Source organism: Brumimicrobium glaciale, assembly GCF_004152935.1.
GTDB lineage: Bacteria > Bacteroidota > Bacteroidia > Flavobacteriales_D > Crocinitomicaceae > Brumimicrobium > Brumimicrobium glaciale.
Map to the genome: position 1 here is coordinate 1 of NZ_SETE01000006.1, position 57,671 is coordinate 57,671.

Sequence of the window (57,671 nt, forward strand, 5' to 3'; positions counted from 1 at the left end):
TGGAATGTTGGAACTTCATTTGTCGTTTAATCCACCAAGATACGAACCGCCGTATACGAGACCCGTACGTACGGTGGTGTGAGAGGCGCACTCCGTCAGTTTATCTGGCGGAGCCGTCTACTCGATTAGGCAGCGTTTTTAATTATTCCTTTAATAGATTCAATCATTGAGTTTTCGTTAATGTAGTAAATCGGTCCATGAGGTATCTCAAATAGGTTATGCTTTTTGAGATTCGTTTTTAATATTATTCTATATCGATAATGAATTATTTGTCCTTTCGCCCGATATCTTTTGAGTTTTTTATCAAAAGATATTATTTCAGAAAATGGAATAAACTTTTTACCACCTAAATGTCTTCCAAGCCAATGGTCGCTTTCAATGATTAGATTTTTATTACTACAGTCAAGAGTTATTTTATTGGTAATACTCCAAAATTTGGCGTATACAATAGAAATGGATAGAATCACCAATGGCAATAGGAGATAAATCGGTTCTTCAATATTTATAGTTGCAACTGCAACGAAAAACCCGAGAAACATTATGAACAAGCTTCCGAATAGCCAATTCCACTTTCCGAATTTAAGAATCAAAACGGGTAAATTACCGCTCACAGAGAACCCAGAAGCAGTACGCTCTGACAATTCAATTAATTTTTCACGATAAAACGTTGAGTTTTCGTCTGAACTCATCATTTCTCCCGAATGTTCGTCACTTGCTATTACTTCACTCAGTTCCTTTGAAAGTAGATTTCTCATTTTATTTAATGCTGCCTAACGATTGGGTATATGAAAAGTAGCGCAGAAAGATACAGATTAACTTCCAAGTTCCCACTGAGCCAAAGCGTTGTATTTTGTTTTTATTTTTTATTCAAAAGCCAAATCAACGATTTGGCGGTGTTGGTTAAAGGTAATGAACTTTCGGAAACCATGAAGTGCCCTATTTGCTATATATCATGTTATAGTCTTTGTTTCATTTTAGCATTTATAATCTTCATTTTTAGTTTATTGCAAAATCCAGATTCATATAGAAGTGATGTGATTATTTCTTGAAGAAGTTCTTTATCAATCCTATTGTCAGCAACGTCAACAGCGATATTTTCAATTTCAGATAAAAAATAATTAATTTTAAATCCAAAACCATTAATCTCCATAAAATACGCACACAACGCTATTGATGATCGTTTATTACCATCTGTAAAAGCATGGTTTTTATTTATAGAATAAAAAAGATGATTTGCTTTAGATTCGAAAGTAGGATAATAGATGTCGTTTTGAATGTGAGCTAAAGTGCTTTCTAAAAGACCAATATTTATAGTCCCCATATTCCCGCCAGATTTCTGTATAATTTTGTCATGAACAGAAATTGCATGATTGACATCGAAATAAAGTATTTTCAACATACTATCTATCTTTAAGACGTTTGAATATTTCTATATTATCATTTATTCTTTCCTGAAGACTCTGACTCTTGTCGCCTAGAAATCTTTGATAATCTGACAAGTCAATACTGGTAATATAATTCTCTAAATTATCATGAAGAACTTTTCTAAAGCCATAATCTCTAGTTGCCATTTTTGTTCGAGCATTTTCTATATGTGGCTTATGTAGAGGATGATTTGCAAAAGAGACCAATAATTCATCCATTTCGTGTTTCGATAACTTTCTACCAAGTGCAGTAAATTTCGCTTGCATCTCATGGGCTATGCCTGTTTCAAATGATGCAATTAGATTCAATACCTCAGAATACATTGTATCTCTGACGTTTTCATTGTCTTTTAAATTAAGAATATGCTTATATTCCTTAGCGTTCTCTTTAAATATAAATCGATAAATTTCATCAGTGTAATAACCATACTTATAAGGGCCTAGCTCTAAGCAATCATGAAGTGCAGTAGTGAATTCTTTTCTATAATGAGGCTCTTTTAACATAGAATGGAAAAAATCTTCATCCCTTTGATTAATATATTTAGTTGAGCCACCTAATTGGTCATTTAATGTATCTATTACAATATCTAGCATTTTACTTCGAACAGCCTTGGCCATTTCACTTTCGACCAAAAGCATACCTAGGTTAAGAAAAGCTCTGAAATTAAAAACACCTAATTGAGTAGTTTTACTTTGAATATTTATAATCCCTCCGAATTCTTCTTTAAATGATTTAAGTAATTTTCCTTTTAAAAGTTCATACCCATTGTGCTTAAGCTCCTTATCGTAGTTAGAAAGATAAGAATCTATTGTACTGATATCAATATTATAAAATTCCGATATTTGGTCCTTTGTAAATCGATATTCATTCTTAAACAACATACCTGTTACCCCGAGGTATGATTGAATGTTATTAATGGCCTCTAGGTTATTTAATATGTTTTGCCTATCAATTGCCGATATAGTTAAATCTTTCATATTTTACAAATATTGTTGATAACTTTTATTTGCTCACCTTGCGAATCAGGTGAGCAAATCATAACTACATGATTTTCTTATAGTTATCTATGGGTCGAAAAGTAAAAAGCTATCATTAATTAATTAATTACAAAAATACGGTATATTTTTGTGAACCATTCTCATAAGTTGACTATAACAGGTCGATATACGCAATTGCCCACATCCAATCGACATTTCCAATCCAAATATAATGCTAATTATCAACCATTCTATCTTCAAAACATTGAAAATGTGATTAGTTATAAACTTTAACCTCAAAAAGGTTCCATGAAACAAATAATAATTACCATCTGTAAACGCATGACCTCGAATCAACGGCGAAGCCCTCAAAGAAGTTAATTATCAATTATCAATCCGATAGCTATCGGATGTGAATTACCAATTCCCCTCCAACAAACTCCGCCAATTCCTTAATGTTCTTCTTAGAAAAATCAAATGTAATATTCGCTTCTTCGTAAACACCAGGAATTGATTTTGTATAACCCAAAGCAAGCGCTTTTTTGTAATCTTGAATTGTCTTTTCGAAATCTTCCTTGCTGTTTTTCCAAATGGCTAAAGCTCCTAATTGCGCCATTCCATATTCGATGTAGTAGAATGGAACTTCGAATAAGTGCAATTGTCTTTGCCAAGAATAGGCTCTTACATCTTCGTATCCTGTCCAATCGGTTGTTCCTGTCCCGTATTCATCCAATAATGAAATCCATTTTGTTTTGCGCTCTTCTTTTGAGTGCGTAGGATTTTCATAAATCCAATGTTGGAATTCGTCAATTGTTGCAACCCAAGGAAGAACTTCGAGCACTGTTTCCAGTTGTTCGATTTTGGCTCTTGTTAAATCTTCTTCATTATCGTAGAATTCATCCCAATAATCCATGGTTAAAAGTTCCATGCTCATTGATGCCAATTCAGCAACTTCTGAGGGGAAGCTTTTGAATGAAGTCAATGCTAAATCTCTCGTTAAAAACGATTGAATTGCGTGTCCTCCTTCATGAATCATCGTGATTAAATCTCTTTGAGATCCAACAGAATTCATAAAGATAAATGGAACTCCGATTTCATACAATGGATAATTATATCCTCCTGGAGATTTCCCATCTTTGGAATCTAAATCCAAATAACCCATGGCATCCATTGTTCTTAGACAATCGCCAAAATAAGTATCGATTTTATCAAAAATAACAATCGTTTTGTCCAATAATTCTTTTCCATCCTTGAATGGTTTCAAAGGTGCTCTTCCCAAAGGATCAACTTGGCTGTCCCAAGGTTTTAGTTGCTCTTTGCCCATCAATTCAGCCTTTTTCTGACTGATTTGCTTAACCAAAGGCACGATTTCTTCTTTTATAGACTGATGAAAATCAAAACAATCTTCTTTCGTGTAATCGAATCGACCTAATTCGTCGAACATATAATCACGGAAATTATCATATCCAGCATTGGTCGCCACTTTGTGGCGCAATTGAATCAATTCAGTAAATAAATCATCCAATTGTTCAGTATCTTCTGCTCTTCGTGTTGCCATTTTATCAAAAATGGATTTACGCAAAGCTTCGTCATTTTCCTTTAATAATGAACTCGCTTTTTGCATTGTGATTTTCTCACCACCGTGTTCGATAGATTGCGCACCACTTACAGCACCATGAATTTGACTTTTCTCAGCCAACTCCATATTCAAAGGAATATTTTCTTCACGGAATAATTTGATTGCTGTATCTACTCCTCTAAAGTAAATTTTATACGCTTCGTCCTTAAATTCAGATTTGAATGGAGAGGCAGACAATTTTTTATTTAAACGAAAAGAATAAGGCTCAAGATGAGGTTGAATTTCCTTTACGAAAAAAGCATAAGCATCCGCCAGTTCCTTGTCCTTTGTATCGATTGTCATTTTAATATAACGCCAAGCCAAATCTTCAGAAACTACAGCTTCCAATTCACTTTGATCACTGATCCATTTTTCAAATTCCGCTTTCGTATCGATAGAGCGATTTTCTAAATCAATAAAAAATGGTTCTACATTTTTCCATTGATCAATTATAAAATTATCAGGTAAAAATGTTCTTTTTGGACGTGTAACTTTCATTGTGATGTATTTTTCTGAGGGTGATGTGCTAAATTATTCCTGCTGGGGTTTTACAATAATTCTTGTGATTACGTTATTCCTGGTGACTGAGCTTACCGAAGGCACCGCAGGATTAAAATTTCGAATTCATTCAATGTATGAGGGCGTTTTACAAAACGCCCCTACATTGTAATTTCCAATTATTGAATCAATGAATTTTTACAATTCGTATTCCGATAGATATCGGAACGTAATTTTCAAATTCGTAATTGATTTATTTCTTCTCTTTTTTAGGAGCAGACTTCTTTACAGTTTCTTTTTTTGCTTCTGTTTTCTTTGCCGCTGGCTTTTTAGCTGCAGGCTTTTTGTCTTCCGCTTTTTTAGTTTCCTTTTCAGCTACTTCTTCTTTCGCTTCAACCTCTTTAGTTTCCTCTTTTTTCTCTTCTTCTAAAGAAATTAAACCTGCTTTTTGAAGAATGTTATACCATTGGAATAACTTTTTAATGTCAGAAGGATAAACGCGATCTTGATCATAGTCAGGAAGAATTTCTTCTAAATAACTAGTCAAAGTATTCAAACTTTCTTTGTGAGAAGGTCCTGCTTTGCAATCTTCTTTTTTAGCCAATTTGATATATACTTCTTTCAAAGGAACATCTTCTTCGTAAGTATAAATACTGATATCCTCCAATGCCGAAATACGGTCAGTAGAATATGCGGGTATGCGTTTGTTATCGATTAGCGATTCAACAATAATATTGTTTTTTGATTGCGCTACTACTTTAAATAATCCAGGTTTTCCTGAAATCGAAATTACTCCTGATAAATCCATATATAATTTATTGTTTTTTAGATTGTCAAAAATAGAAAGAATATAATAATAAGTCGCTTTACTATTCTTTAAAAAATGGTAAGACTTTACTTCCTGAGCTGGTTTCTATTTTTATAAGGTATGCACCACTCGATAAACTGCTGATATCTACTTTTATTTTATCTGAGTTAGTTTTCTGATTGTTAATGATTTGACCAGTTGTTGATGTGATTTCAAAGCGTTTGATCATTGTTCCTTCCACTTCAATAAAGAATGAGTTTTGAGCCGGATTAGGATATAATGTAATTACAGATTTGTCCTCCTCCTTTAAATTAAGTGTCCATTGAATCGCGTTTGAAAAACTTTTACAATTGTCAGCACCTTGAATGGCAACACTGTAATATCCAATCCCTAATGGTGTATACGTCTGTTCTGTTGCACCATTAATTGGACTGTCATTTAAGTACCATTGATAATTTGGTGCGTTACTCGAAACTAATGAATTCCCCAATTTTTGAATCGTAGGATTTTGTAGTGGACTGCCTTGCACAACACTTACGGTGTCAGAATAAATTTTACAACCTTGCAGATCTCTTCCAAATAATGAAATAGTTGCGGGTTGAGGAACAGTGATTTCTTGAGAAAAAGAACCAGTTGACCATTCATAACTTATCATTGGAATGTTCGCAGCGAGTTGAACGGGTGTTTGACAAATTGCGGTATCTCCTAAAATTTGAAGATTTCCATTCTTACTCGTTAGTAAGTCAAAGGCATTTACTTTACCATATCCAAATCTATTGTTTGGTGTTGTTCCTGTAGCTGCATCGCTTTCCGCTGTACCAAATAGATCAGCCATAAATTCAGCAGATGAACTGTTTTTGCAACGTTCTAAATACAGGGCCGCAATTCCAGCAACCACTGGAGAAGCCATTGAAGTTCCTCCGTTTCTCAGATGAAAACCACCAATTCCGAGTTGTGTATCATAAGACGAATTACCGACCATAAACAATGGTGCACTTCCCAGCGTAACATCACCGGCTGCACTAATATCGGGTTTAATTACGCCAGCACGTGAAGGACCACGACTAGATGTTGGAGAAATATTTCCTGGTGGTGTCATGTCGCTTCCCGGGTAATATTGTGTTCCAGCATTCGTAATGTGTCCTAATCTTCCTCTGAGATTCGCTACAGAAATCACATTCGGAGAACAATTCCATGAAGAGACAATACTTTGTGCATTATCTGGTAAAACGTAATTCACAATGGGTGGATAATCTACCACTGTTGGGATGGTTTTTACTATCTTGTTTAACCCAATCCATGCGCCACTCCAAAGATCATATTTCCCTAATCCTGTTGTGCTAAAACGCATAAGATAATCGGTGGAATCCACTTTGGAAAAGAGACCTTGAAGATGATAATTCCCTGCAACATATTCTGTATAAATTTCTAAAGTCGCTATTCTTTCTCCGTTATCATTAAATAAAGTATCAAATATAGGGGTTCCTACATTTAATTGTGCAAAACGGAAAACTGTTTCAGCTGCATCACCGTAGGAAGGGCTTGGTCGATTCGCTCCAAAAGAATATTTAAATTGCGCATCGTTTACATCTGACCATAAATCGAAGAAAACACTATTGTTTCCCAAAGATCCACTTGGATTATTTTCAAACCAAATAAAGTTGGTGTCTGCAACTGTCATGGTTTGTTGTGCATGATAATCTTCTGTATTTCCAGAATTTCCTGCTGCACAAATAATTATTCTTCCATTTTTTTCGCTCAATAATAAATCCATCAATTCAGCTGCTGGATCTTCACCGTCGTGACTCCCTAAATAACTTCCAACACTCAAGTTAATCACTGCTGGTTTATTCAAACTATCTGCAACACTAAAAATATAATCACAAGCATCAGCCACAGTCAATGTCCAATTGGGTAAATTAAAATTTGTTTCTACGAAAATGATTTGAGTTTCTGGCGCCATTCCTTTATTTCTTCCATTGGCCAAACCATTTCCAGCACAAATTCCAGTTACAGAAGAACCGTGTCCACCAGATTCTTCATTACTTGTAATCGTTCCGTTTTGAATTTGATTTGCATACCAAATCTGTCCGTAATTATAAGGCGCAGGAGAAGCTGTTGGATTGGTAACAGAATGATCCCAGTAACGAATTACGCGATTGTTTCCATAAATATCCGTAAAATCAGGGTGTCTATGATCTAAGCCAGCATCAACAATACCTATAATTACTCCTTTTCCAGTATAACTTTCCAATAATGGGAAGTCACCGCTGTGAACAGGATCAACATCGTGCATCACACGAGCAGAATCGTCCAATAAACTCGGTGGCGCATACTCGAAATAAAAATCATTGATTTTCTTGTCAGCAATATTTTTTGAAATCCATTGAGGTGATTCCGTGATGTACAACCAATTGTCTGTTTCCCTTTTAATTATGATTCCTTCTTTCTCTAAGAATGATTTATTAAGATCATTATTTTGTAGTGAAAAAGGAATTTTTAAATCAGGATTTTTCTCTACAACTTCCTTAAAACCTAACTTTTGAGAGAGGATGGTTAAGGGTGTACAAAATAATAAAAGGCAGAAAATGAATTTTTGGAATACCATTTGTTTAAGTATTTAACCTATTAAGAGACGAAAATCGTCTTACAAACAATAAATATCGTAAAATTGTGGATTAATTTCAACATTTGCGTTAATTTCAACGTGTAAATAAAAACGGATATGAGAAAAATATTTTTAAGGATAATGCTTCCTGCTCTTTTAGGAGCTTACTTTTCTACAGCAACAGCTCAAGTAGATAAAAAAGTATTAAATTGGTACAACTCTAGTAAAACAGGGATGTCAACAGAAAAAGCTTACAAGAAGCTTAAAAACATTACCCCAGAAACAGTTATCGTAGCAATTATCGATTCAGGAATTGACATCGAGCATGAAGATTTGCAAGGTAAAATCTGGACTAATACAGGTGAAATTCCAGGAAACGGAATTGATGATGACAAAAATGGTTACATCGACGATATTCACGGATGGAACTTTCTAGGTAACAAAAATGGTGAAAACGTTAATCAAGCACGATTAAACGTAACAAGAATTTACGCTGATTTGAAGCCTAAGTATGATGCAATTGACTCGGCAGATGTTAAAAGTGAAGATGCTAAAGAATATGCACTTTATTTAGAAACAAAAGAAGAAGTTGAATCTAATCGTGCAAAATACGAAGGTATTATAGCGCAAACAATTCAATTTAAAGAGCAGATGCTTCCTATGCTACCAGGAATGATAGCAAACATGATGGAAGTTGAAGAGTATGACGAGAAGTCATTGAAAAAATGGAAAGCTGAGGGTGCGCAACAAGAACAGATGAAACAAATGGGCTTGGCTTTATTGTCAGGAGATTTGAGTGAAGAAGCAATAGACAAGCAAATCACACAAATTCAGGGAATGATCGATGGTCATTATAATCCTGATTTGAACGAAAGAGCAATAATTGGTGATGATGTGTATGACATAACTGATACTGATTATGGTAACAATGACTATGAAGGTCCTGATGCATTGCACGGAACTCACGTTGGTGGTATTGTTGCTGCAACACGTGGAAACGGTTTAGGTGGAGACGGTGTTGCTGACAACGTTGTTTTAATGTCTTTGAGAGCAGTTCCAGATGGAGATGAGTTTGATAAAGATATCGCTTTAGCAATTCGTTATGCGGTTGACAATGGTGCAAAAGTAATTAATGGATCTTTCGGAAAATCTTATTCTAGTCTACAAAAAGAAGTTTACGAAGCAATCATATATGCACAAGAAAACGATGTTCTTTTTGTTCACGCAGCAGGAAACTCAGCGAATGATTTAGCAATAAACAGTAATTTTCCAGCAGTAAGATATGACTTTCAAGAGTTGCCTTTTACTCATTTATTGACAATTGGAGCATCTACTCGTGTTCACGAAAAAGAATTGGCTGCAAGATTCTCTAACTATGGAAAAAATGAGGTTGATATCTTCGCTCCAGGTTATGAAATTTACAACACTTTCCCAGACAATAAGTATGAAGCAATCGCAGGAACTTCTATGGCATCGCCAATGGTTGCTGGAGTAGCTGCATTATTGAAAGGATACTTTCCATCTTTAACAATGGCTGAGGTTCGTCAAATTATTCTTGATTCTGGTGATTATTTTGGTGATACATACCAAAAGGTTCCAGGTTCTGAAGAGCTAGTTAAATTTGACAACTTATCAAGATATGGTAAAGTTGTAAACGTAAAAGCTGCTGTTGAACTTGCAAAGGAAAGAACAGAAGCTAAATAGTCTGATTATAAAGTCCAATATCTGCGTTTCACTTAATTTTGAAAGCAAAGATAGTGGTGAACTAAATATTTAAAGGGTGTTCACTAAAGAACACCCTTTTTTATACCCAAATAATTATGATTCAAAAAGGCAGTTTATTAATTCTTATTCTAATTTCTTTTCAATTGAATGCCCAAAGGGTTTTTCCATTGTTGGATAATAGGGATTATTTTAAAAGTTTTCATGAAGGTCAAACCAGACAATTGGACTATTTAAAACCTATTGATTATAAATATTCAGAAGAAATTATTGCCTTCATCGATAATAAAAGTGATTTGAATGTTTACGATGGAAGAGAAAAAGAAAAACTGACTGGACTGGCAAATGATTATAAATTAGGAATGAATATGGTGGCTTGGAATACCGGGCCAATTGTTTCTGTTTGGGACAATGGAAGAACAGTTACTTTAACTCGATTTGGTCGAGATTATGAAGTTTCAGATAGTTTAGTTGTTTTTGAAGACCGCCGAGATAACGCAGTCCGTGTTTATTACAAAGGCGAAATTCACGATTTATATTATAGTATTTCGGATGTTTATTTACCCCAATATATAGGAAGTAATACCGTTGCTTTCCGTGGAAATGGAGATGTACATTATGCATTTATCGGAGGAAAAATTGTTGAATTAGGTGTTTTTAATGATCAAATAGAATTCGCTGCTGGAGCAAATTTGGTGGCCTTTAATGACCCTTTTAATCAATCTTTTGCTGTTGCCTTTCGTAACCAAGTGCTAGATGTGGAACCAACAATGGTGAAGAGTTACAAAGCCGGATACGATCAATTTGTTTATACGGATAGAAATGGCAACCTAAAAGCATACATTGATGGAGGGTTAACCACATTAAGTTCATTCCCGAATTTTTATGAAGTTTTCCGCGATATGGTGGTGTGGGGAGAAAATGGTGTGTTATACACTTACAATAATGGAACACGTTATGAAATTGCGAACTACATTCCAGATGAATACAAAATCAGAGCAGGAATTGTAGCGTTTAGGAATCTGAATGGAGGCGTTTCAGTATTTCATAACAATCAAGTAGAAATCGTTAGTAATTTAACTGGTGCACCATTTGAAGTCAATGGAAACACCGTAAGAGTGCAGGTGAGTAGAGGGAATTATGTTTTCTTTAAAAATGGATTTACTTATCAGGAGTAAGTGTTTTTTTAAGATTGAGTTGGTGCCAAAAAGTGATTTAAAATCTAGTTTTGGCATAATCTCAAAACTATTTTTATTTCCAAAATACTTTTCTAATTATGAAAATCACGATTAATTTGACCCTAATGAATTGATTTTCCCCCAAAATTATTTAAGTTAGATCACTTAGTAGATTTAAGACATACACCAACTTAAATCAATCTTCAACTGATGTTTTCCATTTTTTATTCTATTATTGTAAGAGCGCAACATTTCGCTAAGCAGTAAAAAATATAAACTATGGAACATGTCGTAATTATTGGGAATGGAATAGCGGGTGTAACTGCAGCAAGGCACATTCGCAAAAAATCAGACAAGAGAATTACGATTATTTCCTCAGAATCAAAATATTTTTTTTCCAGAACCGCGCTTATGTATGTTTACATGGGACACATGCGATTTGAAGATATTCAACCGTATGAAAATCATTTTTGGAAAAAGAACCGTATTGATTTAATTGAAGATTATGTTGATGAGGTAGATTTTCAATCCAAGACTTTAAAATTATTGCAAACGCCACCAATTCATTATGACCAATTGATTTTGGCTACAGGCTCAAAGTCCAATAAGTTTGGATGGAAGGGACAAGATTACCATGGTGTTCAAGGACTTTATTCCAAAAAAGATTTGGATTTAATGGAGCAGAATACCCGTGGAATTAAAGAAGCTGTTCTAATTGGTGGTGGATTAATTGGTGTGGAAATGGCTGAAATGCTGCTTTCACGAGATATTAATGTTACTTTTTTAATTCGTGAAAAAACCTTTTGGGGAAATGCTCTTCCAGAAACTGATAGCAATTTCGTAACGCAACATTTAAAGAGACATCATGGATTAACGTTACTTTTTGAAGAGGAGTTAGATGAAATTATTCCAGATGATTCCAAAAGAGTAAAAGAAATCAAAACTAAAAAAGGAAAAATAATTCCATGTCAATTTGTTGGTTTGGCCGCTGGTGTGAGTCCAAATGTGGATTTCCTAAAAGAAAGCGAACTCGAAATAGATAAAGGAATTTTAGTTAACCCTGATTTATCCACCAATCAAAAAGACGTTTATGCTATTGGAGATTGTGCACAGTTCAAAACTCCAATTAACGATCGAGCTCCTTTAGAGCAAGTTTGGTACACTGGAAGAATGATGGGAGAAACTGTTGCGCAAACAATTGTGGGCAATCAAATGAATTACAAACCGAGTCATTGGTTTAATTCCGCTAAGTTTTTTGATTTAGAATATCAAACTTACGGAAGAGTTTGGTCAGAATTAAAAGAAAATGAAAGCAGTTTTGTTTGGAAACATGACAAAGATGAAGTTTCTCTCAATTTTGTTTTTGATAAAAACTCAAAAGAATTTAAGGGAGTAAATACTTTTGGTTTGCGTTTGAGACACGAATTGTTTGAAAAATGGCTCACTGAAAAAGCGAGTATTCAAGAGGTGTTGCAAAATCTGAAAACCGCCAACTTCGATCCTGAATTTTTTAAATCCTTTGAAAAAGATGTCGTTGATGCTTTTAATCATCAATTTGGTGAATCTGTAAAACTTGCACCAAAAAAATGGTGGAGAAAATTAATGCTTGATAAGGTATAAAATTATGGGAACTACAATTAATTATTCTATCGCTGGTGATAAAACCCAAAACCTAAACGTAACCCAAAAGTTAGGTTTAACATTGGCTTCGATTTCCTTATTTATACTGCTGTTAACGTGGTTGACAGGATTAACCTTAACCCCAAATTGGTTATTTCTAGGAATTCTTTTATTTGGATTTTCAGCTGGACCAGTGCTTTATGCAATAGGAACATACAAGGGTTTACCTGCTGGAATAAAGAACAATGGAGTATATTTTAATTCGCTTACAAATCGCGGTGCTTTAGGTTGGATTGGAGCAATAATTCTAACCTTATTTTATGTCTGCTTATATTGGTATGGCGATTGGTTTGGAGATGGAACAGGAGCAAAAGGAGCCAATGAAGGAACGGTCGCATTGTTTGATCCATTGAGTCAGATTTTGCGAGGAAAACCAGCAGATAAATGGTTTTTATACGGAACATTTTATACTATTGCCATCGTGTTTTTGGGCGTAAAATTCATGTATAAATACCGCAAAAATAGATATCATTTTATCAGAACTGTTGTGGTTATGTTCTCTCAATTGGTCTTGGCTTATATGTTGCCTTATATTTTAGAAGGACTAAATGCAAACTCAGGTGGATACTACTCTTTAAATCCAGTAAATTCTTGGCCATTAAATTCTGACTTTTTAACTGGATCTAGAATCGATGCTCGAATTGCTCCAGAAAATCAACCATTAGGAGTAGGGTATATGGTTTGGGGAATCATTCTGTTTTTAGTCGTAACACCATTTGTAACGTATTTAGTTGGAAAACGCTGGTATTGTTCGTGGTTTTGTGGGTGCGGTGGATTAGCCGAAACTGCTGGAGATAGTTTTAGACATCTTTCTGATAAATCCATTAAAGCGTGGAAAATTGAACGTTGGTTAGTGCATTCAGTGATGGTTTTCGTAATGTTAATGACCGTTGCGGTTATGTATTCTTATTTCGCTAAATCAGAATTCAAACTCATGATGTACTTCCCAGCTTGGGTGGGTTATAGTTTACTTTTCGGATTATTAGGATTAGCTGTTTTGTTATTCCTATTTCTTTACATCAAAGGGAAAGGAAAATCAAGAAACTTTATGTTGGTTGCCGCAGTAATTTCAATGGTAATGATTGTTTCCATGTTATTGAGTTACCTTGGAAATAATTCACAAGCTTTTGGAGTTAGCAGTAACACAATCAAAAAAGGGTACGGATTCTTCATCGGAGCAATTTTCTCTGGAATCGTAGGAGTAGGATTTTATCCATTACTTGGAAACCGTGTTTGGTGTCGCTTCGGGTGTCCAATGGCTGGCTATATGGGAATTATCCAACGTTTCAAATCAAGATTCAGAATTACAACCAACGGTGGACAATGTATTTCTTGTGGAAACTGTTCTACTTATTGCGAACAAGGAATTGACGTTAGAGCTTATGCTCAAAAAGGTCAGAATATCGTTCGTGCTGCTTGTGTAGGCTGTGGAGTTTGTACTTCAGTTTGTCCACGTGGTGTACTGAAACTAGAAAACGGACCTGAAGAAGGTCGTGTGAATGATAATCCAATTATTATTGGTCATAATGGTCATCCTACTTTGAGAATGTGATAATACTTTATTAATCTTAAGTTTTTAGTAATTTTGGTTTTTAATAAATTAAACTCAATCAGTTTAATAATTTCACCCCATTAAAAAAATGACACAAATCAAGGAGATTGATTACACAAAAGTTTTTGTAGTTATTCCAGCTTTCAATGAAGAGCAATCTATAGGAAAGGTAATTAATGATATTCCGCACGTTCCGCGACAAAATATAATTGTAGTCAACAACGGTTCAACAGATGCTACTCAAAAAGTAGTAGAAGAAACTGGTGCAACAGCTTTGTTTGAATCTCGAAAAGGGTATGGATGGGCATGTTTAAAGGGTTGTGAGCTTGTGGAGGAGCTAAAAGGTGAAACTATTGTTTTTTTGGATGGTGACTATTCTGATTATCCAGAACAACTTCCTCGAGTAATTGCTCCTATCTATCAGGAAAATATGGATTTAGTGATTGGTTCTCGTGCTTTAGGGAACCGAGAAAAAGGTTCAATGACAGTTCCTCAACATTTTGGGAATTGGCTTGCATCAAAATTGTTGAAAATATTTTATGGGGTAAATTACACCGACTTAGGACCCTTCCGAGCAATCCGTTTTGAGCGTTATAAATCTCTCGGGATGAGCGATAAAACCTACGGTTGGACGATTGAAATGCAAATAAAAGCAGCCCAAAAAAAGATGAATTATTGTGAAGTTCCAGTCGATTATAAAGCCCGAATTGGAGTATCAAAAGTAAGTGGAACGATAAAAGGTGCGGTAATGGCAGGAATTAAAATTATATTTGCAGTTTTTAAGTATAAATTTACTGAATGAACTTGGTAATAATTCTTGATAGCGCTTTAGGCGACCCTACTTGGATGTTCAATTGGGGGGATGCTTTTGGCTTCGAACATTACTTTGCACACTTGATTGCAAAGATAATCCTTATTATATACGGACTTAGTCTTGTCTTGATCTTAATTTATAGTATCCTACAACTTTCGTTGGCTATAAATTATAAAAAAAGCAAGCTCCTGAAAAAGAAGGAACTTCCAACATTTGATCCTGAAAACACTCCTTATGTGACTATTCAGTTGCCAATGTATAACGAATACTACGTTGCAGAACGAGTTATCGAACGTGTTGCGCAAATGGATTATCCGTTGGATAAAATGGAAATTCAAGTACTTGACGATTCAACCGATGAAACTGTAGAAGTAATCGCTAGAAAAGTTAAAGAAGTACGTGAAAAATATGGTGTAGATATTAAACATATCCACAGAACAAATAGAGTGGGTTACAAAGCCGGTGCTTTAGATAGCGCTCTTCCTGATGCAAAAGGGGAGTTTGTTGCCATTTTTGACGTGGATTTCCTACCCGATGTTGATTTCCTTCAAAAAACAATGCCACAATTCCGTGATTCAAAAATTGGAGTTGTGCAAACACGTTGGGGACACATTAATAAAGATTATTCTTTGTTGACAGAATTACAAGCTTTCGGTTTGAACGGTCACTTTGCAATTGAGCAAGGTGGAAGAAGCGCTGCTGGACACTTTATTAATTTCAACGGAACTGGTGGTGTTTGGAGAATCAAATGCATCGAAGAAGCTGGTGGTTGGGAACACGATACTTTAACAGAAGATTTGGATTTAAGCTACAGAGCTCAAATCAAAGGATGGAAATTTAGTTATTTAGAAGATGTTATCGCTCCAGCAGAATTACCAATTACAATGAGTGCGTTGAAAGGTCAACAACACCGTTGGATGAAAGGTGGAGCTGAGTGTTTCAGAAAAATGGCACTTCGTCTAATTACTGCTAAAAATGTGAGATTAAGTGATAGAATCCACGGATTATCGCACTTATTTAACTCTACCGTTTTTGTATTCATTTTACTCATGAGTTTATTGAGTCTTCCAGTTTTACATATTAAAGACAGTTTCTCAGACTTAAATTACTTTATTCAATTTGGAAGTATATTTATTATGTCAACTTTATTCTTGATGTTCTATTATTGGAATGCATACAGAGATAAAACGGATGATAAGAAGCAAACGATACTTCAATTTACAAAACGTTTTTTCCAATTCCTTACTATTTCAATGGGATTATCATTAAGTAATGCTGTTGCAGTTATTGAAGGATATATGGGAATTAAAAGTTCTTTCGTTAGAACTCCAAAATTTAACGTTGGTGCTAAAGACGAAGGTAAAATTGAAAATAAATACGACAAGAAATCAATTTCTCTAGTTACAATTGGAGAAGGAATCTTGTTTTTAGTATTCGGATTCACAGCTTTAAATAGATTGGTTTATGGAGATTTAGGAATGGTTCCTTTCCACTTAATGTTAGCCATCGGTTATGGTACTGTTTTCTTCTACAGCATTGCAGAAGTTAGACCAGCGCTTTTCGCTTTCGTACCAAAATTCAATACAAGCACAAGTAACGTTAACGCGTAATTAGATATTTTTTTAGAATGCAATCAAATTGGAGAGGTTTATTTGGAGCACTAGTGCTTTACGTAATACCTCTCTTTTTGATTTCTTATGTTGCAGAACAAGCTGATTTCATACTCAGTTTTACCGCTTATTCAGTTGCTTTTCTTGCCTTTCTCTATTTCATTAGAATAAGAAATGATTTTTCAATTCAAACTTGGAAAAATATTGCGTTTGTAGTGTTTCTGATTCCTTTATTTTCAATTCCCTCATTATCTCCTGATGTTTATCGCTTTTTGTGGGATGGTGAATTAGTCACGCTTGGAATTCATCCTTATGCATCCATTCCAAATGACTTGATGCAAATTGATTCTAGAGTGTATGATTCGGAATACATGAATTTCCTTTACTCACAAATCACCGAACTTTCTCAGAAAAACTATTCTATTTATCCTTCTGTCAATCAATTTTATTTTTTGATCACTGCTTTAGTTAGTGATAATCTATTTATCTCTTTAGTAGTTTTGAGAATCCTCATGTTACTGACACTTTTAGTAGGCGTAAAGTATTTCTTTAAGATTCTTGAAATCCTTTCTATTCCAGTTAACAATAGTATTTTGCTCTTACTCAATCCCATTCTAATCGTTGAAGTAATGGGAAACTTTCATTTCGAAGGAATCATGCTTTCTTGGTTAATGATTGGAATCTATTTCATGTTAAAACACAAATGGCTAAAAAGTGCTTTGTTTTGGGCAATCGCAATAAATATAAAACTTACTCCGCTTATTCTGTTGCCGTTTTTACTTCGTTTCCGCAGTTTTAAAGTGAGTGTGAAATTCTATATTTTCACTTTTATTTTTTCAGGCGGATTATTATTGATTTACCTCTGGCCAAGTCTCTTTTGGAACTTTATGCAAAGCATAGAGTTGTACTTTGATAATTTTGAATTTAATGCCGGAGTGTTTTATCTAATTAAATGGATTACTTCATTCTTTGTTGAAGGAAACCCAACGTTGATTGTTGGTCCAGCTTTGTCTATAATTGCATTTTTAGCTATTCTATTCATTGCATTATACAAACCCATCAATTCTAATAAAGAGTGGTTAAACAGAATGATGTGGGGTTATGTGGTTTATTTATTATTAGCCACAACGGTTCATCCTTGGTATGTAATCTTACCACTTGGATTAGCAATTTTTTCCGCCAATTTAGGAGTGCTATTTTGGTCTTTCCTCATTATGCTGTCTTATGGATTCTATGCTTTTGGACAATCGAGTTTCGGATTTGTTTTGATAGCAGTGGAGTATTTAATTTTGTTTTACTTTTTGTTGTTTCCAAAAAGCTTTGTTTTGAATAAATTCAGGGCTGTTTTGCGGTTGGAATGAGTGGTTTCTGTAAACTATACTTAAATTTTCATTTTGAGCTATTCCATAAAACAATGAATCTCGACTATTTGAATTGTCACCATAGTTCTATAGATTAAGTATTTATGAAAATTAATTTGTGATTAAACTTTTTTAACAGATATTTGTTTTCATTATACCAACACACTGTTATGAAAAAATCTATACTTAAAACCGCGATACTAACACTACAATTTTTGTTCATTTTTCAAGTGGCTAGAGCGCAAGATTTTATTACGACTTGGGAAATAACCCAAAATCAAATTCTTTTTGGAGCAAATACCACAGGTACAGTCTCCTATACTTGGCAGACGCTTCCCCCATCCGCTCCGGCTTCAGGTTCGGGTACTTTTTCAAGTACAATTCTAGCGCCTTTTGTAGTTATCTCTGGTTTACCTAATGGGGGAATTGAGTTGTCTATATCACCTCAAAACTTCAATAGAATTATTACATCCAGTTCCTATGCTGGCGTTAGTCTCAGGGGTGTTAGTCAGTGGGGTAGCACGTCATGGAGCAGTATGGAAAATACTTTTCAAAGATCATCATTCGGTGGTAGTAATGCAGTTATTACAATAACAGCCACAGACATTCCTAATTTGACCAATGTTACTAGTATGGCTGGAATGTTTGAACGTACTCAAGTTGTTGGGCCTTTCAATATTAATTCTTGGGATGTATCGAACGTTACGGATATGTCAAGAATGTTTCAACAATGCACCTTTAATGAAGGGATTAGTTTATGGAACACTTCCAATGTAACTAATATGTCAAGTATGTTTGAGGACTGCTTCTTCTTTAATCAGAATATTGGGTTGTGGAATACTTCAAGCGTAACTAATATGTCTAAAATGTTTAAAAGGAACTACGCTTTCAACCAGGATATCGGAAATTGGAACACATCTAATGTCACGGATATGTCTGAGATGTTTGCTGGTGCAAGTATTGGTCAAATTCATCCCTTCAATCAAGATATAGGGAATTGGAATACAAGTTCTGTAACAAATATGTCAAGCATGTTTTTTCGTGCTGATAGTTTCAATCAAGACATTGGAAATTGGAATACTAGTAATGTGACCAATATGTCAAATATGTTTAATTTAGCTTATAATTTTGATCAAAATATTGGGAATTGGAATACAATAAATGTGACAGACATGAGCTTAATGTTTGCCGGTTATAATAGCCTTATTTCACCTAGTTCATTCAACAATGGAGGTAGTCCTGCGATTCAGAATTGGAATACTACCAATGTCACGGATATGTCCAATATGTTTAGAAAGGCCGTGAGCTTTAATCAAAAGATTGGAAGCTGGACACTGAATCCTAACGTCAATTTATTAAACATGCTTACCAATTCGGGTTTAGACTGCGAAAATTATTCACTTACTTTAATTGATTGGAATAACAATCCAAACACTCCTAGTAATTTAATATTAGGTGCTGGAAATATGAAGTATGGAACTTCCGCAATTAATGTTGTCAATAATTTATTATCGAATAAAGGCTGGCTGATTTCAGGTCATGATTTTTTCAATGTTGTTCCAACTTTTTCTATTCAAACAGCGTTTTGTCCAACTGCTACAATTCCTCCTTTACCACTTATTTCTGATAATGGTGTAGAAGGAACTTGGTCACCTGCTTTAAATAATTCTTCAACAACTATCTATACTTTTACACCAAATTTAGGTCAATGCGCTTCTATTACAACTTTAACAATAACCATAGGAACAACGATTTCTCCATCTTTTGTTGCTCTAACACCTATTTGCTTTGGACAATCGATTACCGCACTTCCAACAACTTCTCAAAATGGAGTGATTGGAACATGGTCGCCCGCTTTAAACAACACCGCAACAACAACTTATACTTTTACGCCTAATGCAGGTCAATGCGCAACGTCTCAAACTTTAATATTAACGGTTAATCCTGGAACGTCACCCACTTTTCCTGCAATAGCTGCTATTTGTCCTGGAGATCCTGTCGCTACTTTACCCACTACTTCAAATAATGGAATCAATGGTTATTGGTCGCCTGCCTTGAATAATGTGGCAACGACAACTTATACTTTTACGCCTTTTTCAGGTCAGTGTGCAACCACGCAAACATTAACCATTACGGTAAATCCGGGAACAATCCCAAGCTTTACTCCAGTTGCTCCAATTTGTATCGGTGAAACTCTGGCAGCTTTACCTACAACTTCAAATAACGGAATTACAGGAACATGGTTTCCAGCTTTAAATAATACAGCAACAACTACTTATACATTTACACCTAGTTTAGGTGTCTGTGTATCTACACAAACATTAACCATTACGGTAAATCCAATTGCGACACCATTTTTTGCATCTGTTCCTCCAGTTTGTGTGGGTGGAACCATAGCGGCTTTACCAACAACATCACAAAATGGTGTTTCTGGAACTTGGGCTCCCGCTTTAAATAATAACACAACTACAACATATACATTTACTCCAAATACTGGAGTATGCGCAAATACGCAAACGTTGACCGTTATAGTAAATCCGATTGAAGTGCCTGTATTTAGTCCTGTTGCAGCAATTTGTGCTGGAGGAACATTAAGTCCATTGCCAACAACTTCTAACAATGGTATTTCTGGAACTTGGTCGCCTGCTTTAAATAATTTTGCGACTACAACTTATACTTTTACTCCAAATGCCGGAGAATGCGCGTCAACTCAAACTTTAACAATTCCGATTACTCAGAATATAGTGCCCAATTTTACAGCTCTTGCTCCAATTTGTTCGGGTGGAAATTTAACAGCTTTACCGACAACATCTCAAAATGGAATTTCAGGAACTTGGTCACCCGCTTTGAATAATTTAGCAACAACAACTTATACTTTTACGCCATCGGGAAATCAATGTGCAACGAATCAAGTTTTAACCATAACCGTAAACCCGAACATAATACCTGCTTTCACAACTGTTGCTCCAATATGCTCTGGTGAAATTTTGTCGCCATTACCAACAACTTCAAATAATGGAATTTCAGGAACTTGGTCGCCAGCATTGAACAATACCGCAACAACAACTTATACATTCACACCTAATGTTGGAGAATGTGCTATAAGTCAAATATTAACAATTACGGTTAATCCTTTAATAACTCCGAATTTTGCTTCTGTTTCAGCAATTTGTGCTGGTGGAACCCTAGTTCCTTTACCAACAAATTCCACCAATGGAATTTCAGGAACATGGTCGCCAGCTTTGAATAATTCGGCTACAACGACATATACATTTACACCAAGTTCGGGTCAATGCGCAACAAATCAAACTTTAACCATTACAGTAAATCCGATTTTAACACCGAGTTTTGCCGCAATCGCTCCAATCTGTAATGGTGGAACTTTAAACCCACTGCCAACAGTTTCTTCAAATGGAATTTCTGGAACTTGGTCGCCAGCTTTGGATAATTCCACAACTACGACCTACACATTTACACCAAATACTGGAGAATGTGCTACAAATAAAACATTAACAATTACAGTTAATCCGATTGTAACACCTAATTTTGCTGCTATTGCAACAATTTGTGAAAATGAAACTTTAAGTCCATTACCAACAACTTCCACCAACGGAATTTCAGGAACATGGTCGCCCGCTTTGAACAATATCGCAACAACAACTTACACATTTACGCCTAATATTGGAGAATGTGCTACAAGTCAAAACTTAACGATAAATGTTACACCAAATATAGTTCCCGCCTTTGCAGCTGTTTCTCCAATTTGTGGTGGAGAAGCGTTAACTCCTTTACCAATAAATTCAACAAATGGAATTTCAGGAACATGGTCGCCTGCTTTGAATAATTCGGCAACCACGACTTATACATTTACACCAAGTTCAGGTCAATGTGCAACCAATCAAACTTTAACGATTACAGTAAACCCAGTTTTAACACCGAGTTTTACTGTTGCAACTTCAATTTGTTTGGGAGAAATAATAAGTCCATTACCCACAACTTCTACCAATGGAATTACAGGAACTTGGTCGCCAGCTTTGGATAATTCTACAACAACGACTTATACTTTTACGCCTAATGCAGGAGAATGTGCAACAAATCAAACATTTACAATTACAGTAAATCCAATTGTAACTCCTGCTTTCGCAGCAGTTGCAGCAATATGTTCAGGTGAAACTTTAAGTCCATTACCCACAACTTCCACCAATGGAATTTCAGGAACTTGGTCGCCAGCTTTGAACAATTCCGTAACTACAACTTATACATTTACCCCAGACCCATCAGAGTGCGCAACAAGTCAAACTTTAACAATTACAGTGAATCCAACTGTAGTTCCTAATTTTGATTCTGTTGCTCCAATTTGTGAAGGCGAAATGTTGAATCCTTTGCCAACAACTTCTATCAATGGAATTTCAGGAACATGGTCGCCAGCGATGAATAATTCAGCAACCACGACTTATACATTTACACCAAACGGAGGTCAATGTGTTGCTAACCAAACATTAATCATTGTTGTGAGCCAACAACTTGCGAGTCCAACGGGAAATCAAAATCAGACTTTAATTCCCAATGCAACCATCGCAGATATTGTAATAAGTCCTGCTAATGTAATTTGGTATGGTTCGATGGCAGATGCTTTGGCTGGAGTTAATCCGCTGACTTCCAATTTTAGTTTAGTTGAAGGTGCAGTCTATTATGCAGTAAATGAAAACGGACCTTGTAAAAGCGAACCTTTTGCAGTAAAGGTTTCATTAACATTGAGTTTAGATGATTTAGAAAGTTCTTTACTGAAATTCTATCCAAATCCACTGTCGTCAGTTTTAAATATTGAACACAGCAGTCCGATAGAATGGGTTGAGATTTATACACCTTTGGGTAAACTTATGAAGCGAGAAAAATACAATGCAGCGAAGGTTTTGATTGATTTATCGGATTTACCAACTTCGGTTTATTTTGTGAAGATAAAATCTGGTGAATTGGTAAAGGATTTTAGAGTTGTGAAACGATAGGTTTTTTTTAAAATGAAAAGTTAAAAATGAAGAATGAAAAATGGGGGATTGGCTTTAGATATTGGCTTAGCTCATTCTACAAAAGAAGGTCAGATATATTAAATATTACGAATACTTAAGATCATGAAAAATACAATACTTAAAACCGCATTACTCACATTACAGTTTTTGTTTTTGTTTCAAGTGGCTAAAGCACAAGATTTTATAACTACTTGGGAAGTAAGAAACACAAGTACTATTAAATTTGATGCCGTTACCACAGGCACGGTTTCCTACACGTGGCAAACTGTTCCACCATCTGCGCCGGCAACTGGTTCAGGAACTTTTATAGGGTCAACTGTGACTTTAACTGGGTTTCCAACAGGTACTTTTCTTAACCCCACATCTGTTAAACTTTCTATTCAACCAACAAATTTTGAAAGCTGTAAATTAAATCCAAGTGGATCTTCTTTTGGACAAGAACTGATTAGTGTAAATCAATGGGGAAGTAATGTATGGGGGACTATGGAAGCTATGTTTAAGAATATTGGATATGGAAATCAAAATCCAAATGTTTTATTTACGGCAACAGATATACCTAATTTATCAAATGTGACAAATATGTCTGAAATGTTTTTTTTCTCTGGCGCTGACGGCCCTTACAACATTAATTCATGGGATGTTTCCAATGTCACAAATATGTTTAGATTGTTTAGTAATTCAAATTTTAATCAATCTATTGGTTCTTGGAACACAGCTAATGTAACTGATATGACTCAGATGTTTTCAGGTTGTCCATTTGACAGTGATATTGGAAACTGGAATACAAGTTCAGTGATTAACATGGCTCAAATGTTTGCATTTAATAATTTTTTTAATCAAGACATTGGGAACTGGGACACAGGAAATGTGACAGATATGTCAAATATGTTTGTAACCTCATCCGGCCAAGGTATTCCAAATACTACGAGTTTTAATCAAGATATCGGAGGTTGGAATACATCTTCTGTTACAAATATGTCTGGAATGTTTCAAAGATCAGAAACTTTTAATCAAGATATAGGGAGTTGGAATACCGGAAACGTTACCAATATGTCTGTAATGTTTCAAAATGCCAGCGCTTTTAATCAAAACATTGGCGGATGGAATACCTCTAATGTGACAGATATGAGCGGCATGTTTTCCTCGGGATCATTCTCATTAGGGTATGCCTCTTCCTTCACAAATGGCGGTAGTCCATCAATTCAAAACTGGAATGTTTCTAACGTTATTGATATGTCTGAAATGTTTCAAGATGCAGTTGTTTTCAATCAAAGCTTAGGGAATTGGTTGTTAAATCCAGCAGCAAATATGCTTAATATGTTGGACGACTCAGGATTAGATTGTGAAAAATATTCCTCAACCTTAAACGGCTGGAGTAACAATCCAAATACGCCGAGTAATAAAATTCTTGGTTCAGGTAATATGAAGTATGGAATTTCAGCTTTAGGAGCAGTAGCTAATTTAACTTTAAGTAAAAATTGGATCTTCGCAGGTCATCAGTTTTTTACTATTGTACCCACTTTTTCTATCCAAACGGTTTTTTGTCCAACATCAACAATTCCACCGTTACCTTTGGTTTCAGCCAATGGAGTGGAAGGTACGTGGTCGCCGGCATTGAATACTTCTGCAACGACAACTTATACTTTTACACCAAATTTAGGTCAATGTGCAGATCCAGTGAACTTAACAATTACGATAGATCCACTTACGACACCTATTTTTAATTCAGTAGCGCCAGTTTGTGCCGGACAGCCTATTTCCGCTTTGCCAACTACTTCCGTAAATGGGGTGATTGGAACATGGTCACCAGCGATCAATAACACAGCGACCACAACTTACACTTTTACGCCCGATTTAGGTCAATGTGCGACTGCTGAAACTTTGACAATAACGGTTAATCCAGCCTCAATACCCGTTTTTAATGCAGTAGCTCCTATTTGTCCCGGTGATCCGATAGCGCCCTTACCTACAACCTCAATTAATGGGATTAGTGGTTTTTGGTCGCCGTCCTTAAATAATGTTTCTACTACAACTTATACCTTTACGCCATTTGCTGGTCAATGTGCAACTAATCAAACTTTAACAATAACAGTAAATGCTGGAGCAGTTCCTAATTTTGCTGCGGTGCCTTCCATTTGTTTTGGTCAAACGATAGCTCCTTTACCAACTACCTCTACCAATGGTATCAATGGAGCTTGGTTTCCAGCTATAAACAACAATGCTACTACAACTTATTTTTTCTTTCCAAGTCCAGGACAGTGTGCTTCCAATCAATCGATGACTATTGTTGTAAAACCGATTCTAGCACCAACTTTTTCAGGTGTTTCAACAGTTTGTTCAGGTGGAATTTTAAATCCATTACCAATAATTTCAAATAATGGAATTTCTGGAACTTGGTCACCTGCATTGAATAATTTAGCGACAACAACTTATACATTCACACCAAATACAGGAGAATGTGCAACATCACAAACGCTAACAATTCCTGTGAATCCTATTTTAACACCCAATTTTACTCCAGTAGCTCCAATTTGTGCAGGAGGAACTTTAAATCCTTTGCCAACGATTTCAAATAATGGAATTTCAGGAGCCTGGTCGCCAGCTTTGAATAATACAGCTACAACGACTTACACATTTACCCCAAATGCTGGAGAATGTGGTACAACCCAGACCTTAACAATTGCAGTTAATAGCAATATTGTTCCCAGTTTTGTAGTTGTTCCACCAATTTGCACAGGTGGTACATTAGCACCTTTGCCAACGACCTCTACCAATGGTATTTCTGGAACTTGGTCACCAGCGTTGAATAATTTAACAACCACAACTTATACATTTACACCAAGTGGTGGAGCTTGTTATGCTCAGCAAACATTAACAATTACTGTTAATCCGATTATAACGCCCAGCTTTACTCCAATTGCGCCAATTTGTTCAGGTGGAACTTTAGCTGCTTTACCAACAACATCAAACAATGGCGTTTCAGGAACATGGTCGCCAGTTTTGAATAATTCCGCAACAACAACTTATACATTTACGCCTAATTCTGGAGAATGTGCAACACCACAAGCTTTAACAATTACAGTAAATCCTGTTTTAACACCTAATTTTACTGCTGTTGCTCCAATTTGTGCAGGGGGAATTTTAAATCCATTACCAACAGTTTCCACGAATGGAATTAATGGAACATGGTCGCCTGCTTTGAATAATTCTACTACAACGACTTATACATTCACGCCAACTTCGGGACCGTGTGCAACAAATCAAACTTTAACAATTACGGTAAATCCAATTCTAACACCTAGTTTTGCTACTGTAGCCCCAATTTGTAATGGTGGAGCTTTAAACCCACTGCCAACAGTTTCTTCAAATGGAATTTCAGGAACATGGTCGCCAGCTTTGAATAATACAGCAACTACAACTTATACATTTACACCCAATGCAGGTCAATGTGCAAACAATAAAACATTAATGATTGTAGTAAATCCAATTGTGACACCGAATTTTGTAGCTGTTGCTACAATTTGCTCTGGTGGTACTTTATCGCCATTACCAACAACTTCTACCAATGGAATTTCAGGAACATGGTCGCCAGCTTTAAACAATACAACGACTACAACTTATACATTTACGCCTGATGCAGGAGAATGTGCAACAAGTCAAACTTTAACAATTACGGTTACACCGAATGTTGTGCCTAGTTTTACAGCTGTAGCTCCAATTTGTTCTGGGGGAACTTTATCTCCTTTACCAACAACTTCCACGAATGGAATTTCAGGAACTTGGTCGCCTGCTTTGAATAATTCGGCTACAACGACTTATACATTTACGCCAGTTGGAGGTCAATGCGTAACCCCACAAACATTAACAATTACAGTAAACCCGATTGTTACACCTAGTTTTAATGTTGCAACTTCAATTTGTTTGGGAGAAATAATAAGTCCATTACCAACAACTTCCTCTAATGGAATTACAGGAACATGGTCGCCTGCGTTGAATGAAACAGCAACCACGACTTATGCATTTACGCCAAATACGGGTCAGTGTGCAACAAATCAAACATTAACAATTGCTGTTAATCCGATAACAACTCCAACATTTGCTGCTGTTGCAACAATATGTTCAGGTGAAACTTTAAGTGCACTACCCACAACTTCTACTAATGGGATTTCAGGAACTTGGTCGCCAGCTTTGAACAATACAGCTACAACGACTTATACATTTACCCCAGACGCAGGACAATGTGGAACAAGTGAAACTTTAACAATTACGGTTATTCCAAGTGTGGTTCCTACTTTTGATCCTGTCGCTCCGATTTGTGAAGATGAAACTTTAGCGCCATTGCCAACGACTTCCACAAACGGAATTTCAGGAACATGGTCACCAGCTATAGATAATACCACAACAACGACTTACACATTTACTCCAGGTGCAGGACAATGTGTAACAATTCAAACTTTAACTATTGTCGTGAATCAACAACTTGCGAGTCCAACAGGAAATCAAAATCAGATTTTTACTACCAATGCAACCATCGCAGATATTGTAATAAGTCCTGCAAATGTGGTTTGGTATGCTTCGATGGCAGATGCTTTGGCTGGTGTTAATCCGCTGACTTCCAATTTTAGTTTAGTTGAAGGTGCAGTCTATTATGCAGTAAATGAAAACGGACCTTGTAAAAGCGAACCTTTTGCAGTAAAAGTTTCGTTAACATTGAGTTTAGATGATTTAGAAAGTTCTTTACTGAAATTCTATCCAAATCCACTGTCGTCAGTTTTAAATATTGAACACAGCAGTCCGATTGATTGGGTTGAGGTTTATACGCCGATGGGGCAGCTTTTGAAAAGAGAAAAATACAATGCAGCGAAGGTTTTGATTGATTTATCAGGTTTACCAACTTCGGTTTATTTTGTGAAGATAAAATCTGGTGATTTGATAAAGGATTTTAGAGTAGTGAAAAGGTGAAGGTTGTCACTGGAGCGTTTTATTTAATGGATTTTAATTATTGCTTTATTGGGATCAACAGCGCCCATGAGTCATTCCATTCATTTCAATATTTTTTTAAACTCTTCATTTTCACAGAAATCAGAAGCCTTTTGTCCTTTCTTGTTCTTTAATTGTGGATTAGCATCGTTGGATAATAAATACTTTATCAGTTTTTTATTTTGCATTTCACAGGCATACATTAGTGGCGATTTATCATAAAAATCAAAATGATTAATGTAGCTTTCTTCTGAATACCCATCAGGGAGAAAGTAAATGTCTATTAAGTTTTTTAAGGTTTTTCGTTTTATGTCATGTCCATCCTCTTGAAGAAGCTGAACGTAATAAAAAATATAATTCCTCATTTCAAGGCAAGGATCACCTGTAAAAAAGAATGGATCTTGAAGTTTTTGGTCTTGTTCAATTAAAAACTCCACAATAGGCAATTCGGTTGTATCGCAATGAAAACCAAAATCCCATATAAAATCTTGATAATAATAAGATCCGTATTCTTCCTGTTTGTTCAAGTCTCCACCATTTTGGAGGTATTCTTTAATGCTATTGATTTTAGCATCTATTTCATTGTCTTGTCCATGGATGAATGGACATATCAGAATGTAAATCAAAGCTGTAAATAGTACATTTTTCATATTTGAATTAAGTGGATTTATTTTGTAAGATAGTAAATAACATGGGCTTGTTTCTTGAATAAGGAATTTATAATTTATTCAATTTTAAATGGCTCTTCTATGCTATTTTAAATCCTTTATTTTTTATTGAAATAAACAGATTCTAAAATATACCCAGTTATTCCTCCCAATGTATAACATACTAAATCACTCCATAAAAAACCACTTCCAAATATTAGTGCACCAAGTTTATTATTTCTGATAGTATGAATCCAATCGGCATCATACAACTGAAATATTTCTATAAGGTAACACACCAGAATACTTACAATTGCAACTTTTAAAGATTTCATCTTATTAAACAAAAAACCGATAATCAAAAAGAATAGTATTGCATATAGATAATCGCCCAAATAAGGATAGATTATTTCGGGAACTATTTCTGTTCTTGATATTAAGCCAATTGTTATTGTAATAATTATTAAGGTAAAATATGCTAATCTATTTCTCTTCAATTTGATTTTTTGATATTGATTATAACCCGAATTAATCACCAAGATACTTGATTTTTTTTGCCTAGTCAGAGTTCTTTCCGTTTCAAAAACATTTATTTTAACCTTCACTTCTAAACATAAGCATTAATCGAAGAGACGATTAAACAACTTGCATTCATTTTTTGTAGGAAGCCTTTTTACTTTTTCTTTTCATCAATCAATCCTCTTAAACTAGTAATTGGATTTAGATTTTCAATATTTGATTCATCAAGTTTAACCCATTCAATCCAGTCCAATCCCATTGTAATGTCATATTCTCCCATAAGACCGTCTAACAAAATATAAATCGCATTTTGAGTTTGTGCACTTTCGTCAAAGCCTCGGATATTTAATTCAATTCCAATTTCACCATATTTTCCGTCTTGGTATCTGAAATAAATGTCGGAATAACCTATGTTAAAATCACCGAATTTAATTTGAAGATCATCTCCTGGAATTCTTTGTCGGAAAGCGTTGAATTTCCAATTCATAATTTCAGGAGCTTTATCAACTAAATTCTCTACAAAAGGAAAAAGTTCTTTTACTCCTTCTGCTGAAATCGTGAATTCTCGTATTCCATTTTCGTGAATTGGACTAAACTCAAAAACGAGATTTTGATGCACTTTACTTAATTCATTTGATAAATCATTGAATATTTCTTCTCGTACATCAAGGTTTTCTATCTCATGGTAGAAAGTTTGTTGGGATTTAGAAAACCAATTCCAAAATTTCTCTTCTTTTGACTGTTTATTGAATAGTGAAAAACTCATGGCGGTAAATTTATGATTGAGAATAAAGATAGGAATTATTTATTTGGTGAAACGTAATAATTTTTTGGTTCCATATGGAATACTATGGGTAAGTATATATCTCTGGTAAATAATTATTAATTTGTTTAAGCTCTTATTAAGTGTAGCAAGCTCAAAAGCTATATATTTAAATAGATGAGCCTCTATGATAAAAGCCTTTATCAACTATGTTGAGCCTTGATCTACATTTGCTTATATTTTAAAAGTCCTAGCAGGACTACATGTTAGTAGCCAAGGACGTAAGTCCTTGGTTTAAAAGGTACGACAAAACAAAACCCCATAAAATCGAAATAATTGTATGCAATTATTTCGATTTTATGGGGTTTTGTAATGGTTTTCACCGTTTTTCGGATGGACTAGTGTCCATCCCTATTAATATATCGTTTTGCTGGAGCTAATGATTTTAAGTAAGTGGAATAAATAATTAATTAATTCTTTATTCTAAATTTTAAAATTGGCTAATCACAGAATATATCACTCATTATAATGCCTTTGTTGATCAAACTATATTTTGCATTGCTACTATTTGATTGCTATGGGCTTCATTTTTACCGATTCACCTCAAAGACTTATAATTATTAATCCAAGCAGGATCAAGCACATCTCTTAACAACTTAAAAAAACTAGAATCAACAAAATAATCTTGATCATAGCCTCTCACGCCATATCTTTCCATAATATAGGTTTGTTGTTTCAGTGAGGGTCTCATTTCTCCTTGGCTCCAACCATTTCCTAGTTCATGTTTGAAGGGGTGCGCCTCAAATCTAATTTTCCATAAAGAATCGAAAGCTGAATTGTAATCAATTATTTGACCATCTGCAAGGGTTACATCTATAATTCCATTGTCTTCAAATATTTTTTTGAAAACGTTTGATCTTGGAATCGGCCATTGTCCTGTACCTATTTTTATTATTTGATTCAAATCAACAGGTTGATTGCCCATCAAACGTTCATTTTTGAAATAAAAAAGAGAGTATTGTGTGAGTCCACCAGTTGGGAGAAGACCAATCTTTACACCAAATGAAACACGATCTGGCCCATTATAAGCTGACTTGTCTTCTTTCTCAAGACTAAGCAAGCCCACCAAAAACATGGCGGAAATAATATAATTGATACTGCGTTTCATAAACTTCACCTCTAAAGTACAAAAAGTGAAGCTGTAAATCACAAAAAACTATAATTGTTCGATGTGTGATTTATTTAGTAAGTCCAATACCGTTTTTACAGGGGTGAAAGTTTCTGAAGGTACTTCAACGAAAATGCTTAACCAGTCGGACATGCTGCCGTTCCATAATCCTGGACGTTCAATAAATCGAATGTCTTTTTCTTGGTATGTTTTTTCTACAATAAAGTATTTATCAGGGTCAGCAAAATCATCTAAATTTAATTTTTTCCCGTCAATATCTTTGGTAGAAACAGCCATTAATACAGGGTTGAAATACTGACTTTGAACCATTAATCGGTATTGGTTTCCATTCTTTCCAATTTGTGATTTCTCAACAATTTGCTTAGATTGTTTTCCATTTTCCTCAACCCAGAATGGCCCACCACCCGGCTGACCTTCGTTGCGCACCATTCCACAAATACGAATAGGACGATAAATAAGTTTGTGCAATTCTTCAGAAGACAATTTCTCGAAATCAAGACTTGGATTAGTGAAGTGATATTGAAGATTCAAAGCAGCCAATTGACCTCTTGGATTATCGCTGTTTAAAGCTTCTTTTAATTCTGTTTTCACCACATCAATCATTCCGCCCAAATATTTGAAATTTTCAATAGAAGCTTGTGAATGTGCTTCATGTTGAATATTGTCAATGTTTTTGATAAAAATTATATCACTTTCGATTGCATTAAGATTTTTAAGTAAAGCGCCATGTCCAGAAGGACGCGTCAATACTTCACCATCTTCATCCAAAACGACATTTTGATCTTTGTCAAATGCTATCGAATTTGTGGAAGGATCTTGCTCACTCCATTCAATATTACATTGTCTTCCCGTCAATTGACGAATCGAATCGAGTGCTTCTTTTATTTCGTTTTCGTGTGATTTGTTAATCGTGAAATGAAAATTTATGCAATCTTCTTTTATTCTTAATCCTTGTAATAATTGCTCTTGAAATGCATTTAAAATAAAACTTCTAGAACGATGAAAAGGAACTAATCCTTTCGGAATTACTCCTAATGCTAATCCGTCTGGTTTCAATAAGTACGACACGAAATCATCTAAAGTAATATCATATTCACGGACTTTCTTTTTCAATGAAAATGGCAATAGTTCAAAGAAAGCAAATGACTCAATTGAATTTAAAAAGCGTTCTGTTTTACTTCGTGTTTCTTCATTAGGTTCGGCTAAAAACTCATATAAGAACTTAAACATACGCGATCCTGTTCCAGAAGCAGGAATAAAAAAGTGAATAGTTTGACTGCCATTATTGAACTTAACCTTGAATCTATTTTTTTCAAAATCAGAATGACGAATAATTCCATCATTTAATCTACATGGACTAATAAGGTTTATTTCTGGCTGTTTTTTAAAAACCAATTTTTTATGTTCCTTAATTATTGACATGTTGTTTTTTGAATCCATGAGATTTGAATGTTAAGTTTATGTACCTTTAACGAAGAATTAAGGTGTTTATGATTTATTTAGTTCGTGAATATATAAAATATTGTTTGATTGCGAAAAATAGGCATGGAATTCACTCTCCTTTTGTCTATGATTTCAATGATCGCTGCCTTTTCTTGCCAATTCCAGATTTTGAATATCAAGTTTTTCAACAACTGAAGAAGTCTTATTTGAAAAACAAAGATGAGATTGAAGTAACAGACCTTGGAGCTGGGTCTCGAAAATTAAATAAAAAACGAACTGTTTCTCAAATTGCTAAAGTATCTGGCAGTAATAACAAATATGGAAAACTCCTCTATCGATTAGTTGCGCATTATCAACCAAAAGAAGTTTTGGAATTGGGTACTTCACTCGGACTAGGAACATACATGATGGCTGCAGCTTCAGAAAAGATTCACATCACTACTGTCGAAGGGTGCAAAAATACTTATGAAATCGCCCGGAGAAGTTTTCCAGCAGCACAACATGAAAAAGTAGATTTTGTAAATAATGACTTTTTTACTTTTCTAGAAAATCTTAAAGATCAGCCACCATTTGACATGATTTTTATCGATGGAGATCATAAAAGTGAAAGTTTATTTAAACAATTGAAATTATTAGCTCCATTTATTCATGACGAAACAATAATTGTTCTGGATGATATTCGTTGGTCAAAAGATATGCTAGGAGCTTGGAATGATTTGGTTTTAAGTTCTGAATATCAATTAACTATTGATTTATTTAAAATGGGAATCATCATGAAAAGATCACATCAACAAAAAGAATCTTTCATTATCCGTTACTAAAATTATTTTTTTTTGATAGAAAAACTTGCAATTGTTAAAAAGTATTAAATATTTTTCTATATATTGTATGTTAAAACACCTACCAATGATGAATCGATATTTAGAACAATTGATCGAAGACATGGATATTACCATAGCCGGTCAGATCGCCATAAGAAGTCACCTCGATATTTTAGGGGAGAGCGAAGTATGCGAAACAGAAGAAGAAATACCTCATGCTGAAAAAACAGCTCCTTTGTCTTCTATAATAGGTTTTGACAAGTGTTATTTCCCTCCAGAAGACAAGCTTACAGATGATCAAGTCGTTGTCGTTTACACGCACCTTTTGTGTGTTTTAGATAACTATAATTTCTTTTTAGATTTTCCAGATAACGTTGATGTTAGAACAAAGTACATCATGCTGCTAGACGTTCTTGATGAAGAAACAACCTATTCAAATGCCAAAGTAACGATCATTGAATTCTGTGATTATGATCACGAAACATGTCCGTTCGGTGCTGAGTTATGTCAATGTAAGATGTATGAAGAGATGTCTTAAATGAATTTTGAAAGAAAACGTCAAATACGGCTTTATGCTTTCATCGACAAGCTCACTTTGACAGATTTTGTTCAACGCAGTGCGTCGTAATTTTAAATGTAATTCCTTCGGTAGACTGGGGACACCGCATTTATAAAGATAACTTCCTAACAATTATAAACTTTACAAGCCTTGTCTCTACCATTTTCGATTATACCTTTTAATAGGTAAACCATTCGCCTTAATCTTTTTGTCTAATGTCTAACATCTAACATCTAATATCTTTGATAGTCGTAGAATTTTATCTTCATTTAATCCTATCGTTATTTCAGTCCATATTGGTTCAGTTTATTCCAAGGATTAGCGCTCTTGGCTATTAATTTGTGGCTCCTTTGTCGTTTATTCTTTAAAAATGAAAATTATATTGATAAATATTTTAGAGATAAATTTGAATTAATTTCCATTAAAAAATCGGTATCACCTTGTTTTCTTGTCAAAGACATAAAGATTTGGTTTTTTCTTTTGGAATAATAAAATGGCTAATTCCATTGAGTTTAATTGCGCGTTAATTAAAGTTAATGTTTCCTTAACATTGAACCCGTCGATGCTATTGAATTGCCTATTATTTTTGTCCCAGAATTTAATAATGTTTAATGAAAAATAAACTCGTTTTATCGTTTGCACTTTTGCTTGTATCATTTTTCACATTCAATGCGAATGCACAAAATGAAAATAATCTAGAGGCTGCCCCTAAAGAATTAATGTCCAACATTAATTCAGGTTCAATTGAAAATATTTCATCAACTTCCCAAATTGAAGGTTTTACCACTTCATGGAATTTAGATTATGAAGTTTTTCAAGATTTAAAAGAACAAGGCTATACTGTTTCCATACAGTACAATACTAAAATTGGAGCAAAACGTTATGAAAAAGGGTACAGCAATTCTGATTGGATTGTAATAAATGGAATCGATTTACACACTACGAGTTATTCTATTGACAGTTTAGCAGGTGAAGAATCATATTTATTCAAGATTGGAATTTCCAATGGTGAAAATACATTCTGGTCAGATAAAAATACGGCTGATACTGAAAGAGGTTGGGGGATTTTTAGATTCTTAGTATTAATTGGAGCACTTGGAATGTTCATTTATGGTATGAAAATCATGAGTGAAGGTTTGCAACAAGCCGCTGGATCAAGGTTGAGATATTTATTGGGTTCCATAACTTCTAACAGGGTAAAAGGAGTCTTAACAGGATTCGGAATTACTTCTATTGTTCAGTCATCTTCTGTGACAACAGTAATGACAGTCTCCTTTGTAAACGCTGGATTGATGACCTTGGTTCAATCTGCCGGTGTAATGATGGGAGCGAATATTGGTACAACAATCACAGGTTGGATCATCAATATTTTCGGATTTAAAGTAAGTATCGGATCTTATGCATTGGTGTTAATCGCTATTGGAGCGCCGATGATGTTCTTTGGTAAACAAAAAATCAAAGCTTGGTCAAGTGCAATTATAGGATTCTCTTTATTATTTATGGGATTAGGTTTCCTAAAAGATGCAGTTCCTGAATTAGGACCAGATTCTTGGTTAGTTCAGTTCTTTATTGATTTTAAAGATATTCCAGTAATAAGTACATTGTTATTCGTGCTTTTAGGAACATTAGTAACGGTAATTGTTCAATCATCATCTGCTGCGATGGCATTAACAATGACGCTAGTTGCAGGGGGAATTGTTCCTTTTGAAGTGGCAGCAGCAATGATTTTAGGAGAGAACATTGGAACAACAATTACTGCGGAATTGGCTTCTACAATTGGAAATGTTCACGCAAAACGTTCAGCTCGTATTCACTCCTTATTTAACGTTATTGGTGTAACATGGGCAGTCTTACTTTTCCCATTCATATTGCAAGGAATTGAGTATTTCATGGTTTCGATTGGAGCAGGAAATCCATTTGAAAATCCAAAAGAATATGCAAATACAGGAATCGCTATTTTCCACACTGCGTTTAACTTAGCCAACGTATTTATCTTGATTTGGTTTGTGCCTAACTTGGTGCGTATTGCAGAAAGAACAGTTAAATCGAAAGGTGGACATGACGAAGAATTCCACTTGGATTATATTGGAGCTGGATATATGTCTACGCCAGATTTATCATTGCTTGAAGCGAAAAAGGAAATCGCTAAGTTTGGTGAATTAACAGGTAGAATGTCTAAATTCTCCCGTGATTTATTATTCGAGAAAAGCCGTAAAAAACAAAAGTTACTGATAGATCGTATTGCTAAATATGAGGAAATCACAGATAGAGTAGAGGTCGAAGTAGCCAATTATTTAAGTAAAATTTCTGAGGGAGAGTTGAGTATCGATACTGCGATTCGTATTCGAGGAATGAACAGTATCGTAAACGACTTAGAGCGTATTGGAGATATTTTCTACCAAGTTTCAAAAGGATTAGAGCGCAAGTCTGAAGCCAAAATATGGTTTACGCCACACCAACGTGAGCGCTTAGCTGAAATGTTTGATTTAGTTGATGAAGCATTCGTAATCATGAGTGAAAACTTGAAAAAACACTCTGCTGAAGTAAATCTTATAGCAGCAAACGAAGTGGAAGAACGCATCAACAATAAACGAGATGAAATCCGTAGCGAGTATCTTGACGCACTTTCGAAAGACGATGAAGTTCACATGAAAGGTGGAATTATCTATAACGATATCTTTGCTTCTCTAGAAAAAGTAGGAGATCACATTATCAACGTTTCTGAAGGAATTGTTGGGAAGGTTTAGTGAGCTAATTAATATTTTTGAAAAGGCTGTTTCGAATTATCGGAGCAGCCTTTTTAATTTTTAGGGTGGTAGGTAGAGGAGGGGAATGAAAAATTAATAATTAAAAATTGCTTCAAAATAATTTTTCAATTGAAGGATCTATTTGAATATGTTTAATAACAGAGGCCTATATGGGCTTGGTTTTTTTGTGTTGAAGGTTTTATAAATTCTTTGAATTTAGGATAGTTCTAATTTATTATCAATTTTCAATGGTTATTACCGCCACAGAGTTGCAGGTGTTAATGAAAACCACAATTAATCCTTCTCTACAAGCCACAGGAGTGGCGAAACATGGATATAATTCAAGTAAATAAGTGTTGGCCTTTGCAGTTCAAAAAAAAGAGCAAGGTTCGATTAATCAGTTAGTATTGATGAAGGCTTCATGTCATCTGTCAGCTGAAGGGCTTAATAAAAAACGCAAGACGTTTTTATTAACACATCACCCACTCCATGGGCTTGAGGGTAGTGCATAGTAAAGATATACTTCAGTTACGACCTATCTTGGTAACCCAGATTTTTTAAAAAAAAATAACGACTTCTTTTGATAGTCCAAACGTCCGAAGCTAAACACTTATGCTGTTTAAGAATCCCATAATTCCAAAAAAAAGCCATACATCAAATGTATCGCTTTCCATAATATTTTAAGGTCGGAAAAATCAAAATCCAATCTCTATTTGCACTCTCCAGGTCAAACCATCATCGAAATATCTATCCTGAATATATCCAACATCAGTTTGCACTTTCAAGCTATGATTTTTAATATATTTTGATGCTCCCAAAGTATAATATGTCCTAGAAGGCGCAGAGTAAACGTCAGACGATGACGATGTCTGCGTATATCTAGCTGCTATTTCGTAATTGTTTTTAAATAAATATCCAGCTTGCAAATTGATTGCTGAACCAAATTCATAGAATCCTGTAGGAATTCCCATTTGATCAATAACGTTTCGGTTATTGTCTCTTGTTCTTCTTAATGCATATTCTCCCATCACTGAAATTCCTTTGTATTTAAACATGAAATCAACGAAGCCAGTATATAAATCTTTAAACTGGGCATCTAGAGGTAAAAAGTTCCCTCTGTTTCCTCTCGTTCTCGAAGCTTTCCCGTTTTTATCTATTGCCACAGCAAAAGCAAGTTTCGGTTTCTGTTCTCGGTAAACATCACCTCCAACATACGCTCCTTTTTTCATGAATTCACCAAAAGGCATAATTTCAGCCTTTAAAGTTGTTTGATATCCTCCTCTATTTCCAGTAATTAAATTTCTCCCGTCGCCTTGTGTTAATGAAGCGGTTAAATACAAACCAAATTGTTTTCCTAAGACTTTGTCGTAATGTAAACTTGCTCCTATGTCTCTATCTAAAGTGAATATACTATTCAAAGCAGAACGGTCAACAAACTGCATATTGGCAGAAGAAACCAATCTTTCTCTGTTTCCAGCGAGTTTAAACTGACCCGCTTTTATCGAGAATCCTTTGTAGAAGTTCCATTTTAAATAAGCATCAAGCACTAAATTCCCTCCTTCTCCATAATAAGTCGCTCCACCATGGTCAAGATCTCGATTTGAAAGACCTAATTCTACTTTATAGGTTAGTTTCGGAGAATAAGCAAATCCATTGAACTTTAAACGCGCTCTTCTGATTAGAAAGTTAGATTGAAATTGTCCTATATCATAAAAGTCATCATTACCTACTCTCCAGTTTCCAGCAAACAATGTTTGAAATCGGAATGATGCTTTAATTCCAAATGTTGAATCTTTTGCTGTGTAGCGAAGTCCATCACCAAAGCTATAATCTTGCATTTGTGCTTTGGTGGATAATCCAATAAGTATGACGAAAGCAAAAAGTAGAAAATGTTTCATATTAAGTATAAAATAAATTATTATTAACATTCAAATATATGATAAATCCCTTTATTAATAGGGTTTTTAAGGTTTTAGAATGTTTAATTACACCTCAAAGATAAGGTTTGAAGCCTTAAAGGATAGTTTTTTAATCACGATTTAATAATGAGTTAACATTGTTGACTTTTTGTTAACCTAAGAGTAAAACTTACATCATACAAGAACGACTTTTCTGGAGTAACTTTGTTGACATAATGAATATGAATACCTATGAATAATAAAGCAACAATACTTTTCGCAGATGATGATCCAGATATCTTAGAAATGATTTCTTACAATTTGGAAAAGGAAGGGTATACGGTTTTTACCGCCGTAAATGGTGAGGAAGCAGTAGAATTAAGTGAGAAAGTGAAGCCAGATTTAATTTTGTTGGATGTAATGATGCCAAAAATGGATGGCGTTCAAGTCTGTGAAGCAATTCGCAGTAAAGATTTAGAAGTTCAACCATTGATCGCTTTTTTAACCTCTCGTGCAGAAGATTATTCTCAAATTGCTGGCTTTAATGCTGGTGGAGATGATTACATCAATAAACCAATCAGACCAAAAGTTTTGTTGAGTCGTATTGAAGCACTTTTAAGAAGAGCAGGTGGAAATACGCAACCAGAAGTAAATCAAGATTTAGTTCTAGATACCAATCGTTATCTCTTACTTTTCAAAGGAGAAGAATTATATTTACCCAAAAAAGAGTTCGAATTGTTATCCTTCTTGATGAAAAAACCTGGAATCGTTGCCAATAGAGATCAAATTTTGGCGGAAGTTTGGGGAGACGATACCATTGTTGGAGAAAGAACAGTGGATGTTCATATTCGTAAATTACGCGAGAAAATAGGCGACACTTACATTAGAACGATTAAAGGAGTAGGTTATACATTTAATGCTTAATGAAGAATATAAAACCCATACAAATTGTTTTTATTGGTGCTTTAACACAAGTTGTTTTGCTCCTCATTTTGTTGTTTTTATACCGCAATTTTGTTGATTTTATTCCACTATTAAATATCCTCATTATTGCATCTTTAAGTGGAGCATTTTCTTTTGGGATTAGCTTTTTCTTATTAAAGAAATTCATTCAAGAACGTTTGGATTTGATTTTCCGCATTATTGATCATGGCGTAAATGTAAATATTGATCAGCCAAAAATCGAAATGAAAAACGACGTTATTGGCGCTGCTGCGAATGCCTCAGTAGATTGGGCAAGTGCTCGGAAAATCGAGATTGCTAAATTGAAAGAACAAGCAGCTTTTAGAAGAGAGTTTTTAGGGAATTTAGCGCATGAATTGAAAACCCCAGTTTTTAGTATTCAAGGGTATATACTGACTTTATTAGAAGGTGGATTAGAAGACGAAAAAGTGAACCGTAAGTTCTTGGAAAGAGCTGCTTTTTCAGCTGAAAGAATGACTGATATTCTTGAAGATTTAGATCAAATCATGAAATTGGAAGTCAATAAAGTTGACATTAAAAAAGAAGCTTTTGATATTGTTAGCTTAACGAAGGACATTATCATTTCCTTTGAAGAGAAATGTCAGGAGGACGGAGTGGAAGTTAAACTAGCAGAAAAGTATGAACCCATTTATGTGAATGCAGATAAAGCGAAAATAGCACAGGTTTTTACCAATTTAATAGCTAATTCAATCAATTATGCTGGTGAAAATGGCAAAACTATAATTCGCTTTTATTCGATAAATCAAACTTTAATGACAGAGGTTTCAGACAATGGAATCGGAATTGAAGAAAAGAATATTCCACGATTATTTGAAAGATTTTATCGTGTAGAACAAAGTAGAAATAGAAACGAAGGAGGTTCCGGATTAGGTTTGGCAATTTGTAAGCACATCATCGAATCACACAACGAGACCATTGCCGTGAAAAGTAAACTTGGAGTGGGAAGTACTTTCACTTTTTCATTGAAGAAAAGTAGTAAACATAATTAATTACAATTAATGTTTAATTGTTAATTATTAATGGTTAACGGGTTGTTTATGAGTTTGTTATTTGTGTGTTTGGTACCTTCGATAGGCTCAGTCACCGAAGTGTAATCCGTTGACAGAGCCTGTCGAAGGCAATGTAGGCAAATGGAAAAACGTTTTGAAAAAATGAAAATAACATCAAAACAATTAGGTTGTATCTTAGCATGCTCAGTCACCGAGGTAACTGGAGTCAGCAATGAAATGCAATCACCGGAGTAGATATATATATGATTAATTCAAGAATCCTTGAATTCGTTAATCCTTCAATCCTTGATTCCTTGAATTTTTTAATTCCTGAATAATTCGTAATTCGTAATTGAATCATTCGTAATTATTTTTTTATTAACTTGTCAAAAACGACTTCATGCTCTATCGCATTTTAAAATTTATCATCGGTGTTGGAATTCGACTGTATTACAAAGAAATACGGGTGAATAACAGAGGCAATCTGTCTAATGGAAAAAAGCCAATGATTATTATCGCCAATCATCCGAATACTTTGATGGATGCTTGGGTGGTGGGAATGGTTTGTAATCAGCCCATATATTACATGGCGAAAGCGACCTTGTTTGATTCGAAATTCAAGCTCAAATTGTTGCGCAGTCTAAAAATGATTCCTATTAATCGCAGAGGAGAAGGAAAAGTTGAGGGAGTTGACAATAATGATTCTTTAAGCGAATGTTATAAAGTTTTAAGCGAAGGAAAAACATTGGTTATATTTCCTGAAGGAACATCTTACAAAGAGAAAGTTCTTCGTGAATTGAAAACGGGAACGGCCAGAATTGCATTAGAAACAGAGAAGTTAAACGGTGGAAAACTAGATTTACAAGTTGTCGCTGTCGGAATAAATTATTCTCAACCAGAAAAATTCAGAAGTAATATTCTAATTGATATTGACCAACCGAGAGGAGTTATGGATCACTATGAACTTTATCTCACCGAGAAGAAGAAAGCTGTTAATAATTTGACAAATCAATTTCGTGAACGACTAGAAAAAGTTTTAGTGACCACAGAAACCAAAGATGAAGAAGAATTATTAGATGATATTTACAAAGTATTAAACACAAAATATATTCATTCAGATGATAAAGGTGTGCAACGCCAAGTAAATGAGCTTAAGGATATCAAGAATAAATTAGATGAATTGAAATTAGTTCAACCTTGGCGAATTGATGAAATCAAGCAAAGCATAAAATCCATGGATTGGAAGTTGGAGAAAATGAGAATCCGTGCTGACTTTTTGGATAGAAAATTCAGATCTCGTCTTTTCTTGAGACAGATGTTAACTTCAGTAATTTTTATTTTAGTGGCAATGCCACTGGCAATTTTCGGATTAATTCATAACTATTTACAATATCTATTTACGGATTGGCTGGTTCCTAAACTCTCAAAAGATATTGAATATTATGCACCGCTTGCTATTCTGGTTGGAATAGTTCTGTATCCGTTAACATACTCTGGACTTGGGTTTTTAGCGCATTATTTATTCGCTTTTTCATGGTTAGGAATGATCGCTTATGTTTTGTTAATGCCGCTAACAGGAATGTTCACTTACTGGTTTTTTAAATACCTAAAACACATCAGCTATAAGTGGCGTTATATGTTTTTGATGGTGGATTCAAAAGATACTCTTCAAGATCTTCAAGAAGAAAAGAGGAGATTGAAAGAGTTGTTGTTTGAAGATTGAAGGATCTTGTTGGAGAGCGAAGCCAAATACTAGATGTTTGTTCTTTGGAATCTCTTTTTTTAATTTTCGTTAAGCAAAGCGTTCTTCCCCTCCACATTTCATTTCATTCATTCAATAAATAACGTATTTTTGTTCAATAATAATTTGAAACAGTAAAATGATGAAAAAGTATTTATTCTTGGTGTTGATTTTAATGGTTTTTACGGCTTGTTCTGAAGAAGAAAAACCGAAGAGACCAGAAGTGAAAATGGAATATAGACCATTGGTTACTGAGGACGATAATGGGAAATACATGGAATGGTATCCTGGTCACAAGCAATTGAAAATGACAGGAAGAAATAACAAAAATGGCGAACGCGTTGGGATTTGGAAATATTATTCTGAACGCGGTGTTGAGTTGTCCATCACTGTTTACAATAATGGTTTAAGAGATGGTCACACCGTTGTAAAATATCCGAATGGCGCAGTTCATTATTCTGGAGAATACTTAAATGATGAGCCAATTGGAGTTTGGAAATTTTATAACGAAGAAGGTCAATTAATTGATACAAAAGATTATTCAAATTTATAATGTCTAGAATTCCTTCACATATCATTGATGAAATCATGAACACTGCTCGTATTGAGGAGGTGATTGGTGAGTATGTGCAATTGAAAAAATCTGGATCAAATTATAAAGGATTAAGTCCATTTACCGAAGAGCGAACGCCTTCTTTTATGGTCAGTCCAGCGAAACAAATTTTTAAATGTTTTTCAACTGGAAAAGGAGGGACAGCTGTTTCATTCTTGATGGAATTGGAGCAATTTAGCTATCCTGAGGCTTTGCGATGGTTGGCGGAAAGGTACAATATTCAACTGCCAGAGGAAAAACCTTTAACTCAAGAAGAGCAGGAAGAACTTTCTGAAAGAGAAAGTTTGCAAATTATTAATTCCTATGCGAGGGATTTTTTTGCAGACACAATAAAGACTTCTTCTGAAGGAAAAACGATTGGCTTTTCTTATTTCAAAGAACGTGGTTTTACAGAAGCTACGATTGATAAATTTCAATTGGGTTATTGTCCTAGAAGCGAAAAGTCTTTTACGGAAACAGCAATTGAAAAAGGATACAAACAAAAATATTTAGAACAACTTGGCTTAACAAAAACCAGTAACGATAGAAGATTTGATTTTTTCAGTGGGAGGGTAATGTTTCCCATTCATTCCGTATCTGGAAAAGTGCTTGGTTTTGGAGGAAGAACACTTCAAACGGACAAGAAAGTAGCCAAATATTTCAACTCTCCAGAAAGTGTTCTTTACGATAAAAGTAAAGTGCTTTATGGAATTTATTATGCCAAAAGTGAAGTCATAAAACAAGATAATTGTTTTTTGGTGGAAGGATATACTGATGTGATCAGTATGGCACAAGCGGGAGTTGAAAACGTGGTGTCGAGTAGTGGAACTTCTCTTACGAAAGGTCAAATAAAATTGATTCAAAGGTACACCCAAAACATTACTGTTCTTTATGATAGTGATGCTGCGGGAATTAAGGCTTCTTTCCGAGGAATTGACTTATTGCTAGAAGAAGGAATGTCTGTGAAAGTTTGTCTTTTCCCAGAAGGAGAAGATCCAGATTCTTTCGCGAAAAGTGTAAGCACAGATGAATTAAAGAAATATTTAGACAAGAATCAAAAGGATTTCGTTGGTTTTAAAACCGACGTATTGTTGAAGGGAACAGAAAATGATCCTATTCAACGTGCTAGTCTAATTAAGGAAATCGTTGGTTCAATTGCGCTAATTCCTGATGCTATTACGCGTTCAGTTTACATTAAGCAAACGGCCACTCAATTTGATTTAACGGAACAAACGCTGTTAACTGAGCTGAATAAAGTTCGCCGTAAACATCAAAATGACACCAGAGGAATTCCTAATCCAAGTGTGGAGGAGGAGATGGATTTTACTCCAAAGAAATCAGCACCTCAACCTGGCGAACATAAGAAACGAGATTTCTATGATCAAGAATTAGATTTGATTCGCATTTTAGTGTTGTATGGAAGTAGAGCAATTGAAATAGAAGTCGAAAACCCAGATGAAAACCCAGATGAAGACCCAGTTGATGAGAGTGCTGCAGAACTAATAATCTCTCAATTAGAGCGCGATGATCTTGCGTTTCATAATCCGCTTTTCCAAAAGATCTATGAACTTTGTCAACAAGGATTAAAAGATAATATTTTTTATGAGGCAGCTCGCTTTTTAAGAAATGAAGATCCTGAAATTGTGAATTTCGTAACGGATATTTTATCTCCTCGCCATGAATTGAGTAGACAATGGTTAAACACCTATAAAATTGAAACTACAGAGGAAATTCATAAATTGGCTCAGGCGGTAAAAGAATCTCTTTATGCCTTTAAAAATTCAGTAATCATGCGCAGAATTCAGGAAATTCAGGAGGAATTGAAGGAAATTGGAAATGATGAAAGTGAAAAATTAGTTGGATTAATTAAGGAACAAATGTCACTTGAGAAAATAAAAAGCGCATTTGCACATCAATTAGGCAGAATAATCGTTTAATTTAGTACCTATGTTATTATTTTTTGAATTTCAAATCGGACCCTATACTGCGACATTCTGGATTTTATTAATCTGGATAGCTACGATTATTCTTACAATTATTTTGAATAAGTTCATCAAGCGGATGCTGAAAAGGCATTTGAAAAAGCCGAACATTAAAATAAAAGGGACTAGAATCACCATTTTAAAAGTTTTAAATCAATTGTTGATTGTCGGTGCTTTTGTTGCAGGTTTCCAAGCTTTCAGAATAAGTAATAAAATTATTTCTATCCGAGAATTTTTGAGCTACGATATTATACCGAAAGTGGCTGATGGAAAGTTCCACATAAGTATGATGGATGTGCTTACAATTTTCTTCGTTTTTGCTATTTCTCGTTTTTTAATCAATATTTTTAGGCTTTATATCGATCGTCGATTCAAAGATAATGACGACTTTGATGAAGGTACCCGATTCGTTTATATCCAATTTGCAAAGTATATCATTTACGTTTTTGCAGTTATTTTTTCTCTTCAAATTGTATTCACTGATTTAAGTGGTTTAGTGGTCGGGTCCGCTGCTATTTTTGCCGCACTCGCTTTAGGTTTGCAAGGAATGTTTCGAGATATGGTTTCTGGGATTGTTTTACTTTTTGAAGGAACAATTAAGGTAGGAGATATCGTAAGATTATTCAGTCCAGTTACAGGAGAAGAGATTATTGGACGTGTTTTAAAAATCAATGTGAGAACAGCAAAGGTTGAAACACGAGACGGAAATACTTTAGTAATTCCAAACTCTTTGTTAACCCAAGATCAAATTGAAAACTGGACATTTAGTCCCGGTCATACACGTTTTCATATCACATTGAGGATTGCTTATGGAACAGATACAGAATTGGTTAAAAAACTATTAAAACAAGCCGCCTTAAGTCATCCAGAAGTAAGTAAAAAGAAACCTGTTACGGTAAGAATCTTGAATTTTGGAGAATATGCACTCGAAATGGAATTACTTTTCTGGGCCAATCAAAAATGGTTTGCTGAGTATTACAAGTCTGAAATTCGCTTCGAAATCGATCGTTTGTTCAAACAAAATGGAATCAAAATTCCTTTCCCTCAAAGAACAATCCATATGGCTAATGAAAACAGGCCGGAATACGATAACGTGAAGAATCCTGAGGTTGAGAAATAGGTTTAGGAATTCAAAAAGAAAAACATTGTTCGAAGATACAATGTAGGGACGATTTGTAAATCGTCCTTTTTATTATCAAGGTATTATTCAATTGATGAGATTATTTTTCTTGTTAGTTTAAAACAGTTCAACTAACAGAATTTCACTATTAGATTCATGACTTTTTACCGCATTCTAAATAGTTACACAACATATTCTTGAGTGAATATAATATCAATAGTATCTTTGTTTTTAGTTCGAAAAATAGACGCAATAAATAAAGATTCAAAGCATGACTGATATCCAAATAGCACAAAAAGTTAAAGCGAAACACATTAGAGAAGTTGCTAAAAAACTTCAAATAACCGAAGATCAATTGGAATATTATGGTAATGAAAAAGCCAAGTTACCTTTGAGTCTAATTGATGAAGAAAAGGTAGATCAAAGTAATTTGATATTAGTGACTGCAATTACTCCAACTCCTGCAGGAGAAGGAAAAACGACTAATGTTATTGGTTTAAGCGATGGACTGAATCTTATCGGTGAAAAATCGGTAGTTGTAATTAGAGAGCCAAGTTTAGGTCCTGTTTTTGGAATGAAAGGTGGAGCTGCAGGTGGTGGATGGAGTCAGGTTATTCCTATGGTGGATATCAACTTGCATTTTACTGGAGATTTTCACGCTATTGCAATGGCTAATAATCTTTTGGCAGCATTAATTGACAATAATTTACAGAGTAAGACTAAAAACTTAGGGATTGATCCAAGAACAGTGATTTGGAAGCGATGCATGGATATGAACGATCGTGCTTTAAGGAATATCGTTTCAGGTTTAAGCGGAAAAACAGGTGGAATTCCTCGTGAAACAGGATTTAATATTACAGCTGCTTCTGAAATCATGGCTATTTTATGTCTGTGTACTAATTTAGAAGATCTTCAAGAAATGTGCGGTAACATTTACATCGGAGATACCTTTGAAGGTCGCGCAGTTTATGCCAGAGAATTAAATTCATCAGGTGCAATTGCCGTTTTGTTGAAAGACGCTATCAAACCTAACTTAGTGCAAACTTTAGAAGGGAATCCGGCAATTATTCACGGTGGACCATTTGCAAATATCGCACAAGGAACGAATTCGATTATTGCCACGAAAATGGGAATGAGTTTAGGCGATTATGTAATTACAGAAGCTGGTTTTGCAGCAGATTTAGGAGCTGAAAAGTTTTTAAATATCAAATGCCGCAAAGGAGGATTATCTCCAAAAGCGGTAGTTGTAGTTGCGACAATTAGAGCGCTGAAATACCACGGTGGAAAATCTTTAGATAGTTTGACGGAAGAAGATGTGGATGCTTTGAAAAAAGGAATGCCTAATCTTGAAAAACACATTGAAAGTATTCAGAGTTTCGGACTTCCAGTTGTCGTTTCAGTAAATGCTTTTACTAGCGATACGGATGCAGAAAAAGAATTTATTTACGCACATTGTGAAAAGCTAGGAGTTGCTGTAGCCATCAGTAATGGTTGGGCAGAAGGAGGTAAAGGATGTGTTGAATTGGCTGAAAAAGTGGTTCTGGCGGCAGAGTCTTGTAACGCTAAATTTACTCCAACTTACAATTTAGAGGATTTACCTTTGAACAAAATAGAGAAGATTTGCAAAACTATTTATGGAGCTAAAGGAGTGGTTCTTTCAGATAAAGCGAAAAACCAATTAAGACGTTTTGAAGGTTTAGGATTTGGTAACTTACCTATCTGCATGGCGAAAACTCAAAAAAGCCTGAGCGATAATGAAAAATTACTCGGTCGACCAGAGAATTTTGAAATCCATATTCGTGAATTTGAAATCGCTGCTGGAGCAGGTTTTATAATTCCAATTGCAGGAAATATGTTAAGAATGCCTGGTTTGCCAGCAACACCATCTTCGGAGCATATTAAAATGGAAGCAGATGGCTCTATTGTAGGGTTGTTTTAATAAATCATTTTCCAATAATTGAACAAGAATCTTATATTGTTTGTTCTTATTGTAGAGAAAATATAAAATATTATGAGCAATACAAAGAAAGTATATATAGCAGGAGGTTGTTTCTGGGGAATGGAAGATTTATTCAGGGTTAGAAAAGGAATTTTGGAAACTGAAGTAGGATATATTGGAGGAGAAAATGAGAATCCAACCTACAAAAACCACCCTGGACACGCAGAAGGAATTGAAATTACTTTTGACAATAGTCAAACATCATTTAAAGAAATTCTGGATTATTTTTTCCGAATTCATAATCCAACAACGGTTGATCGACAAGGAAATGATATGGGAACAAGTTATCGTTCTGCAATTTTTTATCAAAATGATGAAGAGAAAGCTGTAGCGCAAGAAATGATTGAAATTGTAAATGCATCCAATAAGTGGAAAGCTAAAGCAGCAACTACTTTAGAAGCTTACACGACTTTTTGGCCCGCAGAACCAGAGCATCAAGATTACCTTCAGAAACATCCAAATGGGTATACTTGTCATTTTGAGAGATTTGAGGAGGGGTTTGTGTAGTCAGTAGTGAGTAATTAGTATTGAGTTGATACTCCAATAGGCTTTCTTGTTTGGAAAAACATGAAATAGATAATCAATTCTGAATTTCGAGAGGTCAAGTTTAACTTGCACTCTCGTTTTCTTTTTGTCTGAATTGATTTTTGTGGTTATGATTTGTTGTAATTTAGCGTGTATACAATTTAGGCCTCATAGTATTAGTTAGAAAAAGTGATGCTTTGAAAGCATAACTGTTTCAAAAAGGCTAAATGAAGTAGATAATTTGAATACTGATGGTGTTGTTTAATTAAGCACGAATCTGATATATAGAAAATGTAATGTTCTTGAAAAAACTTAAAATGAAGTAAATTATCGATAAGATTGAAGTTTCCGAATCTGGATTTCGAATAGTATTTAATGGCGAAGTCACAGAATTCGAATGGTCAGAGATTGAAAAATTAACTGGATTTAAGGTCGACAGGTTTACAATGGATGATATATCTTTAAAAATTGAATCTAAGTATAAAACATCTTATGTAACAGAGGAATTCGATGGTTGGCAAGTTTTTATTAATCAAATGCTATCGGAATTTCCACAAATAGATAAGGATTGGAATACGGTCATTACAAAACCTGCTTTTAAAAGGAACAAAACTGAATTGTATAGTAGAAGTGGAAAAGTTAGTCTTTAAAGGTCAGTCTGCAAAAACCTTCAATTTATAAGTTCATGTAAATCTAAATCTAAATCTAAATGTTTGCATCTTCGATAAAACAACAATGAAACACACCCCATCCCAATGAAATTCTACCAAAAACTATTTGCTTCAAAATATGATTCGTTTATGACGAACATAGAAAAGACATTACAACCTATTCGAAAAGAATTAATAGGAAATTTAGAAGGTAATATATTAGAAGTAGGATCTGGAACAGGTACTAATTTCGAACATTATAACGCAAAAGCAAAAGTTATTGCAATTGAACCTTCTTCTTTCATGTTGGATAAATCAAAAGCTAAACTTCCAAAACACACCCAAATTACCACGTACAATCTGGGAGTTGTTGATCAACGATTAGATTCAATTATAAAAAACAATTCGCTAGATTATATAATTTGCACCTTAGTTTTATGTACAATCTCGGATCAAAACTTAGCATTTAATAATTTCAAAAAATGGCTAAAACCTACAGGTAAGCTAATTGTTTTAGAACATATCCACGCCCAAAAGAAACCCACTAGACTATTATATAACCTAGTAAATCCATTTTGGAAAATTGTTGGTGATGGTTGTAATTTAAATAGAGACACAAATCTTTCAATAAAAAAAGCAGGCTTTAAAGTAGAAAGTGAGCACTACTTTAAACATTCATTAGATTTTTATCAAGCAGTTTTTACAGTTTGAATTTTTAAATATTTCTGATAATGTAGACCTTTTTTGATCTCAGTGCTTAGGTTATTGTTGTTGCTCTCCAGTTTCTACTCTCTCATTCCCGATAATTCTTATATCCTTCAACAATGACTGTGTACAAACTGCCTTTAAATTGATTTTCTCCTTTACGGAGAAGGGTATTAAATACGCATTATATTATCTACTTTATTTTGAACGTTATCAATACTTTCAAAAAAAGGAACCAAATCCGGTTCAATCCATTTTATTAACTCATAGAGCTTAATTCTAATAATTAGTGTTTCAGAGCAATCGATGTTATTGCCGCTAAAACATAATGGTTCACAATGGTTTACTCTATTTCTGAAATTACGAATGGAATCTAGTTTCGAATAAATACTAGCTCTATCTTCTCTTGAGGGTTTATATCTAAAAATATGAATTGGTTGTCCTCCAATTAATGAATAGTGATGAGAGAGAAATAGTGCTATCCAAAAACCGAAGTTTTGGTCTGAGATAATCTTCCCGCTAGATATTGGAACGCCTTTTCTATTTAAATTATTTTCTGTTTTTATAACTGACTTTCTTAAAAAGTAATGAGAGTGCGACAATGATCGATTTCTCATAAATCCATTTTTTTGATTTATGATCCATTCATTATCTGTGAAATAAGTTGATAGTTGTGAATTTAGGCTATTTCTTAAAACAACTTCGAATTGTGTTAAAATGGGGTGTATTGCTTGAGCTAAGCGAATATTTGCATTATATAGTCTTCTGGCCTTGTCCTTATCGTTAGCAGTAGCGCTAAGATATCTGTCCAATCTTGGCTCCGATAAATATTTATTTCTTAATTCATTTCTCATCTGTTTCGTTATTTGAAAAATCAGTCGTATATTTGTATCATACAGATTTAGTCAAGCCTCTTTCTTTATTGAAACGTAACTAAATAGAAGATATAAAAAAGGAATTCTTAATTGAGTTCCTTTTTTGTTTTCTCTCACACTCCTGTCCTGCATTTATCGTAATTACTCACACGCTCCCTTTTTCCATCATAGATTCTTCACTTTTAATTTTTCACCATACATTCTTCACTTTTCATTCTTCATTTTTAATTTTTCATTCATCCCCGATGAGAACGAATATCTTTCACCATCAACTGCGGAGTCGTCCTTCCTCTAAACTGATTCACCTCCAAAGTAAAAACCATATCAAAAGGACCGTTTTGCACAATTTGCAATGCTTCTGGACTTTTAAAGTAAATGGCTTCAATGTGTTTCTGAAATTGTGGCTGATACACTTTCATTTTTAAATGAACATCTTTCAACAATTTTGCATCATGGGCATAAACGTTCTTTGCCAAGAAAAGCGGCTTCATATTATCTGGACCGTGTGGTTCAAACTGACTCAAAACACGCATTAACCTTGGAACTTCATGCACAGATTCTCCCATGTTGAATAAACTATCAAATGAAAGTTCTTTTTCAATAATTTGTTCTGGAATCAAAGTTTCACTTCCAATAATTTTTCTTACTTCATCATCAAAGCAGTTTATAAAATCTTGTAATTGCTCATTTTTCAGAGTCATTCCGGCAGCAAAATAATGTCCACCAAAACGACCTAAATGTGCACTGCAATTTTCTAAAACATCATAAATATTTACCCCTTTTATGCTCCTAGCAGAACCCGTCCAAGTTTCTCCATCTTCAGATTGCGTTAAAACAATTGTTGGACGATAATAATTTTCAATCAAGCGAGAAGCAACAATTCCAATGACTCCTTTGTGCCAAGATTCGTGATAAACAACAGTAGTACATTTGTCTTTAAAACTTGAATCTCCTTCAACAATAGACAAAGCATGATCAGTGATTTCTTTATCTAAAGTTCTTCTTTCATCGTTGAAATCATGAATGGTTTTGGCAATTTCTCTTAATTCAGTTTCATCATTTGAAGTCATTAAGACTACAGCTTTCTTTGCATCATCAATTCTTCCAGCTGCGTTAATTCTTGGAGCAATTGTAAAAACGATATCCGTTAAAGTAAGTGGCTTTTCTCTTTTTGCCAAGTTCAACATGATGTCAATTCCGGGTCTTGTATTTTCATTCAATTGCTTTAATCCATATTGCGCCAATAATCTATTTTCTCCCGTTACAGGAACAATATCTGCCGCAATACTGATCGCTAATAAATCAAGATTTTGAAACAAATCCTCTTGATCCCAATCATTTGTAATCGCTAAAGCTTGCATTAATTTAAATCCAACTCCACAACCAGACAATTCTTTATAAGGATAATTGCAATCTGCTCTTTTTGGGTCTAAAACAATACAATCTGGCAATTCTTTTCCGGGTGTATGGTGATCACAAATAATCATATCCATTCCCAAAGAATTAGCTAAATCAACCTTTTCATTGGCTTTTATTCCACAATCTAAAGTGATGATCAAAGAAAATCCATTTTCATGTGCACTGCGAATTCCTTTTTCGCTGACACCATATCCTTCTTCATAACGATCAGGAATATAGTAAGCAATTGAGTCAGTCATTTTAGAAAGATATCCGTAAACTACCGAAATTGCTGTTGTTCCATCGACATCATAATCTCCGTAAATCAAGATTTTCTGACCTTCTTCCAAAGCAATATTCACGCGTTCAACTGCACGTTCCATGTCTTTCATCAAAAATGGATCATGTAATTCTTTTAGTGAAGCTCGAAAAAATGACTTAGCATCATCAAATTCTGTTATTCCGCGTTGAACGAGCATATACGCTACAACTTCAGAAACATTCATTTCGTTTTTCAAGTTTTCTACCTGAAGCGCATTTGGAGCGTCTTTAATAAGCCATTTTGTATTCATTTGATATTGATTTTATGAGTGGTCTTATTTAAGTTAGGAATAATATTGGGATAATCAATTAAAAATGAAAAATTAAAAATGAAGAATGTGAGTCTTGTGTGATTTTTCGTTTTGAAAAGTGAATTTTGCAGCTCCTTGCCTTCGACAAGCTCAGTCGGCGGGATTGTAGCTTGTTGACTAGCCTGTCGAAGGCAACAGTCGATAGCAACCCGTTAAACATTAATAATTAAACATTAATTTTTCACTTTTCATTTATAATTTTTCATTTAATACTATTCTCATACCCCTCATCAATCAAAAGATTCTTCCCATCCGCTGCATTAAAAGCTAAAACATCACATCTTTCATTTTCAGCATGACCAGCGTGGCCTTTTACCCAAACGAATTTTGGTTTGTAAATCGGGTGAAGTTTTAAATAGCGTTTCCACAGATCCACATTCTTTTTGTCTTTAAAACCTTTCTTTTCCCAATTGAAAACCCAACCTTTTTCTACAGAATCCACAACATATTTGGAATCTGAGTAAACAATTACTTTATGTTCAGCGGTTTTTATGGTTTCTAACGCCACAATAATTGCTAGAAGTTCCATTCGATTATTCGTAGTTAAGCGATAACCTTGGGATAACTCTTTTTCAAATCCTTTAAATTTGAGAATAGCTCCATAACCTCCATTTCCGGGGTTTCCTTTTGCTGATCCGTCTGTGTAAATTTCAATTGCCATGAAAACAAAGCTAAGTTTTTGCCTACAATATTGATAGGGTTTCCTAATTTTTATTTTTCTACTCCATTATTTAACAAGTGACAAGTGCTGTACTTTTGTATTTAAATGGTTGTTTTCTAGTGATAAGCGATTAAATGTGATAATTCATTCTACTCTTTAAATTAATAATTGTTAAATGATGGAAACTTTTAACGTGTAAATAGTTTCCATCGTTTTTATTTTAGTACTTTTGCGCTCCAATGGATAAGAAACGAAATGAAATAATTGATAAATCAGCAATGATTTTTTTGCGTCACGGAATTAGATCTGTGACAATGGACGACTTAGCCAGAGAGTTAGGGGTTTCAAAGAAAACATTTTACAACTATTTTAAAGATAAAGATGATTTAGTTACGCGCATTGTCAGCACCTTAATTGAACGCAACCAGGTTGCTTGCGAGATTGGAAGACTGAGATCGGAAACTGCAATAGATGCTTTGATGAATATTAGTGAGTCTTCTTCAAGATTATTTACTGAAATACATACTTCTGTTTTTTATGATTTGCAAAAATATTATCCAGAAGCATGGGGCATTATTAAACAACACAGGTTAGAATTTGTTAGTAATCAGATTACTCAAAATATAATTAGAGGACAAGAAGAAGGACTTTATATAGCGGAGTTAGATCCGAAAATAATGGCTGGAATTCACCTTTCAATTGTAAGTATGATGATAGACAGTGATATTTTTGAGGTTGAAGCGAATGAATTTGGATATTTATTAGAACAAGTGGTCCTGTTTCAATTGCGTGGACTAGTGAATGATAAAGGAAGAGAATTAATGGTTAAAAACATGAAAAATAAAGTAAAGTAATGAATGGTTTAAAAACACTTATGATTACTGTGGTTTTGATGGTTACACAATCAACAATAGCACAGAATTTCTCATTATTTGAGGCCCAATCGTATGCCTTAGAAAATGCAGAACAAATCAAGCGATCTGAATTAGATTTAGAATCGGCTAAAAAGCAAGTTGTGGAAACGCGAGCATTAGGATTGCCACAAATTAATGCGGAATCCACAATTCAACAGTTTCTTAATATTCCAACGCAAGTTGTTGATGGTGCTATAATGGGGCAGCCAGGAACAGTTGTTGAGTTTAGAGCAGGTCAAAAGTACAATGCAAGTGCAGGAGCTTCGGTAAATCAATTGATTTTTAACGGATCGTACATCATTGCATTGAAAGTTTCAAGATTTTATACTGAGTTCGTTGCAACGAGTATTAAAAAGTCACAACAAGATGTCTTGTCCAATGTAACGCAAGCTTATCAAATGGCTTTAGTAAGTGCAAGAAACAAAGCTTTCGTTGATACTCTGGTTGAATTAACAGAACAATTAATTAACAAGCAAAGAGAATTATATGATGTTGGATTTATAACGCAGGAGGAAGTAGATCAAACCGAATTTTCATTGTTATCTGCTCAAGCAAATTTAGTAATTGCTCAAACGACCTATGATAATGCATTAATTATGTTGAAGATGACAATGGCTTATCCGATAGATGGAGACATTACTTTGACAGAAAATTTAGATAATTTATTATTAGAAAAAGAGGTTGATTTATCAGGTTCTTATGAAAATAACTTGGAGTTAGATGTTTTAAGAAAACAAAGAACTATTTCAGAATATGATTTAAAAAACATCAAAATGGGGAACTATCCTCAACTAGGTGCTTTCTTTAATCACCAATACAATGCTTTTAGAAGTGAATTCAACCTTTTTGATTTCAACGAAAAATGGTATCCGCAAACTGTAGTTGGAATTAAGTTAACTATTCCAATTTTTGCTGGTGGAGAAAGATGGGCGAAAATTCAAAAAGCTAAAATTGTTGTAAAGCAAGATGAATTAAATATTCAAGAATTCCAACGTTCATTGGCTGCGCAAGAAATTCAAATTAAAAATGAACTAAGAAGCGCAAGAACTAATTTGCAATTGCAAAAAAAGAACATAGACTTAGCCCGTAAAATTCATGACAACTCTATGATCATGGCGGAAATAGGTAAAGAAAATAGTATTATAGTAACGCAAAAATACAATCAACTTGTACAAGCGCAAACGGGCTACGTTAATGCTATGGTAGAAGTCTTCAATAAGAAATTGGAGCTGGACAAATTATACAATCAATTAATTAGAAAATAACAGTAACAAGACCGATGAAAAAATACTTTAAAATACTGGTAGTATTAGGAATAATATCAACAGTAGCTGCATGTAGTCCAAATTCAAAATTGGATAAGTTAAAAGAAAAAAGAGCTTCTTTAAAAGTTGAATTGGTAGATATTGAGGGAAAAATCAAAGCCATGGATACCGCTAAGGTAGTAATGCTTCCTTTTGTTGAGAGCATGGCTGCTGAAGTTGGGGTTTTCAAGCACAAAATTACTGTCCAAGGTGATATTGAAACTGATAAACAAGCAATGATTGTTGCAGAAGCAAGTGGATTGATTAAATCTATTCTTGTAAAAGAAGGTCAGAAAGTTTCAAAAGGTCAGGTTCTAGCAAGAATTGATACAGAAATTTTAGCAAGTAACATCAAAGAGCTGCAAACGCAGTTAGATTTTGCAGAATACAATTTAGAGAAACAAAATCAATTGGTTTCTCGTGGTGTAGGAACAGAATTTGAATTGAAATCAGCGAAAAATCAGGTAGCTGGTTTGCGTTCACAATTGAATACTGTACAAACACAATCAGCTAAAACAATTGTAAGAGCTCCTTACAGTGGTGTTGTTGATGAAATTGTAACACACGAAGGAGAGATGGCAACAGCACAATCTCCAATATTAAGATTGGTAAACAATCAGGAAATGCGTGTTACAGGAAATATCTCAGAACATTATTTCAGAACGGTAAAGGAAGGAACAAATGTTGAAGTTTTTGTACCTACTTTAAAAGATACTTTCTTACTTCAAATTTCTTCTGTAGGAAATTATATCAATCCTACAAATAGAACTTTTAGAGTGAAAGCAGACATTAAAGACAATAATATGTTATTGCCAAATATGTTAGCAGAAATGCACATTACCGATTTAGTTTTAGACAGCGCGATTATCGTTCCTTCGGTAGCATTATTGAAGACACAGCAGAATGAGAGTTACATCTTTGTTTTGAAAAAAGACGGTGACAATTATAAAGCGAGTCAAGTGATGGTGGACTTAATTAGTCAGTACCAAGGTAAAGCAGCAGTTTCAGTATTGTCTAAAGAAATTAAAGCAGGTGACTTAATTGTTTCTGCTGGTGGACGTGGTATTTCTGATGGCGATGTTGTTAGAATAGAGAAAAGATAGGATAATGGAAGAGAAAAATAAAACAAAGATTTTTGGGATCTCAGAATGGTCGGTAAATAACTCCAAAACGGTTTTCTTAATTATTGCTATCCTATTTATTGGCGGGATGTTTTCCTACCAATCAATGCCAAAAGAAAACTTTCCGGAGTTACAGATTCCTGAAATTTATATAGGAATTGCAAAGCCTGGTTCGTCTCCAAAATACATGTCTGAAAAGATTGCAGAAGCAATTGAGAAAAAAGTTAAGACAATTAAAAAGGTAGATGAAATTACTTCAGATTCTCAACATGGTTATACAACCATTCGTGTGAAGTTTGATTTCGGGATTGATGTCAATGATGGATTAAATAAGGTAAAGGATGCAGTAGATCAAGCGAGAGCAGAAACTGATTTCCCTGAATTACCTGTTGAGCCAAATATCTTTGAAATCAACCCAAGTGATTTTCCTATTATGAATATCAACTTGAGTGGAGCGAGTCCGAAAGTATTGAAAGATATTGCCGAGGATCTGAAAGACTTAGTTGAAGATTTATCTGAAATTAATGAAGTAAATATTCGTGGAGTTCAAGAGGAGGAAATGCGTATCGATGTGGACAGATTGAAGGCGGAAGCAGTTCAGGTTTCATTACAAAATATCGAAGATGCAGTTTCTTCAGAGCACGCTACTATTTCAGGTGGAGAAATCTTAATGAATGGAATGCGTAAAACCATTATGATTGATGGTGAATTCCAAAACGCAAGAGAATTAGGTGAAATCATTGTCAAGCAAACAGATTATATGCCTGTTAAGTTGAAAGATATCGCTGATGTTTATTTTGGTGATGGTGATACAACATCTTTTGCTCGTGAGTTTGGTTCTCCTGTAGTAATGCTTGACATTATTAAACAAGGAGGAGAAAACTTATTGGACGCTGCAGATAAAATTAATGAACTTGTTCAAAAAGCAAAAGATGATAACGTAATTCCTAAAGGAGTAAACGTTTCAATCACAAACGACCAGTCAGATCAAACACGTGACATGGTTTCCAACCTTGAAAACTCAATTATTTTTGG

At 34.6% G+C, this 57,671-nt stretch carries 41 protein-coding genes (1 of these 41 running past the window's edge); 26 read left to right on the plus strand and 15 right to left on the minus strand.

The window, feature by feature from the left end:
• Window positions 1–125: 125 nt before the first annotated feature.
• From ERX46_RS13570 to ERX46_RS13595, 6 genes are all read right to left on the minus strand, one after another.
• The gene (locus ERX46_RS13570; protein ID WP_130094421.1) at window positions 126–755 is read right to left on the minus strand and encodes a hypothetical protein; all 630 of its coding nucleotides are present in this window, start codon (window positions 753–755) and stop codon (window positions 126–128) included.
• Between the two features lie 200 nt (window positions 756–955).
• Window positions 956–1,399, minus strand: a complete 444-nt coding sequence (locus ERX46_RS13575) for a type II toxin-antitoxin system death-on-curing family toxin (protein WP_207214178.1) — start codon at window positions 1,397–1,399, stop codon at window positions 956–958.
• Window position 1,400: 1 nt separating this feature from the next.
• On the minus strand, window positions 1,401–2,402 hold the full coding sequence (locus tag ERX46_RS13580; protein WP_130094422.1) for a DNA-binding protein: 1,002 nt from the start codon (window positions 2,400–2,402) through the stop codon (window positions 1,401–1,403).
• A 403-nt stretch (window positions 2,403–2,805) separates the two neighbouring features.
• The gene (locus tag ERX46_RS13585) at window positions 2,806–4,518 is read right to left on the minus strand and encodes a M3 family oligoendopeptidase (protein ID WP_130094423.1); all 1,713 of its coding nucleotides are present in this window, start codon (window positions 4,516–4,518) and stop codon (window positions 2,806–2,808) included.
• Window positions 4,519–4,771: 253 nt separating this feature from the next.
• Complete coding sequence (locus ERX46_RS13590; RefSeq protein ID WP_130094424.1) at window positions 4,772–5,326, minus strand: DUF5606 family protein; 555 nt, start codon at window positions 5,324–5,326, stop codon at window positions 4,772–4,774.
• Between the two features lie 61 nt (window positions 5,327–5,387).
• Entirely contained in the window at window positions 5,388–7,934 is a 2,547-nt protein-coding gene (locus ERX46_RS13595; RefSeq protein WP_130094425.1) for a S8/S53 family peptidase, read from the minus strand.
• 117 nt (window positions 7,935–8,051) lie between these two features.
• Here ERX46_RS13595 and ERX46_RS13600 point away from each other — a divergent pair, with 117 nt between their 5' ends.
• The 9 genes from ERX46_RS13600 (at window position 8,052) to ERX46_RS13640 (ending at window position 27,840) form a co-directional block, all read left to right on the plus strand.
• Window positions 8,052–9,638, plus strand: a complete 1,587-nt coding sequence (locus ERX46_RS13600; protein ID WP_130094426.1) for a S8 family peptidase — start codon at window positions 8,052–8,054, stop codon at window positions 9,636–9,638.
• A 116-nt stretch (window positions 9,639–9,754) separates the two neighbouring features.
• Entirely contained in the window at window positions 9,755–10,834 is a 1,080-nt protein-coding gene (locus ERX46_RS13605) for a hypothetical protein (RefSeq protein ID WP_130094427.1), read from the plus strand.
• A gap of 279 nt (window positions 10,835–11,113) precedes the next feature.
• Window positions 11,114–12,454, plus strand: coding sequence for an NAD(P)/FAD-dependent oxidoreductase (locus ERX46_RS13610; RefSeq protein WP_130094428.1), 1,341 nt, complete (start codon window positions 11,114–11,116; stop codon window positions 12,452–12,454).
• Window positions 12,455–12,458: 4 nt separating this feature from the next.
• Window positions 12,459–14,066, plus strand: a complete 1,608-nt coding sequence (locus ERX46_RS13615) for a 4Fe-4S binding protein (RefSeq protein ID WP_130094429.1) — start codon at window positions 12,459–12,461, stop codon at window positions 14,064–14,066.
• Between the two features lie 88 nt (window positions 14,067–14,154).
• Window positions 14,155–14,868 (plus strand): glycosyltransferase family 2 protein, encoded by a 714-nt coding sequence (locus ERX46_RS13620; protein ID WP_130094430.1) that lies wholly within the window; start codon window positions 14,155–14,157, stop codon window positions 14,866–14,868.
• On the plus strand, window positions 14,865–16,490 hold the full coding sequence (locus ERX46_RS13625; protein WP_242494583.1) for a cellulose synthase family protein: 1,626 nt from the start codon (window positions 14,865–14,867) through the stop codon (window positions 16,488–16,490). Before ERX46_RS13620 ends, ERX46_RS13625 begins: the two co-directional genes overlap by 4 nt.
• Before the next feature lie 17 nt (window positions 16,491–16,507).
• Window positions 16,508–17,851 carry a polyprenol phosphomannose-dependent alpha 1,6 mannosyltransferase MptB gene (gene mptB, locus ERX46_RS13630; protein ID WP_130094431.1) on the plus strand — a complete coding sequence of 448 codons (1,344 nt, stop codon included), beginning with the start codon at window positions 16,508–16,510 and terminating at the stop codon, window positions 17,849–17,851.
• Window positions 17,852–18,021: 170 nt separating this feature from the next.
• Window positions 18,022–22,857: a BspA family leucine-rich repeat surface protein gene (locus ERX46_RS13635; protein ID WP_130094432.1), complete on the plus strand. Its 4,836-nt coding sequence runs from the start codon at window positions 18,022–18,024 to the stop codon at window positions 22,855–22,857.
• A 123-nt stretch (window positions 22,858–22,980) separates the two neighbouring features.
• Window positions 22,981–27,840: a BspA family leucine-rich repeat surface protein gene (locus ERX46_RS13640; protein WP_130094433.1), complete on the plus strand. Its 4,860-nt coding sequence runs from the start codon at window positions 22,981–22,983 to the stop codon at window positions 27,838–27,840.
• Window positions 27,841–27,920: 80 nt separating this feature from the next.
• Here ERX46_RS13640 and ERX46_RS13645 read toward each other — a convergent pair whose 3' ends face one another.
• From ERX46_RS13645 to ERX46_RS13665, 5 genes are all read right to left on the minus strand, one after another.
• Entirely contained in the window at window positions 27,921–28,508 is a 588-nt protein-coding gene (locus ERX46_RS13645; RefSeq protein WP_130094434.1) for an ankyrin repeat domain-containing protein, read from the minus strand.
• Window positions 28,509–28,624: 116 nt separating this feature from the next.
• A complete protein-coding gene (locus ERX46_RS13650; protein WP_207214179.1) occupies window positions 28,625–29,110 on the minus strand; it encodes a ribosomal maturation YjgA family protein in 486 nt (161 codons plus the stop codon).
• Window positions 29,111–29,178: 68 nt separating this feature from the next.
• Window positions 29,179–29,790 (minus strand): hypothetical protein, encoded by a 612-nt coding sequence (locus ERX46_RS13655; RefSeq protein ID WP_130094435.1) that lies wholly within the window; start codon window positions 29,788–29,790, stop codon window positions 29,179–29,181.
• A 595-nt stretch (window positions 29,791–30,385) separates the two neighbouring features.
• Window positions 30,386–30,955, minus strand: coding sequence for a hypothetical protein (locus ERX46_RS13660; protein WP_130094436.1), 570 nt, complete (start codon window positions 30,953–30,955; stop codon window positions 30,386–30,388).
• A gap of 48 nt (window positions 30,956–31,003) precedes the next feature.
• The gene (locus tag ERX46_RS13665) at window positions 31,004–32,416 is read right to left on the minus strand and encodes a DUF4301 family protein (RefSeq protein ID WP_130094437.1); all 1,413 of its coding nucleotides are present in this window, start codon (window positions 32,414–32,416) and stop codon (window positions 31,004–31,006) included.
• 50 nt (window positions 32,417–32,466) lie between these two features.
• Between ERX46_RS13665 and ERX46_RS13670 the strand changes: the two genes are divergently transcribed.
• The 3 genes from ERX46_RS13670 (at window position 32,467) to ERX46_RS13680 (ending at window position 36,546) form a co-directional block, all read left to right on the plus strand.
• Window positions 32,467–33,240, plus strand: coding sequence for an O-methyltransferase (locus ERX46_RS13670; protein WP_130094438.1), 774 nt, complete (start codon window positions 32,467–32,469; stop codon window positions 33,238–33,240).
• Window positions 33,241–33,325: 85 nt separating this feature from the next.
• Window positions 33,326–33,778, plus strand: a complete 453-nt coding sequence (locus tag ERX46_RS13675) for a hypothetical protein (protein WP_130094439.1) — start codon at window positions 33,326–33,328, stop codon at window positions 33,776–33,778.
• A 632-nt stretch (window positions 33,779–34,410) separates the two neighbouring features.
• Window positions 34,411–36,546, plus strand: a complete 2,136-nt coding sequence (locus ERX46_RS13680; protein ID WP_242494584.1) for a Na/Pi cotransporter family protein — start codon at window positions 34,411–34,413, stop codon at window positions 36,544–36,546.
• Between the two features lie 695 nt (window positions 36,547–37,241).
• Here the strand turns inward: ERX46_RS13680 and ERX46_RS13685 are convergent.
• On the minus strand, window positions 37,242–38,444 hold the full coding sequence (locus ERX46_RS13685) for a porin (protein ID WP_130094440.1): 1,203 nt from the start codon (window positions 38,442–38,444) through the stop codon (window positions 37,242–37,244).
• 252 nt (window positions 38,445–38,696) lie between these two features.
• Here ERX46_RS13685 and ERX46_RS13690 point away from each other — a divergent pair, with 252 nt between their 5' ends.
• The 10 genes from ERX46_RS13690 to ERX46_RS13735 all read left to right on the plus strand — a co-directional run bounded on the left by ERX46_RS13690 (window position 38,697) and on the right by ERX46_RS13735 (window position 49,737).
• Complete coding sequence (locus ERX46_RS13690; protein WP_130094441.1) at window positions 38,697–39,368, plus strand: response regulator transcription factor; 672 nt, start codon at window positions 38,697–38,699, stop codon at window positions 39,366–39,368.
• Window positions 39,368–40,417 carry a sensor histidine kinase gene (locus ERX46_RS13695; protein ID WP_130094442.1) on the plus strand — a complete coding sequence of 350 codons (1,050 nt, stop codon included), beginning with the start codon at window positions 39,368–39,370 and terminating at the stop codon, window positions 40,415–40,417. The genes ERX46_RS13690 and ERX46_RS13695 overlap by 1 nt, the downstream gene beginning before the upstream one ends.
• A 400-nt stretch (window positions 40,418–40,817) precedes the next feature.
• A complete protein-coding gene (locus ERX46_RS13700) occupies window positions 40,818–42,140 on the plus strand; it encodes a 1-acyl-sn-glycerol-3-phosphate acyltransferase (protein ID WP_130094443.1) in 1,323 nt (440 codons plus the stop codon).
• Between the two features lie 160 nt (window positions 42,141–42,300).
• Window positions 42,301–42,711 (plus strand): toxin-antitoxin system YwqK family antitoxin, encoded by a 411-nt coding sequence (locus ERX46_RS13705; RefSeq protein WP_130094444.1) that lies wholly within the window; start codon window positions 42,301–42,303, stop codon window positions 42,709–42,711.
• Window positions 42,711–44,687 carry a DNA primase gene (dnaG, locus tag ERX46_RS13710; RefSeq protein ID WP_130094445.1) on the plus strand — a complete coding sequence of 659 codons (1,977 nt, stop codon included), beginning with the start codon at window positions 42,711–42,713 and terminating at the stop codon, window positions 44,685–44,687. Before ERX46_RS13705 ends, dnaG begins: the two co-directional genes overlap by 1 nt.
• Before the next feature lie 10 nt (window positions 44,688–44,697).
• Window positions 44,698–45,852 (plus strand): mechanosensitive ion channel family protein, encoded by a 1,155-nt coding sequence (locus ERX46_RS13715; protein WP_130094446.1) that lies wholly within the window; start codon window positions 44,698–44,700, stop codon window positions 45,850–45,852.
• 271 nt (window positions 45,853–46,123) lie between these two features.
• Complete coding sequence (locus ERX46_RS13720) at window positions 46,124–47,791, plus strand: formate--tetrahydrofolate ligase (RefSeq protein WP_130094447.1); 1,668 nt, start codon at window positions 46,124–46,126, stop codon at window positions 47,789–47,791.
• A gap of 72 nt (window positions 47,792–47,863) precedes the next feature.
• Window positions 47,864–48,358, plus strand: a complete 495-nt coding sequence (msrA, locus tag ERX46_RS13725) for a peptide-methionine (S)-S-oxide reductase MsrA (RefSeq protein WP_130094448.1) — start codon at window positions 47,864–47,866, stop codon at window positions 48,356–48,358.
• Window positions 48,359–48,822: 464 nt separating this feature from the next.
• On the plus strand, window positions 48,823–49,026 hold the full coding sequence (locus tag ERX46_RS13730) for a hypothetical protein (protein ID WP_130094449.1): 204 nt from the start codon (window positions 48,823–48,825) through the stop codon (window positions 49,024–49,026).
• Window positions 49,027–49,176: 150 nt separating this feature from the next.
• Complete coding sequence (locus tag ERX46_RS13735; RefSeq protein ID WP_207214180.1) at window positions 49,177–49,737, plus strand: class I SAM-dependent methyltransferase; 561 nt, start codon at window positions 49,177–49,179, stop codon at window positions 49,735–49,737.
• A gap of 167 nt (window positions 49,738–49,904) precedes the next feature.
• Here ERX46_RS13735 and ERX46_RS13740 read toward each other — a convergent pair whose 3' ends face one another.
• From ERX46_RS13740 to rnhA, 3 genes are all read right to left on the minus strand, one after another.
• Window positions 49,905–50,585, minus strand: a complete 681-nt coding sequence (locus ERX46_RS13740) for an Abi family protein (protein ID WP_130094451.1) — start codon at window positions 50,583–50,585, stop codon at window positions 49,905–49,907.
• A gap of 257 nt (window positions 50,586–50,842) precedes the next feature.
• Window positions 50,843–52,576, minus strand: a complete 1,734-nt coding sequence (gene recJ / locus ERX46_RS13745) for a single-stranded-DNA-specific exonuclease RecJ (protein WP_130094452.1) — start codon at window positions 52,574–52,576, stop codon at window positions 50,843–50,845.
• Window positions 52,577–52,838: 262 nt separating this feature from the next.
• The gene (gene rnhA, locus ERX46_RS13750; protein WP_130094453.1) at window positions 52,839–53,297 is read right to left on the minus strand and encodes a ribonuclease HI; all 459 of its coding nucleotides are present in this window, start codon (window positions 53,295–53,297) and stop codon (window positions 52,839–52,841) included.
• Window positions 53,298–53,536: 239 nt separating this feature from the next.
• Here rnhA and ERX46_RS13755 point away from each other — a divergent pair, with 239 nt between their 5' ends.
• The 4 genes in view from ERX46_RS13755 to ERX46_RS13770 are tightly spaced (at most 14 nt apart) and all read left to right on the plus strand, a layout consistent with a single transcriptional unit that may run on beyond the window.
• Window positions 53,537–54,151 (plus strand): TetR/AcrR family transcriptional regulator, encoded by a 615-nt coding sequence (locus tag ERX46_RS13755; protein WP_130094454.1) that lies wholly within the window; start codon window positions 53,537–53,539, stop codon window positions 54,149–54,151.
• Entirely contained in the window at window positions 54,151–55,476 is a 1,326-nt protein-coding gene (locus ERX46_RS13760) for a TolC family protein (protein ID WP_130094455.1), read from the plus strand. Before ERX46_RS13755 ends, ERX46_RS13760 begins: the two co-directional genes overlap by 1 nt.
• A gap of 14 nt (window positions 55,477–55,490) precedes the next feature.
• Window positions 55,491–56,618 (plus strand): efflux RND transporter periplasmic adaptor subunit, encoded by a 1,128-nt coding sequence (locus tag ERX46_RS13765; protein WP_130094456.1) that lies wholly within the window; start codon window positions 55,491–55,493, stop codon window positions 56,616–56,618.
• A 4-nt stretch (window positions 56,619–56,622) separates the two neighbouring features.
• Window positions 56,623–57,671 carry the beginning of an efflux RND transporter permease subunit gene (locus tag ERX46_RS13770; RefSeq protein WP_130094457.1) on the plus strand. 2,428 nt of this gene lie beyond the right edge of the window, so 1,049 of the gene's 3,477 nt are visible here — the first part of the coding sequence; the start codon lies at window positions 56,623–56,625; its stop codon lies beyond the right edge, outside the window.

Coding starts and splice junctions, on each gene's coding strand:
- ERX46_RS13570 (WP_130094421.1), bottom strand. CDS start 755: ATGAGAAATCTACTTTCAAAGGAACTGAGTGAAGTAATAGCAAGTGAC.
- ERX46_RS13575 (WP_207214178.1), bottom strand. CDS start 1,399: ATGTTGAAAATACTTTATTTCGATGTCAATCATGCAATTTCTGTTCAT.
- ERX46_RS13580 (WP_130094422.1), bottom strand. CDS start 2,402: ATGAAAGATTTAACTATATCGGCAATTGATAGGCAAAACATATTAAAT.
- ERX46_RS13585 (WP_130094423.1), bottom strand. CDS start 4,518: ATGAAAGTTACACGTCCAAAAAGAACATTTTTACCTGATAATTTTATA.
- ERX46_RS13590 (WP_130094424.1), bottom strand. CDS start 5,326: ATGGATTTATCAGGAGTAATTTCGATTTCAGGAAAACCTGGATTATTT.
- ERX46_RS13595 (WP_130094425.1), bottom strand. CDS start 7,934: ATGGTATTCCAAAAATTCATTTTCTGCCTTTTATTATTTTGTACACCC.
- ERX46_RS13600 (WP_130094426.1), top strand. CDS start 8,052: ATGAGAAAAATATTTTTAAGGATAATGCTTCCTGCTCTTTTAGGAGCT.
- ERX46_RS13605 (WP_130094427.1), top strand. CDS start 9,755: ATGATTCAAAAAGGCAGTTTATTAATTCTTATTCTAATTTCTTTTCAA.
- ERX46_RS13610 (WP_130094428.1), top strand. CDS start 11,114: ATGGAACATGTCGTAATTATTGGGAATGGAATAGCGGGTGTAACTGCA.
- ERX46_RS13615 (WP_130094429.1), top strand. CDS start 12,459: ATGGGAACTACAATTAATTATTCTATCGCTGGTGATAAAACCCAAAAC.
- ERX46_RS13620 (WP_130094430.1), top strand. CDS start 14,155: ATGACACAAATCAAGGAGATTGATTACACAAAAGTTTTTGTAGTTATT.
- ERX46_RS13625 (WP_242494583.1), top strand. CDS start 14,865: ATGAACTTGGTAATAATTCTTGATAGCGCTTTAGGCGACCCTACTTGG.
- mptB (WP_130094431.1), top strand. CDS start 16,508: ATGCAATCAAATTGGAGAGGTTTATTTGGAGCACTAGTGCTTTACGTA.
- ERX46_RS13635 (WP_130094432.1), top strand. CDS start 18,022: ATGAAAAAATCTATACTTAAAACCGCGATACTAACACTACAATTTTTG.
- ERX46_RS13640 (WP_130094433.1), top strand. CDS start 22,981: ATGAAAAATACAATACTTAAAACCGCATTACTCACATTACAGTTTTTG.
- ERX46_RS13645 (WP_130094434.1), bottom strand. CDS start 28,508: ATGAAAAATGTACTATTTACAGCTTTGATTTACATTCTGATATGTCCA.
- ERX46_RS13655 (WP_130094435.1), bottom strand. CDS start 29,790: ATGAGTTTTTCACTATTCAATAAACAGTCAAAAGAAGAGAAATTTTGG.
- ERX46_RS13660 (WP_130094436.1), bottom strand. CDS start 30,955: ATGAAACGCAGTATCAATTATATTATTTCCGCCATGTTTTTGGTGGGC.
- ERX46_RS13665 (WP_130094437.1), bottom strand. CDS start 32,416: ATGGATTCAAAAAACAACATGTCAATAATTAAGGAACATAAAAAATTG.
- ERX46_RS13670 (WP_130094438.1), top strand. CDS start 32,467: ATGATTTATTTAGTTCGTGAATATATAAAATATTGTTTGATTGCGAAA.
- ERX46_RS13675 (WP_130094439.1), top strand. CDS start 33,326: ATGATGAATCGATATTTAGAACAATTGATCGAAGACATGGATATTACC.
- ERX46_RS13680 (WP_242494584.1), top strand. CDS start 34,411: ATGAAAAATAAACTCGTTTTATCGTTTGCACTTTTGCTTGTATCATTT.
- ERX46_RS13685 (WP_130094440.1), bottom strand. CDS start 38,444: ATGAAACATTTTCTACTTTTTGCTTTCGTCATACTTATTGGATTATCC.
- ERX46_RS13690 (WP_130094441.1), top strand. CDS start 38,697: ATGAATAATAAAGCAACAATACTTTTCGCAGATGATGATCCAGATATC.
- ERX46_RS13695 (WP_130094442.1), top strand. CDS start 39,368: ATGAAGAATATAAAACCCATACAAATTGTTTTTATTGGTGCTTTAACA.
- ERX46_RS13700 (WP_130094443.1), top strand. CDS start 40,818: ATGCTCTATCGCATTTTAAAATTTATCATCGGTGTTGGAATTCGACTG.
- ERX46_RS13705 (WP_130094444.1), top strand. CDS start 42,301: ATGAAAAAGTATTTATTCTTGGTGTTGATTTTAATGGTTTTTACGGCT.
- dnaG (WP_130094445.1), top strand. CDS start 42,711: ATGTCTAGAATTCCTTCACATATCATTGATGAAATCATGAACACTGCT.
- ERX46_RS13715 (WP_130094446.1), top strand. CDS start 44,698: ATGTTATTATTTTTTGAATTTCAAATCGGACCCTATACTGCGACATTC.
- ERX46_RS13720 (WP_130094447.1), top strand. CDS start 46,124: ATGACTGATATCCAAATAGCACAAAAAGTTAAAGCGAAACACATTAGA.
- msrA (WP_130094448.1), top strand. CDS start 47,864: ATGAGCAATACAAAGAAAGTATATATAGCAGGAGGTTGTTTCTGGGGA.
- ERX46_RS13730 (WP_130094449.1), top strand. CDS start 48,823: ATGGATGATATATCTTTAAAAATTGAATCTAAGTATAAAACATCTTAT.
- ERX46_RS13735 (WP_207214180.1), top strand. CDS start 49,177: ATGACGAACATAGAAAAGACATTACAACCTATTCGAAAAGAATTAATA.
- ERX46_RS13740 (WP_130094451.1), bottom strand. CDS start 50,585: ATGAGAAATGAATTAAGAAATAAATATTTATCGGAGCCAAGATTGGAC.
- recJ (WP_130094452.1), bottom strand. CDS start 52,576: ATGAATACAAAATGGCTTATTAAAGACGCTCCAAATGCGCTTCAGGTA.
- rnhA (WP_130094453.1), bottom strand. CDS start 53,297: ATGGCAATTGAAATTTACACAGACGGATCAGCAAAAGGAAACCCCGGA.
- ERX46_RS13755 (WP_130094454.1), top strand. CDS start 53,537: ATGGATAAGAAACGAAATGAAATAATTGATAAATCAGCAATGATTTTT.
- ERX46_RS13760 (WP_130094455.1), top strand. CDS start 54,151: ATGAATGGTTTAAAAACACTTATGATTACTGTGGTTTTGATGGTTACA.
- ERX46_RS13765 (WP_130094456.1), top strand. CDS start 55,491: ATGAAAAAATACTTTAAAATACTGGTAGTATTAGGAATAATATCAACA.